The organism is Gloeothece verrucosa PCC 7822 (assembly GCF_000147335.1).
GTDB lineage: Bacteria > Cyanobacteriota > Cyanobacteriia > Cyanobacteriales > Microcystaceae > Gloeothece > Gloeothece verrucosa.
This window is the reverse complement of sequence record NC_014501.1, coordinates 1383580-1441250: the sequence shown is the minus strand read 5'-3', so window position 1 is coordinate 1441250 and position 57671 is coordinate 1383580. Positions and strand designations below refer to the sequence as shown.

The 57671-nt window shown below is 40.9% G+C and carries 58 protein-coding genes and 1 tRNA gene (2 of these 59 only partly in view); 18 read left to right on the top strand and 41 right to left on the bottom strand.

What is annotated here, in order from left to right; all coding sequences use genetic code 11:
• From phaB to CYAN7822_RS06455, 3 genes are all read right to left on the bottom strand, one after another.
• Nucleotides 1-156, bottom strand: the 5' end (the start) of a protein-coding gene (phaB, locus tag CYAN7822_RS06465) for an acetoacetyl-CoA reductase PhaB (protein ID WP_013321435.1). Its footprint begins 567 nt before the window's first position; 156 of the gene's 723 nt are visible here — the first part of the coding sequence; it begins with the start codon at nt 154-156; the stop codon falls past the left edge of the window.
• Nucleotides 157-287: 131 nt separating this feature from the next.
• Entirely contained in the window at nt 288-1478 is a 1191-nt protein-coding gene (phaA, locus tag CYAN7822_RS06460; protein ID WP_013321434.1) for an acetyl-CoA acetyltransferase PhaA, read from the bottom strand.
• 470 nt (nt 1479-1948) lie between these two features.
• A complete protein-coding gene (locus CYAN7822_RS06455; protein WP_013321433.1) occupies nt 1949-3349 on the bottom strand; it encodes a DICT sensory domain-containing protein in 1401 nt (466 codons plus the stop codon).
• Nucleotides 3350-3465: 116 nt separating this feature from the next.
• On the opposite strand from CYAN7822_RS06455, the gene CYAN7822_RS06450 reads away from it, so the two are divergent.
• Both CYAN7822_RS06450 and CYAN7822_RS06445 read left to right on the top strand, forming a co-directional pair.
• A complete protein-coding gene (locus tag CYAN7822_RS06450) occupies nt 3466-4236 on the top strand; it encodes an RNA methyltransferase (RefSeq protein ID WP_013321432.1) in 771 nt (256 codons plus the stop codon).
• Nucleotides 4237-4439: 203 nt separating this feature from the next.
• On the top strand, nt 4440-5732 hold the full coding sequence (locus tag CYAN7822_RS06445) for a serine hydrolase (protein ID WP_157871876.1): 1293 nt from the start codon (nt 4440-4442) through the stop codon (nt 5730-5732).
• Nucleotides 5733-5883: 151 nt separating this feature from the next.
• Here the strand turns inward: CYAN7822_RS06445 and CYAN7822_RS06440 are convergent.
• Nucleotides 5884-5956: transfer RNA gene (locus CYAN7822_RS06440), tRNA-His, on the bottom strand.
• Between the two features lie 97 nt (nt 5957-6053).
• Here CYAN7822_RS06440 and CYAN7822_RS06435 point away from each other — a divergent pair.
• Both CYAN7822_RS06435 and CYAN7822_RS06430 read left to right on the top strand, forming a co-directional pair.
• Complete coding sequence (locus tag CYAN7822_RS06435; RefSeq protein ID WP_013321430.1) at nt 6054-6434, top strand: DUF4359 domain-containing protein; 381 nt, start codon at nt 6054-6056, stop codon at nt 6432-6434.
• Between the two features lie 357 nt (nt 6435-6791).
• Nucleotides 6792-7316, top strand: a complete 525-nt coding sequence (locus tag CYAN7822_RS06430; RefSeq protein ID WP_013321429.1) for a pentapeptide repeat-containing protein — start codon at nt 6792-6794, stop codon at nt 7314-7316.
• A gap of 508 nt (nt 7317-7824) precedes the next feature.
• Here the strand turns inward: CYAN7822_RS06430 and CYAN7822_RS06425 are convergent.
• The 11 genes from CYAN7822_RS06425 to CYAN7822_RS06375 all read right to left on the bottom strand — a co-directional run bounded on the left by CYAN7822_RS06425 (nt 7825) and on the right by CYAN7822_RS06375 (nt 18083).
• Nucleotides 7825-8463: a hypothetical protein gene (locus CYAN7822_RS06425; protein ID WP_013321428.1), complete on the bottom strand. Its 639-nt coding sequence runs from the start codon at nt 8461-8463 to the stop codon at nt 7825-7827.
• The gene (locus tag CYAN7822_RS06420) at nt 8427-9530 is read right to left on the bottom strand and encodes a hypothetical protein (protein ID WP_013321427.1); all 1104 of its coding nucleotides are present in this window, start codon (nt 9528-9530) and stop codon (nt 8427-8429) included. The genes CYAN7822_RS06425 and CYAN7822_RS06420 overlap by 37 nt, the downstream gene beginning before the upstream one ends.
• 2 nt (nt 9531-9532) lie before the next feature.
• Nucleotides 9533-10309, bottom strand: a complete 777-nt coding sequence (locus CYAN7822_RS06415; RefSeq protein WP_013321426.1) for a hypothetical protein — start codon at nt 10307-10309, stop codon at nt 9533-9535.
• A gap of 328 nt (nt 10310-10637) precedes the next feature.
• Nucleotides 10638-11387 (bottom strand): hypothetical protein, encoded by a 750-nt coding sequence (locus tag CYAN7822_RS06410; RefSeq protein ID WP_157871790.1) that lies wholly within the window; start codon nt 11385-11387, stop codon nt 10638-10640.
• A gap of 28 nt (nt 11388-11415) precedes the next feature.
• On the bottom strand, nt 11416-11889 hold the full coding sequence (locus tag CYAN7822_RS06405) for a hypothetical protein (protein WP_013321424.1): 474 nt from the start codon (nt 11887-11889) through the stop codon (nt 11416-11418).
• Between the two features lie 871 nt (nt 11890-12760).
• Nucleotides 12761-13156: a hypothetical protein gene (locus CYAN7822_RS06400; protein WP_013321423.1), complete on the bottom strand. Its 396-nt coding sequence runs from the start codon at nt 13154-13156 to the stop codon at nt 12761-12763.
• A 238-nt stretch (nt 13157-13394) separates the two neighbouring features.
• Complete coding sequence (locus CYAN7822_RS06395) at nt 13395-14042, bottom strand: hypothetical protein (RefSeq protein ID WP_013321421.1); 648 nt, start codon at nt 14040-14042, stop codon at nt 13395-13397.
• A gap of 92 nt (nt 14043-14134) precedes the next feature.
• On the bottom strand, nt 14135-14962 hold the full coding sequence (locus CYAN7822_RS06390; RefSeq protein ID WP_013321420.1) for a hypothetical protein: 828 nt from the start codon (nt 14960-14962) through the stop codon (nt 14135-14137).
• 56 nt (nt 14963-15018) lie between these two features.
• The gene (locus CYAN7822_RS06385) at nt 15019-17355 is read right to left on the bottom strand and encodes a methyl-accepting chemotaxis protein (protein ID WP_013321419.1); all 2337 of its coding nucleotides are present in this window, start codon (nt 17353-17355) and stop codon (nt 15019-15021) included.
• 5 nt (nt 17356-17360) lie between these two features.
• Nucleotides 17361-17672, bottom strand: a complete 312-nt coding sequence (locus CYAN7822_RS06380) for a hypothetical protein (protein WP_013321418.1) — start codon at nt 17670-17672, stop codon at nt 17361-17363.
• Nucleotides 17673-17822: 150 nt separating this feature from the next.
• Entirely contained in the window at nt 17823-18083 is a 261-nt protein-coding gene (locus CYAN7822_RS06375) for a hypothetical protein (protein WP_157871789.1), read from the bottom strand.
• Between the two features lie 89 nt (nt 18084-18172).
• Between CYAN7822_RS06375 and CYAN7822_RS34460 the strand changes: the two genes are divergently transcribed.
• On the top strand, nt 18173-18847 hold the full coding sequence (locus tag CYAN7822_RS34460) for a M23 family metallopeptidase (RefSeq protein ID WP_013321416.1): 675 nt from the start codon (nt 18173-18175) through the stop codon (nt 18845-18847).
• Nucleotides 18848-19301: 454 nt separating this feature from the next.
• Here the strand turns inward: CYAN7822_RS34460 and CYAN7822_RS39360 are convergent, their stop codons facing one another.
• Both CYAN7822_RS39360 and CYAN7822_RS06360 read right to left on the bottom strand, forming a co-directional pair.
• Nucleotides 19302-19877, bottom strand: a complete 576-nt coding sequence (locus tag CYAN7822_RS39360) for a tyrosine-type recombinase/integrase (protein ID WP_280990124.1) — start codon at nt 19875-19877, stop codon at nt 19302-19304.
• Between the two features lie 409 nt (nt 19878-20286).
• Nucleotides 20287-20607 carry a hypothetical protein gene (locus tag CYAN7822_RS06360; RefSeq protein WP_041933155.1) on the bottom strand — a complete coding sequence of 107 codons (321 nt, stop codon included), beginning with the start codon at nt 20605-20607 and terminating at the stop codon, nt 20287-20289.
• A gap of 152 nt (nt 20608-20759) precedes the next feature.
• On the opposite strand from CYAN7822_RS06360, the gene CYAN7822_RS06355 reads away from it, so the two are divergent.
• The 4 genes from CYAN7822_RS06355 (at nt 20760) to rpmA (ending at nt 24283) form a co-directional block, all read left to right on the top strand.
• The gene (locus CYAN7822_RS06355) at nt 20760-21929 is read left to right on the top strand and encodes a 5-(carboxyamino)imidazole ribonucleotide synthase (RefSeq protein ID WP_013321415.1); all 1170 of its coding nucleotides are present in this window, start codon (nt 20760-20762) and stop codon (nt 21927-21929) included.
• Nucleotides 21930-22261: 332 nt separating this feature from the next.
• Nucleotides 22262-23311 (top strand): hypothetical protein, encoded by a 1050-nt coding sequence (locus tag CYAN7822_RS06350; protein ID WP_013321414.1) that lies wholly within the window; start codon nt 22262-22264, stop codon nt 23309-23311.
• Nucleotides 23312-23559: 248 nt separating this feature from the next.
• Complete coding sequence (gene rplU / locus CYAN7822_RS06345) at nt 23560-23964, top strand: 50S ribosomal protein L21 (protein WP_013321413.1); 405 nt, start codon at nt 23560-23562, stop codon at nt 23962-23964.
• 40 nt (nt 23965-24004) lie between these two features.
• Nucleotides 24005-24283 (top strand): 50S ribosomal protein L27, encoded by a 279-nt coding sequence (gene rpmA, locus CYAN7822_RS06340; RefSeq protein ID WP_013321412.1) that lies wholly within the window; start codon nt 24005-24007, stop codon nt 24281-24283.
• A gap of 112 nt (nt 24284-24395) precedes the next feature.
• On the opposite strand, the gene CYAN7822_RS06335 is transcribed toward rpmA, so the two are convergent.
• Nucleotides 24396-25679 (bottom strand): aspartate aminotransferase family protein, encoded by a 1284-nt coding sequence (locus CYAN7822_RS06335; RefSeq protein ID WP_013321411.1) that lies wholly within the window; start codon nt 25677-25679, stop codon nt 24396-24398.
• Between the two features lie 130 nt (nt 25680-25809).
• On the opposite strand from CYAN7822_RS06335, the gene CYAN7822_RS06330 reads away from it, so the two are divergent.
• From CYAN7822_RS06330 to CYAN7822_RS06320, 3 genes are all read left to right on the top strand, one after another.
• Nucleotides 25810-26874 carry a potassium channel family protein gene (locus CYAN7822_RS06330; protein ID WP_041933154.1) on the top strand — a complete coding sequence of 355 codons (1065 nt, stop codon included), beginning with the start codon at nt 25810-25812 and terminating at the stop codon, nt 26872-26874.
• A 108-nt stretch (nt 26875-26982) separates the two neighbouring features.
• Nucleotides 26983-27657 carry a response regulator transcription factor gene (locus CYAN7822_RS06325; RefSeq protein ID WP_013321409.1) on the top strand — a complete coding sequence of 225 codons (675 nt, stop codon included), beginning with the start codon at nt 26983-26985 and terminating at the stop codon, nt 27655-27657.
• Nucleotides 27658-27734: 77 nt separating this feature from the next.
• Nucleotides 27735-28553, top strand: a complete 819-nt coding sequence (locus CYAN7822_RS06320; RefSeq protein WP_013321408.1) for a Uma2 family endonuclease — start codon at nt 27735-27737, stop codon at nt 28551-28553.
• Between the two features lie 50 nt (nt 28554-28603).
• Here the strand turns inward: CYAN7822_RS06320 and CYAN7822_RS06315 are convergent, their stop codons facing one another.
• The 6 genes from CYAN7822_RS06315 to CYAN7822_RS06290 form a co-directional block, all read right to left on the bottom strand.
• Nucleotides 28604-29062, bottom strand: coding sequence for a nitrate reductase associated protein (locus tag CYAN7822_RS06315; protein ID WP_013321407.1), 459 nt, complete (start codon nt 29060-29062; stop codon nt 28604-28606).
• A gap of 168 nt (nt 29063-29230) precedes the next feature.
• On the bottom strand, nt 29231-29974 hold the full coding sequence (locus CYAN7822_RS06310; RefSeq protein ID WP_013321406.1) for a PEP-CTERM sorting domain-containing protein: 744 nt from the start codon (nt 29972-29974) through the stop codon (nt 29231-29233).
• Between the two features lie 336 nt (nt 29975-30310).
• On the bottom strand, nt 30311-32581 hold the full coding sequence (locus CYAN7822_RS06305) for a molybdopterin oxidoreductase family protein (RefSeq protein WP_013321405.1): 2271 nt from the start codon (nt 32579-32581) through the stop codon (nt 30311-30313).
• Between the two features lie 261 nt (nt 32582-32842).
• Nucleotides 32843-33409, bottom strand: a complete 567-nt coding sequence (locus CYAN7822_RS06300) for a Uma2 family endonuclease (RefSeq protein ID WP_013321404.1) — start codon at nt 33407-33409, stop codon at nt 32843-32845.
• A gap of 43 nt (nt 33410-33452) precedes the next feature.
• Nucleotides 33453-34364 carry an Rpn family recombination-promoting nuclease/putative transposase gene (locus tag CYAN7822_RS06295; RefSeq protein ID WP_013321403.1) on the bottom strand — a complete coding sequence of 304 codons (912 nt, stop codon included), beginning with the start codon at nt 34362-34364 and terminating at the stop codon, nt 33453-33455.
• 34 nt (nt 34365-34398) lie between these two features.
• Nucleotides 34399-35172, bottom strand: a complete 774-nt coding sequence (locus CYAN7822_RS06290; protein WP_041933153.1) for a hypothetical protein — start codon at nt 35170-35172, stop codon at nt 34399-34401.
• A 67-nt stretch (nt 35173-35239) separates the two neighbouring features.
• Here CYAN7822_RS06290 and holA point away from each other — a divergent pair, with 67 nt between their 5' ends.
• Nucleotides 35240-36220, top strand: a complete 981-nt coding sequence (gene holA, locus CYAN7822_RS06285; RefSeq protein ID WP_013321401.1) for a DNA polymerase III subunit delta — start codon at nt 35240-35242, stop codon at nt 36218-36220.
• 174 nt (nt 36221-36394) lie between these two features.
• Here holA and CYAN7822_RS38960 read toward each other — a convergent pair whose 3' ends face one another.
• The 9 genes from CYAN7822_RS38960 to trpB all read right to left on the bottom strand — a co-directional run bounded on the left by CYAN7822_RS38960 (nt 36395) and on the right by trpB (nt 46374).
• Complete coding sequence (locus tag CYAN7822_RS38960; protein WP_013321400.1) at nt 36395-39130, bottom strand: tetratricopeptide repeat protein; 2736 nt, start codon at nt 39128-39130, stop codon at nt 36395-36397.
• A 59-nt stretch (nt 39131-39189) separates the two neighbouring features.
• Nucleotides 39190-40017, bottom strand: coding sequence for a toll/interleukin-1 receptor domain-containing protein (locus CYAN7822_RS06275; protein WP_013321399.1), 828 nt, complete (start codon nt 40015-40017; stop codon nt 39190-39192).
• A gap of 365 nt (nt 40018-40382) precedes the next feature.
• On the bottom strand, nt 40383-41537 hold the full coding sequence (locus tag CYAN7822_RS06270; RefSeq protein ID WP_013321398.1) for a pyridoxal-phosphate-dependent aminotransferase family protein: 1155 nt from the start codon (nt 41535-41537) through the stop codon (nt 40383-40385).
• 190 nt (nt 41538-41727) lie between these two features.
• Nucleotides 41728-42018 (bottom strand): DUF5340 domain-containing protein, encoded by a 291-nt coding sequence (locus CYAN7822_RS06265; protein WP_013321397.1) that lies wholly within the window; start codon nt 42016-42018, stop codon nt 41728-41730.
• 140 nt (nt 42019-42158) lie between these two features.
• Nucleotides 42159-43046, bottom strand: coding sequence for an indole-3-glycerol phosphate synthase TrpC (trpC, locus tag CYAN7822_RS06260; protein ID WP_013321396.1), 888 nt, complete (start codon nt 43044-43046; stop codon nt 42159-42161).
• 166 nt (nt 43047-43212) lie between these two features.
• Nucleotides 43213-43368, bottom strand: a complete 156-nt coding sequence (locus CYAN7822_RS38605; protein ID WP_013321395.1) for a hypothetical protein — start codon at nt 43366-43368, stop codon at nt 43213-43215.
• Between the two features lie 160 nt (nt 43369-43528).
• Nucleotides 43529-44158 (bottom strand): ribonuclease D, encoded by a 630-nt coding sequence (locus CYAN7822_RS06255; RefSeq protein ID WP_013321394.1) that lies wholly within the window; start codon nt 44156-44158, stop codon nt 43529-43531.
• Nucleotides 44159-44170: 12 nt separating this feature from the next.
• On the bottom strand, nt 44171-45142 hold the full coding sequence (locus CYAN7822_RS06250) for a CAP domain-containing protein (protein WP_013321393.1): 972 nt from the start codon (nt 45140-45142) through the stop codon (nt 44171-44173).
• Nucleotides 45139-46374, bottom strand: coding sequence for a tryptophan synthase subunit beta (gene trpB, locus CYAN7822_RS06245; protein WP_013321392.1), 1236 nt, complete (start codon nt 46372-46374; stop codon nt 45139-45141). Before trpB ends, CYAN7822_RS06250 begins: the two co-directional genes overlap by 4 nt.
• Before the next feature lie 46 nt (nt 46375-46420).
• Between trpB and CYAN7822_RS06240 the strand changes: the two genes are divergently transcribed.
• Together CYAN7822_RS06240 and CYAN7822_RS06235 are read left to right on the top strand one after the other, a co-directional pair.
• Nucleotides 46421-47137: an RNA-guided endonuclease InsQ/TnpB family protein gene (locus CYAN7822_RS06240; RefSeq protein ID WP_342635704.1), complete on the top strand. Its 717-nt coding sequence runs from the start codon at nt 46421-46423 to the stop codon at nt 47135-47137.
• 104 nt (nt 47138-47241) lie between these two features.
• Nucleotides 47242-47667 (top strand): universal stress protein, encoded by a 426-nt coding sequence (locus CYAN7822_RS06235; RefSeq protein ID WP_013321391.1) that lies wholly within the window; start codon nt 47242-47244, stop codon nt 47665-47667.
• Between the two features lie 21 nt (nt 47668-47688).
• Here CYAN7822_RS06235 and CYAN7822_RS06230 read toward each other — a convergent pair whose 3' ends face one another.
• The 3 genes from CYAN7822_RS06230 to CYAN7822_RS06220 form a co-directional block, all read right to left on the bottom strand.
• Nucleotides 47689-48801: an AI-2E family transporter gene (locus CYAN7822_RS06230; protein WP_013321390.1), complete on the bottom strand. Its 1113-nt coding sequence runs from the start codon at nt 48799-48801 to the stop codon at nt 47689-47691.
• Between the two features lie 37 nt (nt 48802-48838).
• On the bottom strand, nt 48839-50638 hold the full coding sequence (locus CYAN7822_RS06225) for a mechanosensitive ion channel family protein (RefSeq protein WP_157871788.1): 1800 nt from the start codon (nt 50636-50638) through the stop codon (nt 48839-48841).
• A gap of 161 nt (nt 50639-50799) precedes the next feature.
• Nucleotides 50800-51117, bottom strand: coding sequence for a 2Fe-2S iron-sulfur cluster-binding protein (locus CYAN7822_RS06220; protein ID WP_013321388.1), 318 nt, complete (start codon nt 51115-51117; stop codon nt 50800-50802).
• A 186-nt stretch (nt 51118-51303) separates the two neighbouring features.
• On the opposite strand from CYAN7822_RS06220, the gene CYAN7822_RS38600 reads away from it, so the two are divergent.
• From CYAN7822_RS38600 to CYAN7822_RS06210, 3 genes are all read left to right on the top strand, one after another.
• Nucleotides 51304-51480: a hypothetical protein gene (locus CYAN7822_RS38600; RefSeq protein WP_013321387.1), complete on the top strand. Its 177-nt coding sequence runs from the start codon at nt 51304-51306 to the stop codon at nt 51478-51480.
• 167 nt (nt 51481-51647) lie between these two features.
• Entirely contained in the window at nt 51648-52391 is a 744-nt protein-coding gene (locus CYAN7822_RS06215; RefSeq protein ID WP_245602702.1) for an ATP synthase subunit I, read from the top strand.
• A 175-nt stretch (nt 52392-52566) separates the two neighbouring features.
• Entirely contained in the window at nt 52567-53031 is a 465-nt protein-coding gene (locus tag CYAN7822_RS06210) for a DUF29 domain-containing protein (RefSeq protein ID WP_013321385.1), read from the top strand.
• 60 nt (nt 53032-53091) lie between these two features.
• Here CYAN7822_RS06210 and CYAN7822_RS06205 read toward each other — a convergent pair whose 3' ends face one another.
• The 5 genes from CYAN7822_RS06205 to ndhM form a co-directional block, all read right to left on the bottom strand.
• The gene (locus tag CYAN7822_RS06205; RefSeq protein ID WP_013321384.1) at nt 53092-53412 is read right to left on the bottom strand and encodes a hypothetical protein; all 321 of its coding nucleotides are present in this window, start codon (nt 53410-53412) and stop codon (nt 53092-53094) included.
• A gap of 242 nt (nt 53413-53654) precedes the next feature.
• A complete protein-coding gene (locus tag CYAN7822_RS06200) occupies nt 53655-54527 on the bottom strand; it encodes a transglutaminase family protein (protein ID WP_013321383.1) in 873 nt (290 codons plus the stop codon).
• A gap of 22 nt (nt 54528-54549) precedes the next feature.
• Complete coding sequence (locus CYAN7822_RS06195; protein ID WP_013321382.1) at nt 54550-55539, bottom strand: alpha-E domain-containing protein; 990 nt, start codon at nt 55537-55539, stop codon at nt 54550-54552.
• Nucleotides 55540-55694: 155 nt separating this feature from the next.
• Nucleotides 55695-57131: a circularly permuted type 2 ATP-grasp protein gene (locus tag CYAN7822_RS06190; protein WP_013321381.1), complete on the bottom strand. Its 1437-nt coding sequence runs from the start codon at nt 57129-57131 to the stop codon at nt 55695-55697.
• Between the two features lie 531 nt (nt 57132-57662).
• A protein-coding gene (gene ndhM / locus CYAN7822_RS06185) for an NAD(P)H-quinone oxidoreductase subunit M (protein ID WP_013321380.1) crosses the window boundary here: on the bottom strand, nt 57663-57671 show its 3' end. Its footprint extends 354 nt past the window's final position; 9 of the gene's 363 nt are visible here — the last part of the coding sequence; its start codon lies beyond the right edge, outside the window; the stop codon is at nt 57663-57665.

Here is a 57671-nt window from a genome sequence, read left to right as displayed (position 1 = left end):
GATGCCTAGTGCTTTGTTGTCTTTCTCATCGATACTGATATCGGTATAAGCGACTTTTGCGCCTAATTCAGTTAATAAAGACACCATTGCTGCCCCAAGTCCTCGATTTCCACCGGTAACAACAATGACCTTATCTTCTAAGCCTAGAGATACCATATTGACTCCTTATAAATAATAATTAGTTAACAGTTATCCGTTATCAGTGGAGAGTTATTTTTTCAGCTATTAGTGATCAGCCCATAACCCACTTAGCGATCAACAGATAAGCTGTTAACTAGGGGTTGAGTTTATACCCGTTCAATGGCTAGGGCTGTGCCGCCACCGGTTCCGTGACAGATAGCCGCCAAACCCAGGGTTTTATCCTGTACGGTTAGAGCATTGAGGAGAGTAACCACAATTCGCGCCCCGGATGCGCCGATGGGGTGTCCTAGGGCGATCGCTCCGCCAAAGACATTCTGTTTATCGTGAGGCACATCTAGGTCTTTTTCAAAGAGGATGTTATTGAGGGCGAAGGCTTCGTTATTTTCAAACAGATCAAAATCACTGATGTGTAAGTTGTGTTTTTCCAGTAATTTTTTGACCGCATGAACTGGATATTCCGGAAAACGCCAAGTTGGCCCACCTGCCCATGAGCCGCCTAAAATTTTCGCCAAGGGTTTAAGTCCGTATTGTTCTACGGCTTTTGGACTGGCCACCACTAAACTTGCTGCACCATCAGAAATTTGGCTACTGTTCCCCGCCGTCAATACGCCATCTTTTTTGAAGGCAGGACGCAGTTTTCCTAAACTTTCTAGGGTTGTCTCTGGACGGATACCTTCATCGGTATCGAGAATTTTGGTTTCTTTTTTAACTTGGATTTCAATGGGCGCAATTTCATTTTTAAACCACCCTTTTTCGGTGGCGGTGGCTGCCCGGTTTTGTGAGTCGGCGGCAATTTGATCCAATAAATCTCGAGTGACACCGCGATCTTCACAGAGACGATCCACTTGATCTCCCATACCCTCATTGGTGGTAGCATCTGTTAGTCCATCGTTGAGGAGAATGTCGACTAACTGTTCTGGCGCACCTAATAGGAATTTGTAACCCCAGCGAGCGCGATGAGATAGATAAAATCCGGTTTGAGACATGGATTCTATGCCGCCAGCCAAAACTAAATCCGCATCCCCGGCGCTGATGGTTCTTGCCGCATTGATGATACTTAGCATTCCACTCGAACAGACCATATCTACCCGATAGCCGTCTACCGTTGCCGGAATTCCGGCCTTAAGTGCGGCTTGACGAGGCACTAATTGTCCGTGTCCGGCCCCGAGTACGTTTCCAAATATATAGAGATCTAACGCTTCTGGCGATACATTTGCTCGCTCTAGAGCCGCCTTCATGGCGTGTGCCCCGAGTTCTGCTGGAGACATCCCAGAGAGAGAGCCTCCAAAGCGACCGATAGGAGTGCGTACTGCTGAAACAATGTAGGCTTCCTGCATAAGTCCTCTAAGTTTAACAACGATATAATTACTTAGCTAGTTAATGAACCATTACCCAATGAGTTTTTATTACTAATTCGATCCGACTTCACTCAATACAGTACCAAGATTTGTTGAGGATAAATCAAAATTACGGTTTCATTTAAGGGTTATGTCCTCACCTTAATCCTCGAGACATTTTTCCCACCTTCAAATTACCCCAATTCCTTGACGGGTTTGGGACAGGTCCTGCTTAAATTCCTACGAGCAACGCTTTTGTTGCGTAGCCAAGCTGTTTAAGATACTCTTTTAATTTACATTAGATGAGTTCCTGAAGAACTTTTGTATTTCTCTCTTATCCTATCGGGTATACTCCCCGTATATTTGCCTATTTAATAATTCTTAACCCTCGAATTCACATAGAGACGTTAGCGGCAACGCCTCTACTTTAAGCCATATCGCTTCTAATAACTCATCAATTGAAACAAAATTCATTCTTGCATTTCGCCTTCAAATACAGGCAAAGAAACCGTAAAAGTTGAACCTTTCCCGGGTTGACTGGTGACAGAAATTGAGCCGCCACAACGCTGTAAAAGATGTTGTGCAATGGTTAATCCTAAACCCGCTCCTCCCAAGTTTTCGGCGATCGCATTTCTTCCCCGATAAAAACTATTAAAAATCAAAGGAATTTCGCTACTTTCAATGCCGCTTCCGGTATCGGTAATGGTTAATTCAACGTTCTCGTTTTTGAGGAAGGCTTGCACAAATACTCGACCATTAGGTCCCGTAAATTTGAGGCTATTATTGAGCAAGCTTAGAATAATCTGTCTGAGCCAATTTTCCGGGCAGGAAACCGGCGGAAAACCTGTAGGAATGGTATAACCTAGCGAGATTCCTTTTTCTTCTGCTAAAGGTTGATAGGTACTAACAATCCCCGGAATTAAATCTTCTAGTTTTAAAGAAGGATCGATCTCAACAGCCGAGATTTGATCGAGATGAACCAGTTCCTGTAACCCAGATAAAATAATAGTTTCTCGTTCACACTCTCGTTGCAAAAGAGAGATATAACGTTGCCGTTGTTCTCGTTTTGACTGCATAGATTCTAGCAGACGTAAACCCGTTTTCATATTAGTCAAGGGAAGACTCAGTTCTTGAGCTAAATTTTTTAAAATTTCATCTTTAAATAAGAGGCTCTCATTTAACAGACGAATAGTGGACTGATTTTCCACCATTAAACTTGATTCAGACTGAAGGATTTCTGTTTGTTGAATTTGCTTTAATAATAATTTTTCTATCCAATTTGCACGAGGATAGTCGGGCAAAGAAAAAGAGGAATTTGATTCTACTAATAATTCTTCAGGCGTTGTATCTGTAATGGTAATAGACTGTTTTATTTGCTCTAAAACCTTTTGGATTAACGCTGGATTAAAGCTATACATTAAATTAAAAAATAGACTTTTTTGATAATTATTTTGTTCGCTAGTTTCCGTTTTATTGACCGGCTTGTTCGCTAAAACCAAAGTCGATAATTCCGGAGAAAGAATAATCAGAAAAAATTCTCGTTTCAAATGAGAACTGGTTTCTAAAACCACAGGCGTAACCTTGGTCAGTGAAGAATGATGCCCTCCCCCTGATGAGGAGGTAGGAGAGTCTTTACGAATACTACACAGATAAATATGTTGAGCATTTCCCTGTTGTTGATATTGCTCAATTTTCTTTGACCAGTAATTTCCTTGAGGCAGCTTAAGCCATAAGGTAGCCTCTAGATGTTGTTCAATCAATAAATCTAATAAAGATTCAATAACGGACTTAAATGTACTGGAACTCACCGAAATCGGCGATGGACTCTCAGCAAACTTCTGAGTTAGCTGATAAAGAGAAGATTCATTCATAAGATGATAGACTGATTACTCTTACAATAATGTCAAACTATTCAAATTATCGTATATCAGTCTTAAGGTAAAACCTTTTCTTTAACGTAAATTGATAATTTAAATTAACAAATCCCATGAATAAAACCGCCTTAGAGGAAGTCAGAATTATTTTAGTAGAACCAGCCGGCGCATTAAATGTCGGTTCAGTGGCACGAGTCATGAAAAACATGGGGCTAAAAAGATTAATATTAGTCAATCCCCAGTGTGAACCAAAAAGCGATGAAGCTAGGCGCATGGCCGTACATGGACAGGATATTTTAGAGCAACTACAACAGGTGAACAGTTTGCCACAAGCCCTGGTCGGATGTCAACGAGCCATCGCTACTACTGGGCGTTCTCGTACTTTACCCACTCATTTCGAGTCTCCTAGAGCGGCTTTACCCTGGTTATTAACGCCCCATAGCACCAGTGCTATCATTTTTGGTCCAGAAGACCGAGGCTTGAGCAACTCTGAACTGAATTATGCTCAACGTTTTGTCTGTATTCCGGCTAATCCGGATTATCCTTCTCTCAATTTAGCTCAAGCGGTGGCTATTTGTGCTTATGAACTCAGACAAGCGGCTTTGACCACCAGTGCTAGTGAACTTGAGGTTAATTCCCTTGAGACAGCCACTTTAGATGCTTTAGAAGCTTATTATCAAGATTTAGAGACTCTATTGTTAAAAATTGGTTATCTTTATCCTCATACCGCCAGGGCAAGAATGGAAAAAATCCGACGTTTGTACTATAAAGCCCATCTCCATCAAGAAGAATTAGCCATGTTACGAGGAATTGTCCGGCAAATGGATTGGGCGATGCAACATTTATCTAAAATAGAAAGTCACACAAACACAGATCAGGGATAGTCATTAGTCATTAGTCATTAGTCATTAGTCATTAGTCATTAGTAAAAAGCAAGAGGAATATTGTGTCTGGCGAATTAATGGAAAATTACCGTTCTGAAAAGAAAGAGAAGTTAAAAGCGCGTCGTCAAAATTCTGGGATCGTCATTCGCGCGGTTTCTAATGTTTCAGATGCTGAATCTCCTCAAACTCAGGCGACAAGCGACATGATCGTTCCGATGAGACGAGGGGAAAGAGATTATAAAAATCGTTCCCGAGACAAACGATCTTCGCCGGTGGTGATGAACTCGATTTTTTATCTTCTGCGTATGATGATTCTTGGGGTAGGACTCAGCGCCATCGCCGGAACGGTTTTAACAGTATTTGACCCGACTATCATCTCAGAATTTGTCACCAGTAAGCTGAATTTACCACAACTGTTGCCTGCCAAATCCACAGCTAAAAAAGCGGTTTTGGCTTCTCAACCTAAACCCACTCCCCAACCTTCGCCACACTCTTCTCCCGCCGCTTTTTCTTTGACCCAAGAAATTGCACCATTAAAGAAAAAATTAATGGACTTAGTGCCTAAATACCCCAAATTAGAAGCGAGAGCCTTTTTTGTGGATATGGATAATGGGAATTATGTAGATATAAATGCTCAAGCCCCTATTCCGGCCGCCAGTACCATTAAAATTTTCGTTTTAGTAGCCCTGTTGGAACAGATAGATGCCGGCAAAGTTCGTTTAGATGAACAACTGACCATGACTAAAGATATTGTTACCAGTGGCTCTGGGGATATGCAATATCAACCGGTGGGGAAAAAGTTTACCGTCCTAGAAACCGCCACCAAGATGATTATTATTAGTGACAATACTGCCACTGATATGTTAGTTAAACGTCTTGGAGGCAAACAAGTCCTCAATCAGCGTTTTCGGGAGTGGGGGTTAACGAATACTATTATTAATAATATTCTTCCAGATTTAGAAGGAACCAATACCACTAGCCCTAGAGATTTAGCTTATATATTAATGCGAGTCAATCAAGGGGAGTTATTATCTCTCAAATCCCGCGATCGTATGTTAAATATTATGCAACAGACGAAAACCCGCACTCTCTTACCCCAAGGGTTAGATTCAGATGCCATTATCGCTCATAAAACTGGTGATATTGGTACTGTGTTAGGAGATGCCGGAATTATTGATATGCCTAACGGGAAACGTTATATCGGTGCTGTGATGGTGAAACGACCCTATAACGATACCGCCGGTAGAATGATGATTCAAGAAATTTCTAGAACCGTTTATCAACATTTAAAATGGTCTAGTGCTTCTCAATTCCTCAAACCGGAAGCCCCTCAAGCTTCTCCTGTGGCTTCCCCTCAAGCTTCTCCTGTGGCTTCCCCTCAAGCTTCTCCTGTGGCCTCCCCTCAAGCTTCTCCTGTGGCCTCCCCTCAAGCTTCTCCCACTCAGAGAACTCAAGCGGCTCCTGCGGCTCCTGCGGCTTCTCCCATTAACCCCTAGTTCATCAATAACGATGCTGTATCCGCGCAGATTCCGGGGCGCGGAGTAACTCAATAGGTAAATATTACCTCAAGCTGGATGTTCTTATTTTTTAACAAAAAGAGCTTTAAGCTAAGAGTATACTTAAAGTATAAGTGTTAGTTAATTTCAGGGCGAACGATGGGAATCGAACCCACGAATGGAGGAACCACAATCCTCTGCCTTAACCCCTTGGCTACGCTCGCCATTAATTTCGTAATTAACATTATAGCACAAGACCTGCATATTGTTGTACATTAAACTCAGTTCGAAAGAATTACTTAGAACGAGGAGTGAAGCAACATGAAAATTTTGAAGTTGCTGGGTGTATTTGCGGGCGTTACTTTCTCTTTCATGGGTGGGGTAATGGCCATGAGTAATCCCGGACAAAATGACTATGAAAGTTATGCTACTGATCAACTCGCTGGTCATCTCAAGTCCAGTGTATGTACACACATTTCTGGGGAATTAAAAGCCGTGCTGCGAAGCGGATGCAAAACCTTGGTGGATACCGGCCGACCTCAGATGAAACAAATTATTTCTCAAACCACCAGAAGACAGAATTTTCTGATTTTTAGTATTTATCAGACAGATTTGGCCTTTTCTTCTCCGATTCCGAGCTATCAATTTGAAACCATTGGGGTAATGCAAAAGTTCTACACTTACGAATCAGATGAATATTAAATAGCTCGTCCTGTTATTCCTAGTACAATTTCAGGACTTGCTAGTCTTGCTGTTTGATTTTTGGACGAGACAAGAGAGCTTTTGGTTGCTTCTAAGGTAAGGTATGTTGTTTAGGCCCAAATCCTTAGAGGCAAAGCCCCACAAGTCGTATACTTGAGCAAACGAAAAAAAATAGACTCATTAGACTTGTTACAGAAGTCGGGGAAAGTTCTTTGTTTTCTTTCCCCTTTTTTCAGTAAACCTGATTTCCTGTAAGGAATTGGCAAGACCTGCAAGACTCTTTTTGCTCAAAAGTTAAGAATTATGTCAAAATCAAAGATGCTATCTAGCTGCTCTATCTTTCTCATAAGACCACTAATGAAGTATTTTGTAAGATTAGCTGTATTATTACTAGCACTCTTTGTGATGATCTTTCCTGTACCTGCACAAGCCGCTAGTTCATCGGCGGTAACGGGTGCAGCATCAACCTTTGAAGATAAAAAACTGGTGGGAGCCGATTTTTCTGGCCAAAGACTGACACTAGCTCAGTTTACCAATGTAGATTTAACTCAAGCTAATTTCAGCGATGCGGACCTTCGAGGAGCCGTATTTAATGGATCGGCTTTAAAAGAAGTTAAACTGCATGGAGCAGATTTAACCAATGCTCTTGCTTATTTGAGTAGTTTTGAAGGGGCCGATCTCAGTGATGCTATCTTCGCTGAAGCGATCCTTAAAAGAACCTCTTTTAAAAATGCAGATGTCACTGGGACAGATTTTTCCTTTGCAGTATTAGATGGAGAGGAAATAGCTAACCTCTGTAAAAGTGCTTCTGGCGTGAATTCTAAAACGGGTGTCAGTACCCGCGACTCTTTAAGATGTTCTGAAAAATTTATAAATCCTTGACCTATAAACATCCTAGCATACTATCTCACTATGAGGCTAGTAAATCGATAGTAACCCCCTAGCAATGATGACCCTCGCTCAAGGCATTTTCTAGGCTTGGGAGTGACAAAAGTGAAATAAGGGTCTAACTAAAGGTCTTGTTTCACCTGGCTGAGCCTAGGAAGGGGTTGACCGAATAAGCCCCTTTAATAGGTGGAGAGGGAACCCTGGAAGTTGCTCTGCTAAGTGTTCTCTCAGTGCCCCCTAAAATGCCCTACAAGGGGGCTTTGTTTCCAAAGGTAGGAACCTATAGCCAAAGCCGACAAAAGGGGTAGGAGCGCAAAATAGGCGCAAGTAAGAATAGACAGGGCTTTCAGAAAAGCTCTAAAGAAGGGTCTAGGCGTTAACTATAAGACGAGCTTATATAAGTACAGGAAAACCCCCTTGATAAACTCAAGGGGGCATTACGAACATGGAAGACTCTATTGAAGCGATAACACAGGGAATAAGGCTCTATAGGAAGAGTCTTTTAAAGAAGGAGCAAAAGACCGCTTATGAATCCCTCTATCTCTAAGTCCCACTCCATAGTCATTAGGGCTTCATCGCACTCTTTTTTCTCTAGAGGCACAACACAGGGATACCAAAAATTAAGCTTACGACCGTTGACCGGTAGAAAAGGGAAAACGATGGTAACATAGACGATTTTTTTCTCAAAGGATACCTCTACTACTGTCTGGGTTGCTATCGCTTTGTGGTTCTCTAAATTGTAGAGCCAAGAGTTTTCAAATTCTCCATTTTCTAGGATTCCTATTGTTTCTGCACTAGCTCGTCTATAGGCTTCCGTCATACAAGATTCAAGCTCTTTATTGAAGTTCTTAAATAACCCTTTAAAGGGTTCAATGACTTTGACTCTTAAGAACTCGATGATATATTCCTTATCAAATTTAATTGGTCTTATGGGAATAAATCCGCCGTCTCTTGGCTCTCCTTTTAGCTTTAATTTCAGATACTTAACACACTCACCCGTAAGCATAGACGGCTCTAAGTTAACGGCGTAGGCTTGAGACTGAATATCAGTCCAATGATGACACTCATAGGGCAACTTATGAGTCTCTTCATTAGCCTTGTTACTTACTTCGTTAGTTCCCAATCTTTCTCTAGCTTCCATCCTAATGTCCTCATTGTTGAAAAAACACTTGATAACGAGACTTTCTCGCTGATTCTCCCTTGCTCCTTGAGCCACTCAAAATAGAGCTTAAGGTGCTTGGGATTGACTCTGTAAACCTTAATAATCTTGCCTTCTCTCTGAGCGAATCTATCTTGCTTATCTTTCTCCTCATCAAGATAAGCTATTAGCTCTTTTGTTGCCTGTTGGCTACTTACTTCCTTGATAGATTTCTGTCTATTTAGAATTGATTCTAGGTAAATAGGAACCTCTGAAAGCGAACAGAATCCACCTAAAACAAGTACAGCTAACAAGTCAATTAGAACTATCAATTTGTCGGGTGAGACAGATAAATTAAGGTCACTAATAGCGGTCTTAATTTCTAGAAAGCTTTTCACTCTGTCCTCATTCCAGTAGCTAGACCAGAGCTTATCAATGCCACTCCAATTAATAGAAAATGGTGAAATAAATCCTATGGAGTTAGGCAATTTTTTCATTTCTATTACCAATAGCCTCCTAGATAATTCAGGGTATTGGCTTTCATCAAATAGGGAATGAATTGATGAGATGATTTTTGGGCAAAATGATTCAAATTTTATAACATCTCCATTTCGTCCTGCTATAGATATTTTGCTGGTTTCGCGGCAATAGCCGTATTTTAAGAGGCGGTATAAGTCGGGCTTTTCGGTGAAAACCTTGGGGTCAAGGTCATCCCAAACTAGGAGCAAATTTGGGTTCCTAAATACCTTTTCGCTAATCTCATTCCTTATAGCCGCAAAGGTATCAGAACTAGAGAGTATCGGCATATCACGGCATTTCGCGGCAACGTAACCCAATGTACTCTTACCACTACCAGCAACGCCGTACACCTGAAGATATGCACAATGATTAAGCAACGCACTGGGTAGAAGTATATAACTAATGCCGAGCATTTCGTCCATGTAATCATTGAATGAAATCATCCTCTTTATGAAGGAGTAAAGTTTTTGGGGATAATCGTTAATGTTTTCGACAGTTAAAAGACTATCCCAAGGTACAGTAATGTCTTTTCTGTATTGCGCCCAAAGCATAATTAATTAAGGAAATAGTCACATAAAACACTAGGAACTTCTTTTGACAGAGTAACGAATCTGTCAATATCATTTACCATTTTTAAACATTCAGTTATAGCCATAAGGAAATTGAAAGGGTTTGGTTCTTTAAATTGTTCATGACGTGGGTTTTTGTACTCTTTCCAGATGTCTTTTATTAAGCCACTGGGTAAGTCCTTGCAAATGACTAAATAACCCAATATCTCATAAATCTGCTGGTCAGAAATGTAGCAATTTTGTAGGTTCTTGATTCTCTCCAAGAATCCCTCATTTGAATCAAAAACATGAGAATCAAAATTTGACATAAAGTCCATAAATTTTTCGTGAATCTCTCCACAGTTTTGACACTCAAATAAGTTATTCATCAGGAATAGCATATTAGTGCATATAGGAACAAAAGCACCTGAAAAGATTCGAGTTTTAAGACCCTTTCCATAGCTGTTACAGACAACTAAAACAGTATTTTCGGCTGATTCCTCCTGTATTTCTATCTGAAATATTGCCATGCAAGTATTGCCCCCTTTGCTGATAGCTATGTCTAGCTCAAAATCCCAAAGATTACCAATTGCTTCTGGGTGCTTTACAGCCTTTAAGTAAGTTTGTTTTAAGGCTTCTAATTTGGTCTTGATTTGGTTGATAATAGTGTAGTGCCTTAAATATGGGATGTTCTTACTTTTCATCTTTACCGATGCGTCTAGCTCCTTCAATTCATCTAAAGAGACTCTCTTTTGACCAGCGTGTATTAATAATGCACTCATTGTTTTTTCCTCGTTATTAGGTGTTTACTCATTACAAAAAGCTTTGCGGTTACCCAAGGGGTTAACTAGAATAACCCCTTACTTTGTTTAGAATCCTCTGGTATCTACTTGGTGGCTTTAACCCTAGCGGCAAGCGGCAAGCGGCAAGAGTATAGCCGTAGAATCCCCTAAAACTGCCATGCGGTTATGTCGGTGCAATGAACGGCTGAACAAGCGGCGGCTACAACGGTCACAGCAACAGAAAGAACCAAAAAGGCGCAAACAAGCACAGTTATTAGCAAAGTTGCGAAAATAGCAAATCTATACATTTTAAATTCTCCAATTACCGTTATTTACTCTTCATTACGTTTTCTAAAAGCCTCATCCATGTTTCGGCTTCGGTGCGTATGGTGTCATCATTATCAATTAAGTTATCGGCTAATCCTGATGCCACCTCTCTAAGGCTCTTAGGAACGTCTTTAATTTCAAAATCTCTAGCATAGGTTTCACAGACCCATTTAACGCGGTCATCATAGGACTCTCTCTTATTCTGGGATGCTTTAGAGTCCTTGTTTTCCACCTCTGTGACCAGAGACTTTATGTTAATGGGGGATAAAGCCTCTAGGGCAACAGGAGTCTTATTTACGGTAATATACTCTGAAAGATACATTTGTTTCTTGGGGTTGTCAGATTCCAATCCCAAGAATTTTTCTTGGATGGTGTCGCTATCGCTTAGGGTCAGGAATCCCTTAAGAGTGTGTCCAGTAATGTTATCTCTCTCAAAGTCTTCCCAGACATCAGAGCAAGCCCCATAATAAAACCTTTCTGCTATGGATGGCTCAATAGTGATGGCTTCATATTGACCATTTGCCCCTTTCTTTCTTCCCTGATAAGGTTTGTTGTGGAATACAAACAGAAGATTATAGGGAGGCTCTATCATTTCAAGACTAGCGTCTCCTATTTCTGGCTTTGGATAAAGGATTATTCCTTTAACCTTTTCTACCACGTGAAGCAATAAATAGACTGTTTCATCATCTGTTTTAGTGAATAGACTTTCATCAAATTCTATATCTATTGCTTTTTTGGGATAGTCCCCCATAACGCGATTGATACCCGTTTTGTTGAATTTAGAAATGTACGGCATTAGCTAAGACTCCAATACTTCTAGCATAGAAAATTCTTTCAGCAACCTCTGAATTAAACACTTTTTTACATCTTGGCTTAGTCTTTTTGGGATTGCATACACCTATCCAAAGATGCGTAAAAACCTCTGGATTATTATCAGCAAGCAGCATTAATTTGCTCTCCCATTCATGAGACCATACCCCCTTGATTTCAATGTACAGTTTCTTTTTGAAACCAACTGAAACCACAAAATCTATATTGAGAGAGCGTTCTGCATGAAACTCAGTTTTAGGTATAAGCAACACTGCCTCATGTATCTTGATTTGCTCTGCTGAAAAAAGCGTTAGCAATTTCTGATAAAAGGTTGCCTCTAATTGTGAGTCAAACTTAATAACATCTGAATCCTCTTCTTTACAAACCTTGCCAGTAAACTTAGTTAGCACAAGTCTTTTGGAAGCTCCATAGTACCTTGACATTTTTGTTTCCCTATTGAATTTTAGAGTCTTGACAACGCTTTTAATCAACTTTCTGACCTTTTACACAAGGGAAAACATTGATGCTAAAAACGTTGATGCTCTGTTAATTTCTTGAAAAGATAGCGATAAGTACAAGTGCTGTACACCTGTTCTACTAATAGAATAGTAGTACACTTTATTTTCCTTGTCAAATTGTGTACTATTAGATTTTCTGTATATGTTTTCTTTTTGTATACAAATCTCTTAACAGGGGCTTGACAAGAGCGGCAAAAATGCAAAAATATAAATAAGGGGGTTGCCCAAGCTGTCTCTAAGAAATTCTTACTGGGTGGGGGGCGCGGGTAGGAGGGGCGCAAATAAAGATTCTATATCTAACTCTATAACTCTACTAACCTTTCTTTCTAGAAAGCCTTAAGTAAGGCTATTATCTAGAACATCTACAGATAGATAATTTTCTAAAGAAATATTTTATTTTTTGTTCTTAGTTATCTATGCAATATATCCAACAATTTTCCTGACTTATTTAGCCGCTAGTACACTCCTAGCCAAAGGTAATTTTAATTAGCCTTCACAATGCCGCTTAAATGCCGCTAAAACCTCTTGGTAATAGCTAGGGGTGCGTTTGTACCTTTGTCACAAATTAGCGGCATTACAGGTCCACCTAGCGGCACTAGATGGCTTATGCGCTTTTGGAATGCTGGGTAAATAAGTTTACTTGCCTTTGCGGACTTTCAATAATGGCTAATATTTGTTTGACTCCAGTAACCACTGGGCACAAGGAGCCTTTCAGTTTGAGTAAGCTCAACCCTTGTTTACCACTTAGTCACCGGGGAATGTGGTCATAAGTGAAATAAGACCTTAAATTATGCCCTTAATTCACATACGAGTAAATCAGGATAGATAGGCTAGACTTCCATTGGTCGGGCAGTAAAGAGAGATAGAAGCTATTGCCCACATCTTGCGGGTAACGGATAATTTGGGTTCCAAGCCATAACCTTCTTGAGGTGGCATAAGCGTAACCTGTCGGGCCGGAATCATAAAACTGTTTAAGCTTGCCAGCATAGCGGCTATTCTGGTTAGTGGTGGTCACCCGAACGAGCAAGACAGGAGAAGAAAAAGACCCTAGCCATTTTTCCTCCATAGGGGTGTAGCGGCTAGGGTTGAGAGCATCGGGGTCGGCGTTGAAAGTTTGGCTATAGCTCAGTTGCCAGTGACTGCCACTAAAGTCTAGCTCTGTATCAGGGGGTATCGGGAGAGGTTGGAGCATAAGACCTCTAAGTTTCTAGTAGCGTTATCAAGCCAGTCATCAGGGTTAAAGCCTTGGTCGTTTAGGCAGTCAGCCAAATCCTCTATTGAGGCTTCACCCCTAAGAGCTTTCTCTAGAAGCTTTTGCCTTTCTATTCTGTCATCGGCATCAGCTAGAAACTCCTCGGGGTTGTCATACTCAGCAGGGTAGAGACAAACATAAAGGATATCGTTCAATCTGTCTGCATTCATAAGTAATCCTATTCTGTCATGAGTCCTTCTTGACGGTGGGTTACTAGGATATTTGTACCAGTCGCTTGAATTTTTGTCTTAATGTTTCTAAAGACATCTATTTCTGTGTTGACGTGTCCACTCGGGGGAGTTTGCACGGCTCCAGTGGCAGTGGTGGGAACCCCAAAAGGAAGGCTCGCGCTAGTACCGCCGTAGTCAGTCCAGTTGAGCTTAGTTACGTGGCTTACCTTGGTAGTACCAGTCCCACTCCTGCCACTGGTAATTATCGCCTTAGCAGGCGTAGCGTCCCCTTTTGGCTGTGTACTCCAACCGCTAGGAGCATCCCCATTATCTTGATAGGGGTGCATGAGATTCTCAAACTTAGTCCCTGTTCTTATATCTGTTTGAGCATATTTAGTATAAGTTTCTGGGACATAACTAACTCTCCCTCCTTTCCCGTCGGGAGTGTCATTTTCTTTGTCTGTGGGCGAAATACCCCATTGAAATAGCCGAACTAATGCAAATTTAACGGCTGGTCTATTTTTCCCCTTATTCTTGCTTTGGTGGTCTTTAAGGGTTTTGCTTTTTTCCTGAATCCAAGTACATAGGGCTGTAGCCGCTTCGGCTCCCCTTTCTCCGCCAATAATCCTGCTGTACCTACTTCTACGATTCGGCATAATTTTTTTAGAAAATGGTTTAACTACTTCATATTAGTGCTTAATTATGTCCTTTAATTGCCGTGCTACCCCTTTAGGGTCAGTTAATTACATCACGCTGACAGGATGGCTCTTTTGGTTTTATTTTGCCGATTGATGAGAACTAAATTGTATTTTCTGCCGTGTATATAGATTTCTGCCTGATTAAAGCGAACGTAGCCTACAGGACGCTTCCTAGGTTTTTTTTCTTGCTCCCCTAAAATCCTCTGTGTGCCGGGATTGGTGGGGTAATTCTCTGTTGGCTCCTCTGGTACATGAGAGAACAAATTAGACCAATTATGAGGCAATTCGAGGACAGAGTTACATTTTTCTATAACGTCCTTAGCAGTGGCTTTATCCCAGACATAAAGCTGATAGTCTAGCCCGTGTTCAACGTCCTTGTAGGTATAAAGTTCTTTGCCTCTCTTAAATTTAAACCCATTGCCACTGCATAATTCAGCTTTAACTCTTTCTGCTAATCTTAGACACTCTGTTCTAGTTAAAGTGGTGCTTGTCTCTTTAACTAATCTAATTTTAACGGTGCTTTTTAATGGGTAATAGCCATTTTCAAAAGCATCGGAGGCATCTTCTTTAAACCTTAAAATGAGTATTGGTCTAAACTTCAGATTGCTTTGAACCTCTTCTGTAGGAAGTCCATAATAAGGCTCTAATTGTTCATAAGCCCATCCATACTCGAAGAGAAAAAAGAGCATTCTAGCAACAGTCATATCGCTAGTATCGGAGTCCTGCATGGTGCAAGCAAGCTTTAAAGAGGAGCGAGGGACATTTAAATCAGGCTCATCTTCAACATCTGAAAACTCATCCTTAACTAGCCTGTTATGGACTTTTCTAAGGGTATCTTGTAGATGTTTCCAACTATTAAAGTTTTCGGGTAGAGCCATTTTTAAAATATTCCTCACTCACTACATAAAAAGGAGTTCAATACACCATTATTATACTACTCAGTCGGGGCAGGTTTTACCAAATTAGCTTGAGTAATGTTAGTTCCTTGTGATGCCGTTTTAGCAGCATTCTTTTCGGTTTCTTTTGCCTTTTCATCGGTGTCTATTTGACCTTTAATGGTGTTAATCTCTTTTTTAATTTCATTACAATTCTCGGCAACTTGTACAGCCTCAGAGGTGATTTGTTCTAAGTCTGATGCCATTTCTTGTCCCTTCTCTAGAACCCGAGATATAGCCCCTAGCCTACCAATTTTGAAGGTAAATAACTCCGAGAAACGTCCTGCGATGCCTTCTATGATAGTCCCAGACCTCTCTAGGGCATTTCCAAGTTTACCCGTGTACTTGGCGACAATCTCTATTCCTTCCGCTATTCCATAGAGGCTATCACCTAGCAGTTGAACAACCCTAGTAGCACTATTGTAGATAGTTGAGAGTTTTTTCCAACCTGCGCTCATAGAGGCGTAGTTTGCCTCGCCAATAATTGTCTTGACGGTTGCTTCTATGGTTTTGCCGATAGCTTCGCTAATGCCTTTCTCTACTTCATCAGCATCCTTGATGCCAAACAAAGTAAGGACATTATTAAGGGCATAAACCAGACTATCTCCTATAGACCGAGTGAGCATCAAGGCGTTATGGACGGTGGCGGCAAAAGTGAGAATAGCTATAACTCTCATGAATAGGAGATACTTCCATAAAAGCACCTGTTTAGCCTTCTGCCAGGCATCCATAGCCTCAAGCTTTGCTCTAATTTCGGCTATCCCACTAAAGTCAAGCCCACTAAGCAAAGTATTAGTTTTAGCTAACTTACTATCTACATCATCAATTTTTTTGCTGTTGTTAGCGTTTTGAGTGCTGAGTGAGCCGCAACATTGCCCCATTTGTTGACTTGGGGTGTACTCCGACGGGTTCTCGTATTTGGTATCAGTATCACTTGTTGGCTTCTGCTCCGGTGTACCAGTTTTCTGTTCCGTTTGGTTTTGAAGCTCTGGTTTGGGCACAAGGGGGACGAACCCTTGAGGCAATCCCTCAAACTTTTTAGGCTTATCCTTGGTTTCTGTTGTTGGTTGTGCAGTGGGAAAGCTTTGACCTGGGAACTTTGACGGTTGAACCGATGGAAGCCTTTGAGGCTCTGGGGTGTCTTGGGGCTGCTGAAAGGGGTTGTCAGTGTTCCCTGGATGCCAAGATGGAATAGTCCAGGGTTGCGGCGGTGTAGCCGTTTCAGGTAACCCAGTCGTTTGAGAGTTTGTGCTAGTTAAAGGCTTAGATTGCGGCTTTAATGCCTGACTGCTAGATGGGGATGGTTTACCCGGGGAATCGTTAGCGTAATTGGTAGCATTGTTCGTTACGTAAGTGGTGTTATAGGTGTTATTGGTGGTGTAGTTGTAGATAATGGGTTGGCTGTTGGGGTCAGTATCAGGTTGACCATCGGCTCTAGTGATGCTAGTGATTTTAAAAAATATGGTCTTTTTATAGTAGGCAATCCCTAATTGGTAATTAAGGTAATACCCCTTAAGTTGGTTGTCACCATACAAAATCCCATAGTGAGCATCAGAGTTACTAGGGTCAAGAGTTCCCTCTCCTTTAATGGGTCCGGGCAGGACAGCAGAATTTGTTTGAGTATAAAGAACATTGCCCGATGGGTGGTCTAGTCCGCCATGCTCAAAGGTAACAACATACTGTACACCCTCTCTCATCCCTGCTGTAGGAGGGACACCCATTGTGGGATACGTTTTAGCTGGCTCTAGGTGAGCCACTCCGCTATTTTTAGCCTGCTGTGCCGCCTTGGCGTTGGCGATAGCCGCTTTTTCCTTGTCATCGCTAGTAAGCGGGGGAAGCCAGGGCAGAGGAGCGATACTTGCCGCCGCAAAAGTAGCTGCTGCTGCTGCCGCGCTGATTGCTGCCGCGCTTGCTCCTGCTGCCTCTGCTGCTGCTCCTGCCCCTGCACCAACTGCCCCTGCACCAGCACCACCGCCTCCCGTCGGGGCAGGTTCAAAAGGATTTCCCTTGGCGGGTTCAAGGTACTTATTTGGTTTTTGGTATGGGTTGCGCCCTTCATAGGGTTTAGGGTTATTCCACCAAGCTTTTTCTCCGCCAGGGAGTTTTGGAGCGTTTGGTGGTGCGGGTTCTGCCCACTTCCATTCATTCGGCGGATTCTTGGGCCACTTTGCACCGTTATGCTCATAGTAGCCGCCGCTAGAATAGCTACCACTTGATGTATTTGCGCTCGCTCCCGAGTTATTGGGAACGTCGTAAACAGTTTCAGCAGGTACATCAATGGCGGGTTGTTGTTGAGGAGATGAGTAAGTCTTTTTCGGAACCCAAAATGTGCCCATAGATTTTAGCTGTTGTAAGAAGAAGGGTAAGCATTGCTAGAAATTTCTTTGACATAGAGCCAAGACTTTTTATTAAGCGTATTACCCCATAATTGGGGGTCATAAGGCAAGTAAACGTCAAAGTGCATCATTGATTGTCCGCTATAAGCTACCCCAGTAGTGAAGGTGCAATATGGCTGTGCTGCATAAACTCCATTATCTAAATTGAAAGTTAGTCCACCTATTGTTTCTTTTAAAGCCAACAAATTATGAGCTATTAAGCTTTCTAGGGTAGCTATATTAGACGGGATGTTGTTAGCAATAACGATGGCTGTCATAATTTAAACCTCATGCAAATAAACTGGTTATATTTACTTGATTGTACTACTTAAATAATATTTTGATTTAAGCGGGTTAAGTACATCTTAGAGAAGGGCTTTCTTTAGGCTTTAATTTTAAAAAACCCTCCTCACAAAAGACTATTTGCTTTAGCGTTTCCAGTCTCTTTCCTCATGTCCTTGCAATTGCTGAACGGCTTCAATTAAAAGTTCAATTTTAGTCTCAAGCTTTGTCATTCTTGCCTCTGAATTGACTTGATACTGGGTAAAAGTTGACTGCATTAAAAACATAAGTCCTACTAATGTAGTGCTTGTCGCGCCTAGGGTAACAGGTATATAGGTGTCAGAAAACCTTCTAGGTCTAGGCTGTCCTTGTGAAAAGTTACTCGTAGTTTCCGATGGTGAATTCATAAGCATTTTAAATAAGTACATAATTACTATTCTACCTTTATCATAATATACTAATGATGTTACAAAACATTCTGTCAAATTAAATAATTATGAACCTAGAGCTTTACGTTAAAGACTGGACATTATTAACCCCAACACTTAGAGAAATAGAAATTGATGAAATCAAAGATATTGAACTTATTAAGAGCATTCAAATACATCTCAATTGCTGTGGCTATGGCTGCATAGTTGATGGGATTGTCGGGGAGGAGACTAAAAAAGTTTTTGCCAGATTTAAAAAAGAACACTTCCTAGAATTTCCTACTAAGCTAGGCAGAATGACTGCTGTCACTTTGATAGAGCTAAATAAGACTATTAAGAAAGGTCTTTTTACCCCAACAAAAGGGGAGGGATGGATAAGTTCACCTTATGGGCAAAGGGGGAACAGTTTTCACAAAGGAGTCGATATAGCCTGCCCACAGGGAACCTATGTCTATGCCATAGCAAGCGGCGTAGTGAGGGAATCTGTTGAATTATGCCGTGTAGGCGATTATAACTGTGGTGGTGGATGGGGTAACCACGTCATGATTGAACACTCACCGGAGATGAGTAGCCGCTACGCTCATCTTTCATGGGTGTCTGTAAAAGTTGGACAACAAGTTAAACGAGGGGAGATGATAGGGAGGTCTGGTAATACGGGTCATTCCTATGGGCCACATCTACACTTTGAGATTATCAAGAATGGCGAACGCATTAACCCTCAATCAGTAATGAAAGTTCTCTAATTAAACCTTTGCTTAAGACCTTAAAAGGTAAATGACTATAGCCTGTTTTTAAAGCCAATAAAATGTTCTTAAGCTAAGGTCTTTAAGGGTGTTTTGTTGGTACTATAATAGAACCATAGTCAACCTTGCGAGGTTATCATTGCTGTTGAGGGAGGTCAGATATCGATACATAACAGCAATGATTTTTTTTTAACATTTTATTAAATAATTTCTAGGGTCTTGACAGAGTGTACTATCTTTTAGTACACTGCCAATATCAATGAAGTTTTAGGAGCCACGCGCTTATGCAGTAAGTTCTTGGGCAATATCGCGTTAAATACCCCTGTTTCCTAGAAGACTCACAGATAACCATTTTTCAGCACTCCTTGAGAAAAAAATAATCAACAAAAAAACCCCCTAATCCGTCATCAGATTAGGGGGTTTCTGTTAAGAAAACACTATATTATTAGTTCTATTATATATCTAATAGTTCAGCGTTTCTAGGCTTATCTAGGTAGTGTTTCTGGATAGTTTCCACACTATTACCTACAAGGTCAGCGATGTACTTTATTTGCCCTACAAAGTTAGTTTTATCGTTGGGGTTATTTAGTGCCCCAAGCACCTGTAGGCTAATGAAAGTGTGTCTAGTAGAGTAGGGTTTCAAGTATTGGGTAATCTTCCCTTCCTTGGCTAACTGAGTCACAATGCCAGGGTAATCCATGAAACGCTTTCCATTTGCTTTTGAGTATCCTTGCCAAGAGAAAGCGATATCATTACGAGAAAACTGTCTCCCGTCGCTCTTACTGAAAACAAGAGCGTTATTATCGCCTTTAAATCTCTCATCTCTAAGCCTTAGTAGTAGTTGCTCAAGTCTGGGATAAAAAGGGAAAGTTCTGATAGTTCCGTTTTTGGTTCTACCCTTGCTTAATGCCTTCGACCGTGATTCATAGGACTTAGAGAAAACTATCACTCTTTTATCCCACTTAATGTCATTCCAAGTGATAGGATAGACCTCACAAGGACGGCAGCCAGTTAAGAAAAGAAACTCAATTAAAGGAGCAATTTGCTTGCAAGCAATTCTCTTACTCTTGTAAAAAGACTCAATGATTAAGTCTCTTTCTTCAACAGTAAAAGAGCGATAATCATTCTCTCCTAAGCTGTCTCCTTCCTCATTGGTCTTAGACCTTTTGGAGGGTTTGATTGACTCCTCTAAACCCTTAAAAGGGTTTTTGGTTAACTCCTCTTTTTCGATAAGCCAGTCACTAAGTTTAACTAGAACAGAGAAGCAATCAATTTTGTTTTTCTTGTTCTTGGTTGACTTATTGAATTCAGAGAGAATTGTCTCAGCTAATTCTCGGGTAATTGGTTCATCTAGCCAAGGCTTAATGAGTCCTAGTTTATTTATAAGGTACTTTGACCGATAGGTGCTTTCTATTATTTTCCCTAGCTTATAAAGCCTCTCAGCGTAAGCTAGAAAAACTAGCTCCTAGCTTAGGTTCTTCTTTTTGCTTAGGAAAGTTAATAACTGTTCCACCTAGATACTTTTCCAGGGTAGGGTCAAAGAGGTTGTCAGGATGGTCTAAGTCGCTTTGGATTCTGCCACATAGAGCCACTGCCCATTGGTAGTTATTTGGCGTATTGGGTCGGCGTAAACCCTTATAGACTTGTCTCTTCCCAAAGTACCTCTCAGATACCCGAGTAGAGAACTGTAGCCGTAAGTTTCCCTTGTCGGTTCCTAGCCGAACGTCGGGGTAAGCCCATGTCAATTTTTGCTGTACCATAGTAGCTGTAACTATTGATTTTTCAATGTGCTGACCCTTTTACTAGACTCTAGTAACTTGCTAGTAGCCAAATAGTAAAAGGGTTACTATTTAAAGCTTACACTCCTTGAATTTTCTGGTCAAGCTAATCCTTTAGGATGTGATTAAACTATATGGCGAGTAAACGAGTTGGTGTGATCGGTGGAGGACAATTAGCCTGGATGATGGCAGGTGAAGCGCAAGCTTTGGGAATAGAACTGATCGTTCAAACCCCTCACCCCGATGATCCAGCCGTGAGTCTCGCCACTGATGTGATTTTAGCCGCTATTGATGATGCCACCGCAACGGCAGAACTGGCAACCCGTTGTGATGTGATTACTTTTGAAAATGAATTTATTAATCTAGCAGCCCTTCAACCCTTAGAAGCTACGGTTAGATTTTCTCCGTCTTTAAAAGCCTTATCTCCTCTACTCGATAAATACCATCAGCGTTGCTATCTTCAACAAATTGGGCTACCTATGCCGCATTTCCTGGCACTTGAGCCGGGTGCGACTTCTCCTGTGGAGGTGATAACCGCTAACGGATTTGTTTTTCCCTTGGTGGCTAAAGCCCGTCGTCATGGTTACGATGGTTACGGAACCTTTATTGTCCATAATCCATTAGGGCTAGAAACCCTCTGTAATCGAGACCCTAAGCCGCTTTTGATGGTAGAAGACTATATTCCCTATCAAAAAGAATTAGCGGTTATAGCGGCTCGTAGCCTCAACGGAGAGGTCAAAATTTATCCGGTGGTAGAAACGATCCAAGTTGAGGCCGTGTGTCGTCGGGTAATGGTTCCGGCACTCATTGAGCCTGAGATCAGTAGAGAAATTGAGCAGATGACAAGGCAAATTTTAGAACAATTGGAGATAGTGGGGGTATTGGGGCTAGAATTATTTCTCACTCAAGAGGGGAAAATTTTAGTCAATGAAATCGCACCCCGTACCCATAATTCAGGACATTATACTCTAGATGCTTGTTTGACCTCTCAGTTTGCTATCCAGTTGCAGGCAGTCACCGGTTTACCTTTGGGATCAATTGGCTTAAAAAGCAGTGGGGCAGCAATGGTAAATTTGTTGGGCTATGAATATTCTCATCAAGATTATCAATCCAAACGAGATCAGATCGCTTCAATTCCCCATACTTATCTACATTGGTACGGAAAAACTGAATCTCGTCCTGGACGAAAATTAGGTCATGTTACTGTGCTGACTAACAAAAATTGGGGGGAAGAATCGGTGCAAGCGGCTCAAGAAAAGTTGTTACAAACTGTTAAGCAAATAGAACAGATTTGGTATTTTTAAGCTTTTTTAAAGCTAGACTGTACAAATAAGCCCTATGGTTAGTCAGTAGCGGCATATCTCGTTACCTCATGCTTAAATTTTTTTAATTATCTCGGTTTTCACGGATAAACGGGGGGAAAAAAATTTATCCACAGATCTGTGAATTTTTTGAGCATTTGGGGAATTATAAGCATGAAACCTAGAGAACTTTGACTTGATAAGGACTATAGCAGTAGGGGTTAAAAGATAGAAGTTCTGATCACGAAAAGGTGGTGTTTCCTGAAAGCTTTACTTAAAGTTTCATGCTCAAGGCCAGAAATTATACCTAGCTTTTAAATTAAGGGAGATTTTCTATGACTAACCTAAATAATAATTCCATCAAACCACAAGTAAATAGAACAGCAAGTGATACTCCTTGGTGGAATCGTCGTGTTTTTGGGAACTTCAGTTTTTTAGACTATTTAATTGCCAAATTTAGTAAGCAAGTTGTTCCCGAGAGCGTTCTGGCACTCCATCAAGGCAATTTCATGGATCTGAGGGTTTTTGCTAAAACAGCCCTAGCCGTTGACAATGATCGCTTTACTAACTACGAGTTTTTACTGTATGTAAAAATTAAATATGCTTTGCGTGTAGGACTAGATGAATATGCTGGCTTAAAGGATAGTATTGAACTGTTCCAGGTAGCGATCGAAGCCAAGAATAGTTATATCACCATTGACCAAATTGAAATTCGTTACCGTAGTTCTAAGCAGCAAGAACTATATGACTATGTGCAAACACGACTCACCAGTGACGAGGATAAAACCCAGTTTCGTCCTCGGGTTCAAGAAAAATTAGCTGAACTGTTGCCTCAGATTAAAACTGAAGAAGGCCGTAATGCCATGCAAGCTTACGTTGAAGAACTAGATCGCCTAGCTGAACATGAATTGGGATTAAAACTGCTGTGTCTATTCAAAGCTTATCAGTTGGCAGACTATTCTATCTTAAGAATTATCTCTGATCTGGTCAGCACCCTCAAAGAAGAAGATGTCACTAATCACAAAACTTTAGTTTCTCTTGTCCTCAATAAATATGAAGTCTTTGAAAAACTGGGAAAAATTATTGGGCTAACTGATCAACAAAATAACCCTAATACCTATGCCCGTATGGTTCAATATATTACTTTAGGTTACAGACATAAACTCTCTTATGTTAAGTTTGAGGAGTTAATGAATGTTATGCGTCTGTGGTACAAACCTTATCAAGTGATCGAAGCCCTTCGTCAGCAATACACCCCTAAAGAGTACAAATTGCCTAAAGCGTTTTCTGAACCCCTTCCCGGCATAGAAATTTATGAAAAATATAAAAAATCTCTCACCGACAAAAATACCGGCTTCACCTATATAGATTTTAATGAGAATTAACAGCCTCCCCTGATAAGTCGGGGGATTTTCTCACGAGTCTTGACTTGACAATAATTGCTTTGATCTAATAAAATAATAGATTGTGTGTCTAATTCCTGCTCGGATCAGGTTAAGACATCTCAAAAGCGAATGAATAGGTCTAGAGTTTTAGGCAAGAAGTTTCAAGGATGAATGACGAGAAATTTCTGACGGACTAAAAAAACAGAACTATTTGAGCTACCTGTACGGCAATTTGATAGGACAATTCCATGAGTTACGCAATTATTGAAACTGGCGGTAAGCAATTACGAGTTGAACCGGGTCGCTTTTATGATATTGAACTACTCCATGCTGATCCAGACACCAACTACAGCATTGATAAAGTATTATTAGTCAGCGACGAAGACGAGGTAATTGTCGGTCAACCTTTTGTAGAGGGAGCCACTGTAGAAGGAACCATCCTACGGCATCTTCGCGGAAGAAAAGTCATCGTCTATAAAATGCGTCCGAAAAAGAAAACCCGCAAAAAACGGGGACATCGTCAAGAAATAACCCGCTTGATGATTAATTCTATTAATGTTAATGGCAAAACCCTAACCTCTGGGGAAACTCAAGCGGCAGCAACGGTTGCTAGTGGTGAAGCGGGTAGCACAGAAGCAACTGACTCAGAATAAATAACTAAAATAGATCAAGAAAATTGATTAGGAGAAAATTATGGCTCATAAGAAGGGAACGGGTAGTACCCGCAATGGTCGTGACTCGAACGCCAAACGACTAGGGGTTAAGCGTTATGGGGGTCAAACCGTTAAAGCCGGTAATATTTTGGTTCGTCAACGGGGTACCAAGTTTCATCCGGGGAATAATGTTGGCCGGGGTTCAGATGATACCCTGTTTGCTTTAGTGGATGGCGTAGTCAAGTTTGAATACAAAAACAGAACTCGCCAAAAAATTAGTGTTTATCCCATAGAAGTCCAAGAAACGGCGGCTAGTTAAGGCCGTAAAAAGCTAAAAGTCTGGGTTAATTACCTCCTTTTTCTTAAATCATCGCATTACCATGAGAGACGTTGGCAGCAACGTCTCTAGATTTTTAGGGGGTAAGCCTGTGCTAAACGGTTTGAGCGATGGCTGTCTCTAGCTTACTCACCGCTTGATCAATTTCTTCTTCAGAAACAATCAAAGGAGGCACAAAACGCAACACTTTCGGTCCTGCCGGTGCTAATAATAGCCCTTCTGCCATAGCCGCTTTAACCAAATCAGCAGATGTCAATTCAGTAGATTCACTGATTTCCATTCCATTGATTAAACCCCAACCCCGTACATCAGTAAACAGGTGAGGATACTTTTGCTGAATTGCTCTTAAACGAGTGCGTAACTGTTCTCCTCTGGCCTGCACATTTTGGAGAATATTATCCTGTTCAATGGTTTTTAAGACGCTCAAAGCCGCAGCACAAGCAAAGGGGTTGCCGCCAAAGGTACTAGCATGAGTGCCGGGTTGAAAAACATCACAGAACTTTTTACACATCATCGCCCCAATGGGAATACCGCCGGCAAGTCCTTTGGCACTGGTAAAGATATCTGGTTCAACCCCTAAATTCTCATAACCCCATAATTTGCCACTACGTCCCACACCCACTTGAACTTCATCAAAGACTAAGAGAATATTATTTTCATCGCAAATCTTTCGCAGACGCAAGAAATAGTCGATATCTCCAGGACGCACCCCACCTTCCCCTTGTAAAGGTTCTAACATAATGGCGGCTACACGGCGGTTACCTTCATCAATATCAGCGATCGCATTTTTAACTGCATCAATATCGTTGTAGGGAACATATTCAAACCCTGGTACTAAAGGGTCAAAATCTTTTTGATATTTGGCTTGTCCAGTAGCGGTAATAGTTGCCAGGGTTCGACCATGAAAACTGGCTTTAGCGGTTAAAATAACAGGTTGATCGAGAAAATCTAAAACCGTATGGGCATATTTACGAACTAATTTAATGGCGGCTTCATTAGCTTCTGCTCCAGAATTGCAGAAGAACACTTTATCGGCACAGGAATGGTCTACTATCCACTTAGCCAGTTCACCCTGTTCAGGAATGTAAAAAAGGTTAGAAACGTGATGTAATTTTTGAATTTGTTGAGAGACGGTTTCAACCAAAGCCGGATGGGAATAGCCTAGGGTACAAGTGGCAATTCCCGCCACAAAATCAAGATACTCGCTTCCTTGTGTATCCCACACCCGACACCCCTGTCCTTTCTCAATGGCGATGGGAAAGCGGGCATAGGTATTCATGACGTAGGTATCGAACTGATCTTGATCAAAAGGATGGGTTACGATATCACTGGAGGTAGAAGGTGCAGAAGGATTATCAAGTAAAATTTCTGGACTCACAATTGGCTCCTGTAAATTTATGCTCTATGGGCAATTGTAATAAGTATTAGAGGAGACACCTCTGTTTGATCAGCTTTAAACAATATTTTGATCTTACTGAAGATTTAAACTGCTTGGGGGTGGGGGGATAATAACTTTGTACAGCTTTGAGGACAAATATAGACGCTTAAAACAGGAATTGCTCATCGGTATCCTATTAGTGGTAGGAGTTTTTCTCATCGGCACTTTTTGGTATCGATTTGTCGAACAGTGGACATGGTTAGACGCGGCTTATATGACCACGATCACGCTGACGACAGTGGGGTTCGGAGAAATTCAGCCGCTTGATGAGCGCTCACGCCTATTTACAATGGGCTTAATTTTAACAGGAGTGATTACAATTGGATACATCGTCAATCGGGTAACTGAGGCGATCATTCAAGGGTATTTTCAAGATGGACTACGCACAAGGCAGGAGAAACGCTTGATTGAAAAGTTAACAGATCATTATATTCTCTGTGGCTATGGACGCACGGCGCGTCACGTGGCTTTAGAATTTGAAGCCGAGAAAATTCCTTTTATCGTCATTGAACTTCAATCTGAACAAGTAGAGGCGGCCAAACAAAAAGGCTATATTGCGATTCAGGGGGATGCCACCCTAGATGCGTTATTAATTCAAGCTAAAATTGAGCAGGCGGTTTGTCTGGTTTCTGCCCTTCCCTCAGATGCTGAAAATCTCTATACGGTGCTATCAGCTAAAACCCTTAATCCGAAAATTCGAGCCATCGCCCGGGCAAGTACCGAAGAGGCAGTACAAAAGCTTCAACGGGCGGGGGCTGATGCGGTGGTTTCTCCCTATATTACTGGCGGAAGACGATTAGCGGCGGCGGCCTTAAGGCCTCAAGTGATGGATTTTGTGGATGGTATCCTCACGGGAACTGACCGGGCCTTTTATATGGAGGAATTTTTACTAGATCCGGATGTTTGTCCCTGTGTGGGTCAACCTCTGAGGGATGCTCGTTTAAGGTTACAAACGGGGGCTTTAGTTTTGGCTATTCGTCGCGCTGATGGTCATCTGATTGCTGGTCCTACAGGCGATACAATTTTAATGGCCGGAGATTTGCTCATCTGTATGGGAACGGCTGAACAGTTACGGACACTGAATCGTTTATTAGGTCCGATTCGTCCTTCTTCGTTGCGTATGCCTAAACATTAATTATAGTCATTAGTCATTAGTCATTAGTCATTAGTCATTAGAAATTTGAATTTAATAGCATAATAATAAACCCAAAAGTTTTACTAAAATTAATTTTTTTGAATTTCTATGGCTGCTCATATCCTAGTTGTCGAAGATGAAGCTAAACTCGCTCAATTTATTGAATTAGAGCTTAAATATGAGGGTTATACTGTCACTGTTGCCCCAGATGGGTTAGCCGGGTTAACGGCGGCTAGAGAATCTCATCCCGATTTAATTTTATTGGATTGGATGTTACCAGGAATTTCTGGGTTAGAAATTTGTAAGCGGCTGCGGCAAACCGGGGATAAAGTTCCGATTATTTTATTAACGGCTAAAGATGAAATTAGTGATCGCGTGACGGGTTTAGATGCCGGCGCAGATGATTATATTGTTAAACCCTTTAGTTTAGAGGAATTACTGGCAAGAGTTCGGGCTAATTTACGACGTACACAAGAAGAAAACCCCGAGGAAATTTTATTTAATGATTTACGACTTAACCGCAGTACCCGAGAAGTTTATCGCGCTAACCGTTTAATTGAATTGACGGCTAAAGAGTTTGAATTATTAGAATATTTAATGTCTCATCCCCGCCAAGTTCTCACCCGTGACCAAATTTTAGAACGGGTATGGGGCTATGATTTCATGGGAGATTCTAATATTATTGAGGTCTATGTCCGTTATTTACGCTTAAAACTCGAAGAGAATGGAGAGAAGCGGCTTATTCAAACTATTCGGGGTGTTGGGTATGTTTTACGAGATTAGCGGCTGTGCTAATTTGCCGGTTTTCAAACTGAGTAAGTTAACATCAAAATATACTCAAATGTTGGGGAAAATAGAGCATGATACAATCTTCTAAGAGTATTGATTTACCGCCACCATTTCCGGACCACACCCAACTTCCGGAATCTGACGGTACTTTTGTGAAAAACTTTCAGGAACATCCCCAAAGCATCATTTTAACTGATTCTCTTGGCCCAGTTTTAGAGCGATTATACCCTGATGGACAGTATGCTATAGGTCAAGATTGTGGGATTTATTGGCGAGAAACTGATCCTCCTGAAAAAGGCGCAGAAGCACCCGATTGGTTTTTTGTTCCTGGTGTTCCTCCTACTTTAGATGGACAGATTCGCCGTTCTTATGTTCTTTGGCGAGAGTATAGAACTCCTTTAATTGCTTTAGAATTTGCCAGTGGAGATGGGGAAGAAGAACGAGATAAAACGCCTCTTTCTGCCACTAATTTAAGAGAAAATATTAGACCTGGTAAATTTTGGGTTTATGAACAAATTATGCGAATTCCCTTTTATGGAATTTATGAGATCAGAAATGAGAGATTAGAAGTTTATCATTTTGTTGATGGAGGTTATCAACTTTTAGAATCCAATGAACGGGGACATTATCCTATTTTTCCCTTAGAAATAGAATTAGGATTATGGCGAGGGAATTACCAAAATTTAAGTCAGACTTGGTTGCGCTGGTGGGATAATCAGGGCAATTTACTGTTAACTGGCCGTGAAAGAGCTATATTAGAAAAGGAGCGAGCAGAACAAGCCGAATTAGCTTTAGTTCAAGAAAGACTGCTTAGAGAGCAACAGGAGCAAAGATTACAAGCAATGGCTGAACGTCTGCGAGAATTGGGTATTGAACCAGATTCTATTTAGTTAGTTGTTAGCCCATAGTATACTTTTGAATAAAAACTCCTGACTACTGACTATTGACTAATTAATTGAAACTCTTTTAAAGCCGGATAAAAGTTGAGATTTTCATGAGAAGGACGACTTAGTTTAATCAGTGCAAATCGTTGTAAAGGCGTTAATTGCTGCCACTGTTGGAGAGTCAGAGTAACATCAAATTCAGCCGCTTTTTCTTGTACTGTTTCAGGGATGTCTTTAGTATCTATCCAAGGGGGATGAGGATCAATTTCTAACTCTTTTGCTGGTGCGCCGGTTTTTTGGGTAATCAGGTTTTGCAGAAAGTCTCGATAGCGTTGACTTTCCTCGGGGGTACTACAAGGCCGTTTAACCAGTTCTTGACGTTCCGGTTGGCTAAACTGACTCCAGTGAGATAATTTCAGTTTTACGCCGCAGGTGTCGAGTTTCATTCTTACCTGCATGGGGATACATCGCAGAGAATCAACAAAATCTGTTTCAAAGTCAAAAAAATCTTTCATTTGAATTTTATAGAGCTTAGTCAGCTTGCTTTATTGGTCTTTATTTAGCCGTATAATCAAATAATATTTAAATTTAGCTTAAAATTCTGAGACTAAACCATTAAAGAAAGAAGTAGCCATTTAAAAATAAGGTATGATGAACTTAAGAATTTACTGAGAAGTCAACCATTATTTAGAAACCTTCTTTTTGAAAAGAAGTCCAAATCCTATGGCTGTGCTTGTTCCCAATAAGGTTAAAGGTTCCGGCATAGGTGTTCCCTGAAGAGTCGCTGTCCAAGTTCCGCTATCCTGATAATTAGGTTCGCCATAATTTATTGCATTCCAAGAACCCCGCACAACTTTATTAAATCCTACTTCAGGAGAGTACATACTAAAATAGTGATAACCTTCATGTCTGGTTTGACCAAAAACCCATCCGGACTCTACCACATACTCCTCGTCATAATAATCATAATCATCATAATACTGGTTCCCCATCGATACTGGAACAGAGGGATCTTTCCACCAGCGAACCCCTAAATTGTCTAAACCCCAGGAGTCTACAACGAAATCTACATCAGTTCCTCCTTGAGGATCAAAGAACAAGGGTCGCAATTTAATAGTGGCCTCAAAATTTGTTAGAAGGGTCTTGACTTTAAAACCTTTAGGTGGAGGGGGTAGTATTTCCCCTGTTTGTTGATCATAATACCCGTTTTCATAGTACCACTCTTCCGAGTAAATATTTGTTTGGATAAAATATCTCTGATCTTGATTATAACTAAATTCCCCTGTTCCAACTAGCTTATTAGTTCCATCAAAAAACTTTAAGTTCCAAGTCTTGATATTAACCGCTAAAGATGGGTTAGGAACCAATAATGTGCTAATTAAAACCGCTCCCGAAGTTGTTGTCATTAAATGCTTGATATTGATCATAAATTTACTCCTTTATTAAGATGTTAATTAGGCTAACAAGTCTTTTTTGATTATCTTGTGAGTTTTAAATTCGTCAGAATTTTTCATCTAATTATAAATGCTCTATTAGATTAGAGTTCTTACCTTAAAAAAAATTTACTTTTCTGAGCCTAAAAGCCAATCAACTAAGTAGGTGGGCTGGGGTGCGGAACGAGTTCCGCACTGCCATTAAACGTAAAACGGAGAGAGGGAACAAACAAGAGGCAACAGGCAACAGGCAACAGCCTCTGGGATTGAGGCATTTTTAAGAGTTAATAAGAGTGTTCATTTATTTGTGCCCACCTACTTATCTTATCTTTATGGGGTGGCAGAGGCTAACTCTGAATTTAAAAAGTTTTGATAAGCTCCAGCAGAAGAATCTTTTGATAAAAAAGCCACAGGAATTAATTGCACGGCACAAGCTTTTAATTCGGGTTCTAAAGAGATAGGACAAGCGATCGGATGAGTGAGATTATTTGCCTCGGCATTATCGGCCCAGATTGCGCCCCAGTGCATAGGAACAAAGACAGTTCCCGGTGTAATAGCTTTAGTTATCATCGCTGGAAAACGAGCCGCACCTCGACGGGACCGCACTTCAATTAATGCGCCTTCTTCTATTTTTAAATTAGCCGCATCACGGGGATGAATTTCGATAAAAGGATTGGGGTGCATTTTCTTAATTTTTTCAATGCGTCCGGTACGGGTTTGAGTATGCCAATGGCCATATAATCTCCCCACAGTTAACACAAAAGGATAATCTTCATCAGGGGGTTCTGCTAATCCTTTAGAATGAAAAGCAGCGAACCTTGCTCTCGTATCAGGGGTATTAAATTTCCAATCTGTATAAAGGCGTTTGGCGGAGGGTTTTTCTGCTGGATTTTTAAATAAAGAGGTAAAAAGTTTTTCTTCTTTTTGATCGATTACTGGGTTTTCTTCTTCTGGACAAGGCCACTGTAAAGGGCCTTCTTGTTGTAGCCTTTCGTAATTAATTCCCGTCATATCACAGGGACGGTTACGGGTTGCTTGAATAAACTCTCGATGAACATCTGCTGAGGTTTCAAACTGAAACTGTTCTGTAAACCCTAAACGTCGTCCCACTTCGGCAAAAATTTCCCAATCGGCTTTTGCTTCCCCTGGACGAGGACGAAACTGAGGACACAGAGTCACCATTCTTTCAGAATTGGTCATGGTGCCCGTTTTTTCACTCCACTGGGCCGCCGGTAAGATAATATGGGCATAAGCTGCGGTTTCTGTGGGGTAATAAGCGTCTTGATAGACTGTTAAAGGAGATTTTAACAGAGCGGCTTTCGTGCGTTCTAGATCGGGCATACTCACAGCCGGATTAGTGGCGGCAATCCATAATAATCCTACCTCTCCGGTTTCTAATCCTGTGATCATACTCCAGCAATCCCGGCCCGGTTCCGGCGAAATTTGCCCCGGTTTGAGTCCCCATAATTGCTCTAATTCGGCTCGATGTTGGGGATTTTTCACCACACGGTATCCGGGGAGAATATGCGATAAGCCGCCGGCTTCTCGTCCTCCCATAGCGTTAGGTTGTCCGGTTAAAGAAAAAGGTCCGGCCCCGGGTTTACCGATATTAGCGGTCATCAGATGTAAATTAATAATGGTGCGGACTTTTGCCGTTCCTTCAGAAGACTGATTGACCCCCATAGACCATAAGGATAACACCCGTTCTGAGTCGGCCCAATAGCGGGCGGCTTGTTCTAGGTCTTCGATAGGGATATTACAGCTTTGGGCGACGATTTCGGGGGAATAATGGCGGATGATTTGTGCATATTCAGCAAAACCTTGGGTACATTCATCAATAAAGTAAGTGTCAATTTTGCCCCAACGCATTAATAGATGGGCTATACCGTTGAGTAAGTCTATATCTGTGCCGGGTTTAATGGCTAAGTGGAGGTCTGCCGCCTCGGCGGTTTTGGTGGTACGAGGATCGACGACAATTAATTTAGCTTTACGGTCTTTTTTGAGGTGTTTGTGAAGGCGGTTAAAGACGATGGGATGGCATTCTGCCGCGTTGGTTCCAATTAAAAAGGCACAATCGGTTAAATCTAGGTCATCATAGCAGCATGGCGGACCATCAGAACCAAAGCTTTGTATATATCCGGCCACTGCTGAGGACATACAGAGGCGGGAGTTGGCATCAAAATTGTTGGTTCCTAAACAGCCTTTGAGGAGTTTTTGGGCAATATAATAATCTTCGGTTTGAAATTGACCCGATCCATACATACAAATACCATCGGGTCCGTCAGTAGCGATGACAGTTTTAATACGATGGACAATGCGATCAAGTGCTTCATCCCAACTGACTTGACGAAATGATTCGCCGAGAGAGTCTCGCATCATCGGATATTTGAGGCGATCTTTATCCACTGCTTCGCTGACGGTTGCTCCTTTAACGCACACCATTCCTTTACTGGAGGGGTGAGCGCGATCGGCGGTAACTTTCCAAATGGGGTTTCCTTGACTATCTCGATGGGTAGCACGGCCGGCGGATGCTGGTGGCGAGACTTCTAAACCGCAACCTACGCCACAATAAGGACAAAGGGTTTTTACTGAGTCAGTCATTATGATTCTGCTTGAGATCAGTGATTGGAGTATCTGCTTTTGGCATTACCTGATCTTGATGGTCTTAATATTTCTTCAACTAAACTGTAACTTTTCATACCAATTTAGTCAGCGTTTACTGTTTTAGAATGCTTTTTATGCAGGTAACGCATTTCATTAGCTGTGATCACAAAGTCCCCCTCTGGATAAGTAGGGGCGCTCCGCTTGCGCCCTGGGGAATGTGTGGGGAGAGTGTGGGGAGAGGGGGGAGAATCTATAAAATTAGGAAAAGTTTATGTCTTCATAAATAAGAGATATAGGACAGGAAAAGTTAATACTATTTAGGTTAATTTCGTCATTTTCTTGATAGGGGTGAAGCTCCCAAAAGCCTTTGTCATTGAGCCGAAAGCATTCTACATTGATTTTTTCTGCATCAATGAGAACATATTCTTGTAAAGTGTCAATTTGACGATAAAATTTAAATTGATCACCTCGGTCAAAGGCTTCCGTACTCGGGGATAAAACTTCTATAATTAAACAGGGATGATAAACAATTAAGCGTTCTTTTTTATCCCGTTCATCACAAGTTACCATCACATCTGGATAAAAAAAGGGGCCTTTTTCGGAAATCCCTACTTTTACATCGACCATTTGAACTTTACACCCTTTACCTCGCAAATGAGATTTTAAAGCGCTAGTTATGTTAATGGCGATATCGTTATGAAAAATTGTTCCCCCTGTCATGGCGTATATTTCGCCGTTAATATATTCGTGTTTGACGGGTTGTTGTGCTTCCCAGTCGAGATATTCTTGAGGGGATAAATTAGGGAGTTTAGGGGTAGCTATCATGGATTTAATTAACAAGAGAAAGTGTGAAAATTTCTCTAAAAATTTATTGTTGTAAACTGCGCTGGAGTTCTTGAACTATCTCCTGTGATAAACCTGTATAACGCCTAACTTGTTCTATACTGATTCCATCTCGCAGTAAATTTAACGCGACTTCTTTAATTCCTTGTAGTCTTCCTAGTAGAAGTTCCTGCACGAATTCTTCTGATAAACCCGAACAAGCTACAACTTGTTCTACACTCATTCCGCTTTGAAGTAAATTTAAAGCGATTTCTTGTTTTGCCTGTTGTAATCCTTCTTGTCTTCCTTCTTGTAATCCTTGTTCTCGTGCTTCTTTGACGATTTCTTGATAGATAACGGATTCTTGCATAATGTCTCGCCTCAAAACTTGTTGAATGATCTCTTTATTCAATACTAACCCTGCTAGAATTGATGTTGCTGCTGATAAATTGGATCTTACTCGCCGTTGGGGGAGAGTATCTATTATTCTAGCGACTTCCCGTAATACCTCGGTTTTTTGCTCGGTTTGACTTAGCACAGCAAAAGATAGTAATCCTGGCGTATTTAAAAACAATTCTGTTGGTTGTTCCCAAAGACGAATAACCTCAAATTCATGATGCAATTTATCAGCAGAAAAAGTGTTTTGATACACTAATTCTGAGTTACTCTTTTTGAGATAAATAACCACTTGCCGCATCGCTTTTTGAGGATAGCGACGGTAAACCCGGAGACGATAATCTGCCATCCTAAAGGGAATATCCGGGTCGGGTTGGGTTTGAAATTCGACTTGTAGAACAATATTTGATGATTGTTTTAAAATTAAAGAATCAGAGCGAATTGGTTCTAGGGAAAGTTCTTTAGGACTTAATTCTGTTAAAAGAATCGGCTCACCTAATAACCAAGTCGCTAACTCCGTTGAAAATTCTTCCGCTATAAATTTACAAACATTATCATACATTTATGATAATTTTAAATGAAAAAATGGGAATGATTTACAGTTCTAAAATGGGATAATCTGACTCTCGTTCAAAACGTGTCATATTGGTAAATTTTCTTAATTGAACTTGTTTGATGCTTAAAATTTGAGGGTCATTTTCTAACCACTGATCATTAAATTTAGAGAGAAGATTAGCAAGATTATCGCGGTCAAGATTTTCGGGAATCTCACCGAAATAGCCTAGGGTAATATGAGCCGTAAAATAATATTGTTGCTCAATGCCTAAACCCATTAAGCCTGAATTTTGATAAATTGACCGTCTTAGTTCGGCAATTTGTTCATAGACGGATTCATCTTTTGGTGCTAACCCAACCACTAAGGAACGGGGATATATTAGCAGTCCTAAGATTTGCCATTGGAGGGAGCCGCCTGTAACAGCAGACTCTTGATATTTTTCAAAGCTTTCCTGAATACAGGCTTTTAATTGCTGATCAAAATTGGGATTATTTTGAGCCGCATCTTTATAGGCTCCATCCCAGATTAAATCAGCCACCGTAAAGTGATAACTTTCTATAGGAGTGGGTACAATTAACCCAGGCTCCACTTGATTAACTAACTGTTTTTGAAAGGCTTCCAGATTTTGGTAAAAGTCTGTATTATCGGGATCTTCGAGTCCCGGAGGAGTGATAATACTATATCCTTCAAAGATAGCCGGTTCCCCTTCTATAAATTTAGGAGACTTTTGGATATTCTGGAGTTGGCTTTCATAGGTAGCGAGTAGCGTCATGGGTGCTACCCGATTAATATAGGTTTGGTAGGTTTCGTCCAATCTACTTTTCCCCGTTTGAAGACAATATATATTTTATCTTGCCAAGCGACCTGTAAGTTGGGAAATTATGCCTATTTATCTATTTTGGGGTGAAGATGATTTTGCTATCACTCAAGAGGTTGAACGCTTACGTCAAGATGTTCTTGACCCCAGTTGGATACAATTTAATTATGATAAGCTGGCCGGTGATGCGGCTGAAAATGTGATCGAAGGGTTAAATCAAGCCATGACTCCGGTGTTTGGGAGCGGGGGAAGGTTAGTCTGGTTGGTGGAAACAACGATTTTTGGGCAGTGTTCAGAGGGGTTATTATCGGAGTTACAGCGAACTTTGCCGCATATTCCGGAAGAGTCTCATCTTCTATTTACCTCCAGCAAGAAACCTGATAAACGCCTCAAGTCGACTAAGTTGGTAGAAGAATATGCTAAAGTTCAAGAGTTTGCTTTGATACCCCCTTGGAAAACTGAGGAAATTGTTCAAAGGGTTCAATCTGTTGCTCACAGTAAGGGGGTGAAATTAACGGCGGCGGCGGTGGATTTGTTGGCGGAGTCGGTGGGTAATAATACCAGGCAGTTGTGGAGTGAGTTAGATAAGTTATCGGTTTATGGACAGGGTAAACCCATCAATGAAAATGTGGTGGCGAGTTTGGTGAATGTTAATACTCAAAATAGTTTACAACTGGCGACGGCTATTCGTGAGGGAGACGCGGCTAAGGCGCTCTCTTTGGTGGCAGATTTAATTAGCCGCAATGAACCAGCTTTGAGAATTGTAGCAACTTTGGTGGGACAGTTTCGCACTTGGGCAATGGTTAAGTTGAAAATTGAGGCGGGGGAGAAGGATGAAAAGGCGATCGCAACGGCGGCGGAAGTAGGCAACCCGAAACGGATCTATTTTTTACGCAAGGAGGTGCAAGCTTTTAAGGGGAGTCAGTTGTTGGCGACTTTGCCTCTGTTGTTTGAGTTGGAGTTAAGTCTTAAACGGGGGGCTGATCCGTTGGCGGCTTTGCAAACTAAGGTGGTTGAGTTGTGTAGGCTTTTTTCGAAGGGTTGATGCCCTAAAACGCCCTCACCCTGAAGGGTGGGGCTATACGAACGAAGCCTGCCTACGCAGGCTTTAAGGGAAAAATGAAAGAATTCTGTAGGGTGTGTTAGGCGGCTACCATTTTTGATCATGAAAGAGATTTAACAATCCGCCGTAACGCACCATTTTAGGATTAATTGTTCCCTATTTCCTATCTTTTAAATATTCTTCCCGTTGCTGTAAAAAGTCTTGATGATATTCTTCGGGTATCCTTTTTAATGCTTCTTCTACTGGCATGGTAAACAGCATTAACATTAAGCAATATTGGTAATTAGCGGCTATTGTTTGAGTGGTGGGATGGTCTTCTCCTAGGGTTCGTTGTACGATTTCTAAGGCTTGTAGATACAAGGGTGCGGCTTCGGTCAACCTTCCCTGGGATTTGTATAATCCCGCTAAATTATTGAGGGATTGTGCCGTGTCGGGATAGTCTATTCCTAAGACTTTTTGTCTTATTTCTAAGGCTTGTAGATACAAGGGTTCCGCTTCGGTCAACCTTCCCTGAGAGTCGTATAAAAGGGCTAAATTATTGAGGCTCGTTGCTGTGGAGGGATGGTCTATTCCTAAAACTTTTTGTTTTATTTCTAAGGCTTGTAGATACAAGGGTTCCGCTTCGCTCAACCTTCCTTGATAATAATATAAATAGGCTAAATTATTGAGGCTCATTGCCGTGTCGGGATGGTCTATTCCTAAGACTTTTTGACGGATTTCTAAGGCTTGTTGATACAAATTTTCGGCTTCCGTAAACCTTCTCTGAGAGTCGTATAAACCCGCTAAATTATTGAGGCTCATTGCCGTGTCGGGATGGTCTATTCCTAAGACTCTTTGACGGATTTCTAAGGCTTGTTTTAACAAGGGTTTCGCTTCGGTAGACCTTCCCTGACAGGAGTATAAATAGGCTAAATTATTAAGGATCATTGCTGTGGAGGGATGGTCTATTCCTAAGACTTTTTGAGTAATTTTTAATGCCTGTATATACAGGGGTTCCGCTTCGTTAAATCTTCCCTGACAATAGTAGCAATAGGCTAAATTATTGAGGCTCATTGCTGTGGAGGGATGGTCTATTCCTAAAACTCTTTGTAATATTTCTAAGGCTTGTTTTAATAAAGGTTCTGCTTCCATAAACCTTCCCTGATAACTGTATAAGACTGCTAAATTATCGAGGGAAGTTGCCGTGTCGGGATGGTCTATTTCTAAGAGTCTTTGGTTGATATCTAAGGCTTGTTGTAACAAGGTTTCTGCTTCCGTAAACCTTCCTTGAGAACGGTATAAACCGGATAAAATAGTAAGGGACATAGCCGTGGACGGATGGTTTATTCCGAATCTTTTTTTAGTTTCTTGTAAGCACTGCTTACTCCATCTTTCTGCTTGAATATAAGTGCCTTGACCTTCATAAAATCTAATCAATCCTTCAAATATCCAGACCAACTCTTCTTCTTGATTTCCTAGCCAATCGATTAAATTATTTGCTACTTCTATTAAATGAGGAATGGCTTCTGTAACTGCTTTGATTTCGGTTAGTGTTGGAGTTTGAGAAAGAGAAGAAGAACAGCTTACCATTATCTTACACAACTTTTGCTTATAATCATCCGCTTCTTCTAAATCCTTCAGTTTAATCTGAAAAAATTCTCTCAGGAGTGGATGTAATTGATATTGATTATTCCCTCTCTCTTCTAATAAACTACGATTAACTAAAGCATTATCCCGTAGTTCTTCCTTGAAATTTTCTAAAGCTTCTTGTTTCTCTTCTATCCAATTTTCTAACCATTCTTCTACCTCTTCAAAATCATTAAATTCTTCCCCTTGCTGTCCTAAATATTGTTGCAATTCTCTGAGTTTTTCTTGATAAGCATCTTCATCTTTATCCGAGGTTTCTAGAAACTCTTCCCAATAAAAAACCGTAACACTATCAACCTCTAACAAACACTTTTCTACCCACTCCCACTTTATGGCACTCGCCGCAAACAAACTCAGAAAACAAGCCAACTTTTTCGCCTCAGAAGATAAATCTTCCCAAGATAATTCCATTGCTGCTTTTACTCCCCTTTGGGCAGTCATAAAAGCTGTATCTGATGGGTTTAATGCTTTCTCATCGAGTCCTTTTTTCTTAAGCCGCTTAATAAGTTCCTTTATAGTCAGTCCTCGATGTTCATCTAAATATTTACCGACTAATTCCAATCCTAGCGGCAAATAGCCCAACTTTTCGCATAATTCCTGAACCTGTTCTAACTCTGCCTCAATTCTGGCATCTCCAACGAGGGAGCGCAATAACTTAATAGCCGCATCCTTCGAGAGAACATCAAGCTCAATTCTTGGAATACTTACCCCAGGACGGTTACGACTGGTCAACAGAACCTTAAACTGAGAGGGTGACGGGGGTAAATAAGGGATGACCTCATGATAGTCCTGTACATCATCATAAATGATTAATGCCTGACCTAACCCCCCCTGCCCCCCTTCCCTACGAGGGAATGGAGGAGAATAATTGCTCCCCTCTCCAGCAAAAAAAGAATCTTCCGCTTTTCCCCCTCTTGCAGGAGGGGGTAGGGGGAGGTGGAGAGGGGTTGGGGGAGAGGTAAACCAATTTCGCCAACAATAACGAACCTTATCCCCGATTTCTAACTCATCAGGGGGATTGACATTTAAGTAAACTTGTGCATAGTTAACCAGTTGAGTCCCTAACTCAACCCCTCTACCATCTAACCAACAGATTCCCCCTTGATAGTCTTGTTGATACTGTAGGGCATATTGGGTAACTAATTCAGTTTTTCCCACCCCTCCCATCCCTGCGATCGCACAAATAGCCAATCTTCCCTCTAGCTGTAGTTGAGTGTGAATCTCTAGGAGTTCTCTTTCTCGTCCGACAAAGTGACGTGAACCCATTTTAGGGGGTAAATTACTCAGTTTAAGCCGCCTCCCCGGCAATTTATCCGAAGAGGCATCTAAGGGTTTAAAACTTCATTGAGTACCTCCTCAACTCGTTCTAGTCCACATCCTCCCTCGCCATTTGCCCAATTTAACAGCGCTGATACTCTATCTCCCTGCGGTGCGTGTGAAGCTGGTATAATTCCCCTAGGTGGCTCTAGCTCAAAAATGATCATCTCTAACTGTGGTGAAGGAATACCATTAAGGCGGCTCATTAATTGCATTCGTCCTTTAAACACCTTTTTTCCTCCTGGTATTTTTTCAGTGTTAGATTTATCTTTTTCTAATCTAGTTTCTACCGCTTGTATAATTTGCTCAAAATCCGATTGCCGGTGTAGTTCAGGAGTAAGAGCATTGATATTTTTGAGAATATCAGTTAGTTGATCTATATTTCTTTTTATATCAGCGTATTGCTGAAGAGTTTTATAAATACTGGTAACATCTAAAATTGAACCTGACTTAAGCTTATCTTCTAAATTCTTTATTTTTTGATCCCAATAGTGTAAATAATCAATTCTATCTTCATCTTTATAAATTTTGGCATCTTTTAAAACAATCGGAAAAATCCGATCATAGAAATCCCCATGCTTGGCAATTTCTACTAATTCAAACATACAATTTTCAGATTTTAAATATTTATCACTAATAACGACAAGAATACATTTACCTTGTCCGATACGCTCCATAAATTCTTTAATTAAACCTCTATAGCCCAAATCGGTTTTATCTCGGATAATTTTAATTTGCCGCTTTTGGAAAGCTTCTTCAAGTTGGTTGGCAAATTCTTCACTATCACCTTGCCAGGCATAGGAAATAAAAACCTGCGGCGAGTTACTGGTTTCCATTTTTAGCTGATTAATCAAATTATTACTTCTATTTTGTCTCTTTTTTACGGTTAGTCAAGAGTAGAGAATAGAAAGTTTATATTAGAATTTATAGACTTTGATATTTTTCCGCTTAGATATAGGGTTCTGGGGAGCAATGCCCACCCTACTACCTTGGCTATTATAAAATGGTGCGTTACGGCGGACTGTTAAATGTTCTTCGCGCAGCAATGATGGTAGCCGCCTAACACACCCTACGCAATGCGGCTATACATAGCTTGTGGTGAGCATTGCCCACCCTACAAGAATATAACCCAAAAAAATATAGCCCGCGTAGGCGGGCTTTGTTCGTATAGCCACACCCTTCAGGGTGAAGGCCAAATAATTTACGACTGTGCTAAAACTGCCGCCGCCGCAGCAACACCGGCCCCGGGAGTAGCACCTTCATACCCCAACTCTTGCAGAGTGGTTTCTAAAGCGCCAATAGCGGCTAAAATATCCCGTTCACTGACAAACCCTAAATGCCCTATGCGGAAGATTTTCCCTTTTAAATGGTCTTGTCCACCGGCCAAAGCGATATCAAATTTTTTCTTGATGGTGGAGCGGATTTTTTCAGCATCGACAGTAGTGGGGATAACTGCCGTTATTGCCGTACTCGCATGAGTATCAGGCGCAAATAGAGGTAAATTGAGGGCTTTCATGGCTGCCCGGGTGGCGGCTGTGTTGCGTTGATGACGAGCGAAAATATTTTCTAACCCTTCTGCTTTCATCATCTGTAGGGCCACTTGTAACCCATACATCAAATTCACTGGAGGAGTAAAGGGAGAACTATCTTTATCGGTGGCTTTTTTGTACTTGCCTAAGTCGAGATAGAATTTAGGAAGGGTTGCCGTTTCGTAGGCTTTCCAGGCTTTTTTGCTAACAGAGACAAAACCTAAACCCGGGGGGATCATATAGCCTTTTTGAGAGCCGCTTCCCACCACATCTAAACCCCATTCATCAATGGGAATATTCAGCGCTCCCATACTGGTGACAGCATCGACAATGATTAAAGCTTCTCCATGAGCTTTAACATATTTATTTATGGTTTCTAGGTCATTGAGAACCCCGGTAGAGGTTTCTGAATGGGTGATAATAACTGCCTTAATTTGTTTGTCTTTATCGGCTTCTAATTTGGCGCGGAATTCTTCAGGATCTAAAGGCTTACCCCATTCGGTTTTAATCAAATCTACATTTAAGCCGAACGCTTTACTAATTAAGCCCCAACGTTCGCCGAATTTGCCGTTATCTCCCACTAAAACCCGGTCTCCAGGACTGAGGAAATTAATAATCCCGGCTTCCATTGCGCCGGTACCTGATACGGTTAAACAAAGAACATCATTTTGGGTTTGATGGAGCCATTTGAGGTTTTCTGTAATTTCTGCTATGACTTTACTAAAATCGCCGCTCCGGTGACCGATGGGGTGTTTAGCCATTGCCAGTAAAACTTGTTCTGGCACGGGCGTAGGGCCCGGAATCATGAGCATAGGTTTACCATCCATGAATTGTTTCCTCTTTCTTGCTGTAACGTTTCAATTTTTAATACTCTGGGTCTGAATTACTTTTGCTCGAGAGAGCCTTTTATTGTAACCTACTTCAATATTTCTTAACCCCCCAAAGACGAAAAAAATCACCCTACCCCATTTACCATAAAAAATAGATGTTCCAATTCCTCATTTGTTAATTTTAAATTTACGATTCGTTCTCATCCCTGAGAAAACGAGGGGCGAATACCTCTGAAACTTCTTCGGGTTTGACGTTGACACTATTGAGGGACCAACGATACTCAAAAGGAGTATGAGTTTGATCACAGATGGTTTCTAGTTGTTTTTGCTGTGCTAAGGCTTTTCGTAGACTAATAATCAGTTGTTGAACTTGTGTTCTTAGGGCAGGATCTTTTTCCACTGCGATAATCGTTTTTCGTTCCAACAACTGTAGGAGTAATTCGTAGTGGACATGGGAAGGAAGGGGAATTGGCTTCATCACAGTTATCGGTTGTTAGTCTTTTCTTGTTTATTGTTATCAGCCAGTTTAGCTTATTCTGCTGAAAGCTTTTGCGGGTTTGTTCTCCCTAACTAATTTTATAAGCCAAATAATCGGCACAGATGGCGATCAACTCTTGATTATAGCCTAGAAAACAATTTCTGAATTGCCTGGGCTGGGTCAGTTTGTTTAACTAATGATTCTCCAATTAACACTGCTTTCGCGCCGCACGAGTGAACAAATTGCAAATCATCGGGTGTATATAATCCCGATTCACTAACCACAAGAATGCCTCGCTGTTTCAGTTGTTCCCCTCTGGCTGTCAATAGTTCTGATGTGGTTTGTAAATCTACCTTAAATGTCTCTAAATTGCGGTTGTTGATGCCTACTAAAGCGACTCCATCTATGGCTAATACGCGATCCAGTTCAGCTAAGGTATGAACTTCGATCAGGGCTGTCATCTTCAATGCCTTGATAATTTTGACAAAATAGCGTAAATCTTGATCATTTAAAATGGCTGCAATCAGTAATACTGCATCTGCTCCCTTGCTACGAGCGTAATAAATTTGATAGGGATAAATAATAAATTCTTTGCATAAAATCGGCAAGTCTACGCTTTGACGTACTAGGGCTAGGTTATCATAACTGCCCTGAAAAAATTTTTCATCCGTCAGCACTGATAAACAACTTGCCCCTCCTTGTTGGTAAGCTTGGGCGATCGCTACTGGATCAAAGTTTTCTCGGATCACTCCTTTACTGGGAGAGGCTTTTTTCACTTCGGCTATCAGGGCGGGTTGGGTTTTCCCATTCGCTAAAGCCTCAAGAAAGTTTTGAGGCGGCGGCATATCTTGCACTTGCTTGCGTATTTCTATTAAAGGAAGACGTTCTCTAATTCTGTCTACTTCTTTTTCTTTATTCCAGACTATTTCTTCTAATATATGCCTCGGTTGGGCATCGGGGACTTTTACTTGATAGCGTAAGGTATCGACTTCTACAGGAGGGTTAGGGGGTCGTCGTCTAATTTGCATTCTGCTATTGTACGTTATACGGTGTAGTCATCGCTTTTTGTTTCATCTCATATTGTTCCATACCTCAGTGCTGTTACGCTATATTTACCCAAAAAAAAGGTTAGATAGACCTTTTAATGCTTTCTAACCTGGAGATTAGCTTTTCTAAAACTGTATCTTTTTTAATTTAATGGAGAGCTTCTACTTTTTCTACTGTCCAGACTGTAAAACTCTCGGCTCCTAACGCTTTTCTGATAGCCATCTGTTGATTGGAAGCCGTTAAGGTGATTGCTTGACGATTATTAAACAATGTATTGGTTAATATGACTTTATATTTAGGCATTTTGGCTTCTCATATAATTTAAAACGATTTAATTTTAAATTTTTTTGGGGATCATTACCGTATCCTAAGATACTAAGCTATTCCTGAATCAGCCAAGCCGCATCGGCATTACCGATCATCAAGATTGTCAATCAACTTTTTAAACTTTTTCTCATTCTATTTAGTGTTCAAAAACATTAGGATACAAAAGTAAATCAAGGGAAACGATGACAGGCAGACATTGAAAACAGTCTTGAGCTAATTGCCAACGGTCTTCCCGTTGTAACATGGTGATTAATTTTTGCTTTAATCCTAATAAATAGCGAACATCATTAGCCGCATAACTTAATTGTTCTTCTGATAAATTGGCGGCATTTCCCCAATCTGAACTTTGGGCGGTTTTATCTAATTCTATTCCTTCTAACTCGAGAACTAAACTTTTTAATCCATGACTTGAGGTATAGGTACGAGCCAATTTACTCGCAATTTTTGTACAAAAAATGGGGGTGGTTTCTATGCCTAAATGGTGACGCAATTGAGCCACATCAAACCGGGCAAAATGGAACACTTTAATGCTGTGATTATTTTCCATCAATTGCTTTAATTTCGGGGCTTCTTTTTGTCCTTTGGCAATACGAATAGCGGTAACATAACCGGTCGGATCGCAAAGTTGCACCAAACAAAGACGATCACGATGAGGAATTAAACCCATAGTTTCCGTATCTACTGCGATAGCTTCTGCCTGTAAATACTGAGCTAAAATATCATCGGATAGGTCGCCTTCCAAAACTTGAAAATTGTCTAATGCCATTTTTAACACCTGTTAACGTCTTTTGACAAAAAGTTGAGTCAAATAATACTCTCCTTTCGCATTTTTAGCAATACCAATTCCGGTTAAATCGAAATTTCCTTGCATATTTTTCCGATGACCTGGACTTTTAATCCATCCTTCTACAGCCACTTTAACCGGGTCACTATAACCCATATTGAAGGCTAAATTTTCTCCCACTGTTCGAGTGGGGATTTGATTAGCTATGGCTTTTACCCGTCCTTCAAATCCATTATGACTAAAGGTGGCTTCTCCGTTGGCCATTTTTTGACTATATCTTCTAGCCACTTCACTGATGCGGTTATCCCACAGCAACGGGGAAAGTTTTTGAGAACGACGATATTGATTGACTTGTTGATAAGTTTTTTGTTCTAAGGCCGTCAACACATTGGTCTTTAAAGAAGCTTTTTTAATCTTAGAATCCGAGGACCCAGAAGCGGCTTGAGGTTTGATAAAAATTTGGGTAAAGTAATATTCTCCTTGACGATTTAAGGCCACTCCTACACCCGTTAAATTGAAATTACTTTCTATATTTTTGAGATGTCCTGGACTTTTTAGCCATCCTTGAACGGCTACTGTAGCGGGGTCTTTTGCGCCTTCATTAAAAGCGACATTTTCAGCCGCTTGCTGATAGGGGATGGTCTGGCCTATTTGTTGTAGCCGCTTTTCAAACCCTTCATGAGAGAAGGGAACGGTTTTAGCGGCCATTCTCTGACTATGAATCCTGGCTTGTTGAGCAATGGTATTATTAAAGGTTAAAGGGGCTAAGTGGCGAGATTGTCGGTATTGATTAATTTGTCGATAGACATCTTGTTCTAGGGCACTACTGCGAGTGGCATCAGCAACGAGGGATGTAGCGGCTTGGCTACCCATGTTTTCTTCAGAAGGAAAGTTATCGGTCAAAGACTGACAACTCCCCAACCATAAACAAGAAAAAATCAACAATGAACCAGGAATGATTTTCATTCTTGTTGTAGAAATTTAGCCACTGTTTGCACGTCTTTGTCTCCTCGTCCTGAACAGTTAATCACAATGCGAGGACTACCCTTTAATTGAGGGCAGAGGGTTTCTAGATAGGCGATGGCGTGGGAAGTTTCTAAAGCCGGTATAATGCCTTCTAATTGGGATAATCTTTGAAAAGCGTCAACCGCTTCGGTGTCAGTCACGCTGTAATATTCTGCCCGCCCCATATCTTTGAGATAACTATGTTCAGGTCCTACCCCCGGATAATCTAAACCGGCGCTGATAGAATGGGCTTCTATGACTTGCCCTTCTTGGTCTTGTAATAGATAACTCATGGCCCCATGTAACACTCCAGGCCGTCCGGCGGTTAAAGTAGCGGCGTGTTTGCCAGAGGCCACACTTTCCCCGGCGGCTTCTACGCCGATAATCCGGACTGATGAATCTTTAATAAATTCATAAAATAGCCCCATAGCATTAGACCCTCCACCCACACAGGCCATGAGGATATCGGGGAGTCCGCCCCATTTTTCTTGACATTGTTGCTTTGTTTCTTGACCGATAATGACGTGAAAATCTCTGACCATCATGGGATAGGGATGAGGTCCGGCTACCGAACCGAGAATATAATGGGTGGTTTCTACATTGGTTACCCAGTCTCGGATGGCTTCTGAGGTGGCATCTTTGAGGGTTCCGGTGCCGGCTGATACGGGTTGAACTTTTGCCCCTAATAAATTCATGCGAAAGACGTTTAATTTTTGGCGTTCCATGTCATGAACACCCATATAAATAATACATTCAAGTCCAAAACGGGCGCAGACGGTTGCTGTAGCGACTCCATGTTGTCCGGCACCGGTTTCAGCGATAATGCGTTTTTTGCCCATACGTTTCGCTAACAAGACCTGAGCTAGGGCATTATTAATTTTATGGGCCCCGGTGTGGTTAAGGTCTTCTCGCTTCAGGTAGATTTGGGGTCCTGTACCATCTGGTCTAGCATAACGGGCGCTGAGGCGTTCGGCAAAGTACAATGGGCTAGGTCTTCCTACATAGTCCCGTAGCAGTTGATTTAATTCTTGCTGAAACTCTGGGTCATTTTTGTAGCGGTTATAGGCGGCTTCTAGTTCACTTAAGGCCGGCATTAAGGTTTCTGGGACGTATTTCCCGCCATAGGCACCAAAACGTCCTAATTCATCTGGGTATTGTGTGGGTTGTGTCGCGCGGATGGGTGTCGTTGTCATTGTGAATGTGGGTAACTCAATAGGGATAATTGATCTATGTTAGCGAATTGGACAGCGTTATCTTGCTGTAAAAGCCGGTATAGATAATAGTGCTGAGTTTTTTTCGGGCAAAGAAATTAGGCATAAAGCTAACCGATATCAGCGAGTAAGAAAAATATTACAGCGAAAAGGCACTCGTTCAGCTAAACGCAGATTGATTGCGTTATCTGGTAGAGAGAGACGGTTTATCGCTAATATTAACCACAAAATTAGCAAGCAGATAGCACAGCCAAACAGTCTAATAGGTTTAGAGCAACTAACTCATATTAGAGAAAGAACTAAATCTAAATCTGGAAAAAGAGCCAGTAAAAAACAGCGAAAAGCTAACAAAAATAAAGCTCAATGGTCATTTGCAGAATTACACTCCTGTATTGACTATAAAGCTATTATGAATGGTTCTTTAGCTGTTAAAGTTATGGCTAATTACACCAGCCAATGTTGTCCAAAATGCGGTCATGTTTCTAAGGAAAATAGACCAAATAAAGGACTAAATTTTGTTTGTAAAAGTTGTGACTATAAACTTCATGCTGATTTAGTTGGTGGGCGAAACATCGCATTAAGAGCGTTACTTATTCGGCAAGACTGGATGAGTACGGGGATTTTGTCAGCATCCCCTGATGTGTCAGACGAGGAAGCCAAAGCTAAGAGTCTGCAAAGATTCTTGGAGTTGAGGTGGAGTCTAGACGCAAGCCCCGACAAGAGCGCCTTCTTCGGGTCGGGGTAGTTGACATCTCAGGAAAAATTTGTCTCTCCCCTAGACAAAACTTCGCTTTCAAGGGGAAAATTGCTATAGCTCAAACAGCATTTTTGATGTAGAGGAAAGATTTGGTGTACAACACAATTATTGTAGCCCTAGACTGTTCAGACACTTCAGAGAAGGTCATTGCCGCTTTAAAGACTCTTAAGATAGACTCTCAAACTCACATCATCTTTTCTCATGTGCTTCCAGAACCCACGCCGGATAATGATTTAGATGCCGATCGCCCTCAAGCGTCCCCAGAACAACTTTATCAAGAAGCTGAACAACAACTGCTGACCTATCAAAGTGCTTTTGCCGACAGTGAGATCGAAATTGTTAGCGGCGATGTGGCTGAGGAAATTATCCGTTTGGCTAATATTTATGCTGCCGATCTGATTATTTTGGGAACTCGCGGCTTAACTGGACTTCAGCGAGTGATAGAAGGTTCTGTTAGTGGTCAGGTGGTGGCTGAGGCCTCTTGTTCTGTGTTTGTGGTTAAAACCCCCCAAGAGTAACTTCCTTGCCTGATTAGGTGATCATTCTTCTAGATTTCTATTGATTAGTTCTGAGGAAGAATCTAGGGGAACTTGTGCAATCATTGATTCGTTTGGATGAGTCAAACGGTATCGTAAATTGTCGGTAGCACTTTTGATCACACTGGCTAAAGGAACAGCTAGTAATAACCCTAAAATTCCGGCAAATTTTCCCCCAATAAACAAAGCTAAAATCAGCCAAACCGGATTTAAGCCTGTGATCCCTCCCATCAAACGAGGGGTGATCACTTGATCGTTAATCTGTCCTACAATAATAGCCGCAATTAAAACTTTTAATCCTAATACCCAATTTTCTAGGGAGAGAATGATACTGACTAATAAAATGGTAAAAGCACTGGCATAAGGAATTAAACTGGTTAGCCCAATGGTGACCCCAAATAACACGGCATAAGGCACTTGTAAAATCAGGAAAACTACCGTTTGAGAAAGGCTTAAAATTCCCGCTAAAATCGCCTGAGAAGCAAAATATCTTTCAAACTTATCTCGAATTAAATTTCGTAATTCTACATTCCAAGGTTCAGGAATCCAGCTAAAAATTCCATCCCAAATATTTTGACCCGTAAACACTAAAAACACGGTTAACACTAAAACAAAAAGAATATTAAAAATACTGCCAATAGCACCCAAGAGAAAATTCAGTCCTTGGGTACTTAAAGATTGAACAACCGTCGTTAATTTCTCGGCAATTTGACCAATAACTTGATTAATATTAATGGGTAATCTTTGAGCAATTGCCCATTTTCTTAAATTGTCTATATTTTCGGTTCCCGTGTCAATCCATTGGGGTAAAACGGCGATTAAATCACTCAATTGTTGAAGAATTAAAGGAATTAAAACTAAAGCTAAAATTGCTAAAATTACTAAGGCGATTAAAAAAACTAAAGTGACTGCCCAAACCCGAGAAATTCCTCTTAGCTCTAACAAACGAATGGGAAAATCAAGCAAAAAGGCGAGTAAAGTGGCGGTGATAAATATAGTGACTAATGGCTCTAAATACCCAATGAGTAAAAACAGGAGCCAACCATTTAAAAAAGCGACCGGAAAAAGAATTCCTAGCCGCAGCCAATAGGGAAGTTGGTTAAAAGCATTAAGCATAGAAAATTTTTAGCTGAAGTGAATCATGTATAATAATTTACAGCATTTTTGAGTTTTCTTGTGATGATTCTACAGATTCACTATTAAAAGGGTAAGTGGTGGGGTCAGCTTCATAACTCGGAGCAAATATTCTGATTTCGGCTTCAGAGCAAGTATCTCGAATATTTTGATGGAGTTGTGAGTAGATTTCTAAAATGTCTAAGTCAGGTTCTACATGAACATTTAACTCATAAGTGACATAAACTTCGTTTAGTTCCGATTGTAGGACAAAAGGCGCAGGAGATTCTAAGACTTTTTCCGTTCGCTTGGCGGCTTCGCATAAAGCCTTGTGAGCTTTTTGCCAGGGAACCTCGTAACCTAAATAGACTTTCGTGGGTAAAATTAAAGTCTTATTGAGTTCTCGCCGAGAGAGGTCATAATTTTCAATGTTACTGGTGAGAATTTGGGAATTCGGAATGCTGACAATGATATTTTTAAAAGTAACAATACGGGTAACTAACAAGGTAGTTTCAATCACTCGGCCAACGGTATCACCAATTTTAACCAGGTCGCCTTGCCGAAAACCCCGAGTATAGATCAGAATTGTACCAGCAAATATATTAGCAATAGCCGAGCTAGAGCCTAAAGAAAAAAGAATCCCCAGAAAAACAGAAATGCCCCGAAAAGCCGGTGAGTCAAAACCCGGAAAGTAGGGAACGGCAATAACGGCGGCTAAGGCGACAATTAAGACTGATAAAATTTTAAAACTCGGTTGTGCCCACTCGGGATAAAAGCCCGGTAGCGAGAAAGTTTCTTGTTCTAAAGCATTAAAAATTGGTTGTAAAAAGCGAAGTATACAATAGGTAAGGAATATCACTACAAGAATGATCAATAGATTGGGAATATACCCTAAAAAACCACTCCAAGCCGTGGCAAAGGCTTGGATAAGATACTCAAAGAGTGTGTTAGCCAGTCGTTTTGTCCAGGGAAAAAAGCTTAAAACAGCAGGGATATAAATAGCTAAAATACCCAAAACAATAAACCAACGGATGATCTGGGTTAGGCTTAATAAAAGATTAGTAATTTGATTAGCGGTAAGGATTTCAAAACTTTGAATTCTAATGGCTGGAATATAGGTACTTCTCCAGTTATCTAACTTGGTATAAATAACGGGAAAAATATTGTTGAGGATCAGCAAGGTAGTAATGAAAAAAATGGTAGAAATGATGGTATAAAAACCAGCAAGAACCAAATGACGTAAACTGCGCTCTTGTCGATATTGAGTAACAGCCGCTTTAATAGCTTGTAGATACTCATAGGCTAACTCTGCTCGCGTTTTTCTGGCCAGGACTGCATCAGCGTCGCTAATTCGCATTATAATGTCTTCTTCTACAGCCAATACTGTTAATTTGATCCCTTCTTCATCCTCTGAGACTGCGGTGAGATTATCCACAGAAATTGAGAAATCTTGAGCAAAATGTTCAATTTTTTCCCTAATATCTTGCGCTCGTTTTTTTGCCGATCTGGGTCCGAGGCGGTTTTGGATGACGAAGAGGGTTTTACCCTCAAAAACAACGGGAGCATTTTCTGCGGGTTTAGTTGTCGCCGGGTTTTGAGGGAAAGCAAAAGGGACAATGATAATTAACCAAAAAGTAGCGAGTGCTAGAGCGAGAAAAGCTAACCAAGTTTTTTTCATAGAGGAACGGGATAGGCCATACAAAATTCGCCCATTCACTCCAGGGAAAAACCTAGAAATACTCAGGCTTGCTCGTTTAGGGAGGCAATGAGCGATGCTTCTGCGCTTATCATAGCTGATGGTTTTTGCGCGAGCTAAAAGCGTGGGAGTGCTTATTGACAATGCTTTTATGACTCTTAATTGTCAGTTAAACTCCTCCTAGCCTTTGGATTTAATTAATGTCTAATCCTTGATGGTAAAGACGTTGTATGTAACGTCTCTACAGGTAGACATTGATTATAATGGGGTAATTAATCGGATTGGGTATAACCGATTTTTAGGGCTTAAGATTGTCCAAATTGACGCTCATAAACTGAATCCTCTTTTTCTGTCTCCACTTTGACATCTGAACGAGGATAAGCCACGCATAGCAGAGCATAGCCTTCTTGTTGCAAGTTGGGGGACAGTCCCATACCATCACTCTGTTCTACTGTCCCTTCTAGTAGGAGTCCGGCGCAGGTGGTGCAAACTCCGGCAGTACAAGACTTGGGTAAGTCTATCCCCGCATCAAGGGCGGCGTTAAGAATAGTTTGATCTTCAGCAACTTTTATGGTGTGGGTTGTTCCTTGATGAATAATTTCAACTGTATGAGTCTTAGACATAAATAATTGATTGTTCTGAGGTCACCTGATCTAATTTATCGCTCTAGAGTATCTTTGCCAAAATTGTTAAGAAATATAGCGTTGTTTAAAGCTTGATTGCAAAGACGCAAATTTTTTTTCAACTCAGGATATTTTAAAAAGAATTGATTTATTGCTGTCCACTATTGAATAGCTAGATTTCTCTCTATGTACAACAAAAACACCAATAAAGACCTGATTGGAGCAGCATTAACGGCGGGTTTAGGGGCTGGCGTAGTAACTTCATTTGCCGTTAGCCAAGGACAACATCCCCTCATGGCTTTGGCCATTACGGCGCTCGCCGCTATTTTCGCTGTGATCTGCCATTATGCGGATTTAATTTGATTGAGGCGCGTTTCGAGTAGGGTGATGCTTAAGTTTTCATATTGTTTGTGTTTCAAAAGCATCTAAGACAGGATATAGTAATCAAGACATACACAATTGGGAAAACCTCTGTGGCACAAGTGTCATTCCGATGGAAACAGATCCCTTACTCGATTTTGAACTCGTCTATGATTCGCCGTCAAGGCCGAGTGCTTTTATCGATTTGTGCAAAACGATACCGATATCTTAGTCGTTGGCTATTGACTGGGTTAGCCCTCGCTTTGATGTTAGCTTGGAACTGGAAACTGGTGCTAACGACGGGCGCAGGTGTAGGATTAATGTTGCAGGTCTATGTCATGCAGGGATGGAACTGGCAACGCTACTGGTTAGATTGGCAACAGTTTTTAAAAGGTTCTGATGGTAAATTAACGGTAGCAGTGGGGAGCGGTGGTTTTGCCGCTCTGTGTACCTATGTCGCCACTACGATCTGGGCTGAATCTGAGAACCGTTGGCTGGCGACTGGTACTATTTTACAAGGTTTGGCCACTTTGTTGACTTTTGGCTTGTTATGTTGGCATATTGTCACCTATCAAGAGCAACTTCAGGAGTCTCAGTTGGATTTATGGGTGAGAGATTTAACCGATAGTGATCCCCTTAAGCGGCTGATGGCGGTGCGAAAGTTAAGTAGTCTTTTGCATCAGCATCGCTTAAATTCAACTCGGCAAGAGCAGGTTATTGAATATTTTCAATTGATGCTCTCAAGAGAACAAGAAAGCACTATACGAGAGGCTCTGTTAGATAGTTTGTGTCAAGGAGAAATAAAGCCGTTAAGGAATTTTAATCAACCGCTACAAATTGGGACAAAGTTAAATAGTGATTCGGATTATTCGGCGGCTAAACAAGCGGCAAAAATTGAGTATATAGAGAATTGATTTTGTCAGTTTTAATCTTTTTTTCTTCAGGAAAATTAAATCTGATACTCCCCAACCTCCCTTAATAGGGGATGATCCCCCCCAGCCCCCCTTAATAGGGGATGATCCCCCCCAGCCCCCCTTAATAAGGGGGGAGAAAAGCTAGAATGAAAAAAACATAAATGAGGCATCTAGAATGACAATTCAATCAAAAACCCTCTATGATACTGATTTTAATATGTGGCTTGAAACGACAGCCCAATTATTGAGAAAACGCCAACTTAGCGAAATTGATTACGATAATTTGATAGAAGAAATTGAGGGGATGAGCAATAGTCAAAAAGATGCTTTAGAAAGTAATTTAAGAATTTTATTGATGCACCTTCTGAAATGGAAATTTCAATCTTCAAAGCGTTCTAATAGTTGGAAGTATACCCTTGTTGAGCATTGCTTGAGGATTAACAAATCTTTCAAAAAAAGCCCTAGTCTTAAAGTATATTTCGAGAATGTTTTCGAGGAATGCTATCAAGATGCTAGGTTACTTGCTTCTAAAGAAACGGGAATGAGTACAGATGATTTTCCTCTTGAATGTCCTTTCGCAAAAGAAGATATTTTGAACCCTGAATATTTGCCTGATGATGATCAAGAGCTTGGAATTTAACGATCAATTGCAGAAATGACGGAAGCAATTCTGTTGATTTTCTTGACTCTATGTCTTGGTTTAGATTTTTTTATATTGTTCAGCATCCCGTTGCTGCCAAAATTCATCTCGTTTTCGTTGGTCTTCTTCAAGCTTTTCTAGTCTAGCTTTTCTGAGATTCTCATTTAAACATCTAGCTATAGCTAATTCCCAATCATCACTATTATTATTATTAGATAATAACGCTTGTTGTAACTCTTCATTCTGTCGGATATACTGGATAGCCAAATTAGCTGTAAAAACAAAAAGCTCGTTAACCCCAAAAACATGACAAATAGCTTTTTTAGCAAGAGTTTTAAGTAAAAATGCTTGAACTTCTGGAGGTATTTCTGAGGGAAGCATTGATTAACCTTATCATCTAAAAGAGAGAACAAAAACAACCTACTTTAAAAACCTATTGAAGGATTCTGATCATAGTATGCCCAAATTTTTTTAAAATCTATCATTCTTGGATTAAATCTAATAAACACACGATAATAATGACTTCTTTCTTCCCCCCGGGAGGGAGAGTAGGGGGGGATCAACAAAGGGGTTGGGGAAGAGATCAAACTCTAAAACTAATCTAGGTGCGTCATTGACGCACCCTACAAATGCTTAATAACAATATTTGCTTCTAATTGAGACTCAAGGAGTTTGCTATTTTCTCCCCCTGAATTAACCACAGAAGTAGCACCTACCACAGGAGAACAATAACGAGGTTTTGCACTCGCAACTAAAGCAATATGGCGATCACTTACCGCTAACCCATGAGTGGGATCATAACCTCTCCATCCTCCACCAGGCAGATAAACTTCCACCCAAGCGTGTAACTCTCTTTGATCACTATCAAGGTCCCCTTCCTGATACCCACTCACAAACCGACTCCCCAACCCAACCGCGCGGCAAACCTCCATAAATAACACCACAAAATCGCGGCAAGCGCCCTGTTTTTGAGTCCAAGTGATGCCGGCTGGCCAAGGTTGTCCCTCGTGGCGAATTAAATGTTTGCAATGGGTATAAATTTGCTGATTGAGAGTAGACAAAAAGGATAAGGTATTACCATTGACTTGCTGTAAAATTTCCTGTGCTAATTGTATCGCTACCGGATCAACAGTAGCGGCAACTGGTTCTAAATAAGGTTGCAGTAGACTGAACAGGTCACTAAAATAATCAAAAGGTAAATTGAGCGTAAATGGTTCAAGAAGATAATTAAAAGGGTTTACTTGATAAGTTTCCACTTCAGACTGAACATCGATTATCAGTTTTTCAGTAGCATTAGTAAACCACAATTGAATGCAATTGTTGCCCTCTAAATCAGTAATATGAGTCATCCCAGCCGGTTGAGGATCAACAACAAGAGAAAACTTTTGTAATTGTTGCCAACCATCAGAACGAGGACATAACCTCAACAGATGAGGCCCCAGCATAATCGGCTGATTGTAAGTGTAGATAGTTTGATGATGAATGTGGTATCGCACTTACTTTTCTTTCCCTGATCAATTATCCATATTGTATCTGTCTTTGGCTAACTTCTGCTGATTTAGACACAGGTTCAATGCCAAAAAAAGTTTCACCAATTTTGCTTCCTACCACATTAATGCGGCTTTGCATTTGGTCTAAAAACTCATGTAAACCTACGTCTATTACATCATTAATTGTCAAATAACCTAATTCCGAACACAAACGTCCTAAAGTGCGTTCTGCCGGATTACTCCAAGTGCCTATCGGTGTGCCGGTAATTTGGTGTAAACAGCGTTCTACTGCTCGTAAACAAAAATGAATTGAACGAGGAAATTCTCGGTTAAGAATCAAAAATTCAGCTACACTGGTGGGGGTAATGCGGCGCTGACATTTACGATACATTTCGTAAGCACTGACAGAACGCAATAAAGAAATCCATTGAATTTGATCTAAAGGGGTGCCTATCCATTGTGCTGAAGGCAATAAATAAAAGTATTTTACATCTAAAATTCTTGCTGTTTTATCGGCTCTTTCTTGAAGCCGCCCCATTTGTCCAAAGTGCCATCCTTCATTATGAGTCATAGTAGCATCCATTACGCCGGCAAAACGATGACTCGATAATTTAACTTGAGTAAAGAAACTGGGTAAAGTATTCTGGGGATGACGTTGTGCTGCCTCTTTTACCATTAAATAAAAACCATTCACTTCTCCCCACATTTCAGAAGAAATAATTTCCCGAATTGAGCGAGCATTTTCTCGGGCAATTTGGAGACAGGAAATAATAGAATTGGGATAAGTGGTATCAAAGGTTAAAAATTTAATGACATTTTCTGCTGTGACTTCGCCATAGCGTTTTTGAAAGTGGGCTAAATCTCCTGTTGTTAATATCAAAGGTTCCCACTGTTGGGGGGTTCCCGTCGGTAATTCCAACATTAGATTTAAGTTAACATCGACAAAACGGGCGACATTTTCAGCGCGTTCAATGTATCTATTGAGCCAATAAATAGAATCTGCAACTCGGCTTAACATAATTAGTCATTAGTTATTAGTCATTGGTCATTGGTCATTAATCAATAGTCATTAGTTTGTCATTTAAAGCTCAATAATTATTAATCTTTAGTTTAATGATAAAAGTTTCTAAAGCACTAATAAATAATGACTAATAACTAATGACTAATAATTATTTAGTCCATCAAAACCCAAGTATCTTTACTGCCGCCGCCTTGGGAAGAATTAACCACTAGAGAGCCTTTTTTCAGGGCCACTCGGGTTAGTCCGCCCGGATGGACATAAATATGATCTCCTCGATGGAGAACATAAGGACGTAAGTCTACATGGCGGCCTTCTATTTGTCCATCAATCAGAGTAGGAACTTGGGATAAACTGATGGTAGGTTGAGCAATATAATTGCGGGGGTTAGCCACAATTTTTTGAGCAAATTCAGAGCGTTGTTCAGGAGTAGATTGCATCCCCACTAACATTCCGTATCCGCCGGCTTCATTAGCGGCTTTAACGACTAATTTATCTAAATTTTGTAAAACATATTCTCGGTCTTTTTCTCGCCAACATAAATAAGTAGGAACATTGGATAAAATTGGTTCTTCTCCTAAGTAATAGCGAATCATATCGGGAACAAAAGCATAAATAACTTTATCATCAGCTACGCCGGTTCCGGGTGCATTAGCTAAAGCCACCCGGCCTCCTCGATAAACTTCCATTAATCCTGATACCCCTAACATCGAATCTGAACGGAAAGTAGAAGGATCTAAAAAGTCATCATCCACGCGGCGATACACCACATCTACCCGTCTTAGACCTTTAGTGGTTTTCATTTGTAAGTAGCCATCTACTACCACTAAATCTCGGCCTTCTACTAATTCTACTCCCATTTGTTGGGCTAAAAAAGAATGTTCAAAATAAGCTGAATTGTAAATTCCTGGTGTTAAAACAACCACAGTGGGATCAGGTAAATTGCTAGGCGCTAAATTTAATAAAGTTTCTAATAAATGACTGGGATAGTCGTCAACGGGTTTAATGGCTTTGATTTGAAAGATTTCAGGAAAGGTACTTTTCATCACTCGGCGGTTTTCTAATACATAAGAAACCCCTGAAGGCACCCGCAGGTTATCTTCTAAAACATACCATTGGCCGTCTTTGTCCCGCACTAGATCGGTTCCGGTAATATGACACCAAATGCCGCCCGGCGGTTTCATTCCCACACAGGGTCTTAAAAAACCTTTGGCTGAATTAATGATCTCTGCGGGAATTTTTTCATCTTTAAGGATTAACTGTTGGTCATAAATATCGCCTAAAAAAAGATTTAAAGCGGTTATTCGTTGCTTAAGTCCGTTTTCTAACCATTGCCATTCGTCGGCTGCAATGATGCGGGGAATAATATCAAAGGGAAATACTCTCTCTACGCCTTGATTATCGCTATAAACATTGAAAGTGACTCCCAAATTAAATAAAGCCACCTGGGCGGTTTCTAGGTGCTTCTGGAGGTCTTCTGGCGGGAATTCTTGCATCCATTTGATTAGGGATGCGGCATGAGGCCGGGGTTGTCCCTTATTTAGAAATAGTTCGTCATAAAACTCCCCTGGATCATAAGATTGTAGTTGCACTGTGTCTCTTCCTTTTCTCTTCCGTTCTTTCAGATTCTTCTAGTTTTACACCTGAAACTGTAATTTGTACCACAATTTAATCTAATTTTTAGGTAATTATTCTTTGTTTGTTGTTAACCCAAAAATGTAACAATATATTAATAAATAATAATTTTTATTTTAATTACTTGACTTCATTGTAGTTAATTAAGTTTTGATCAGAGGATTCTTTTTCTTCTTCGTTGGCAATTTTTTGGTGATGGATTTGAATTTGATAACCAATGCTCTCAACCAATTTACGCAATTTCTTTTTCGACAATTATTCACTCCTAAGTAGCTGATAATTAATCTCTATATTTATCATTTACAAAAGCGGCAGTGGAGATCAATTAACCATTATCAGTTCTCCCCAAAGCTGGAAAAACCTACCCTAGTGCGGAACGAGTTCCGCACCCCAAACAAGATTAAGCCATTCCAAGCCTAAACAATCATTATATAGCCCGCGCAGGCGGGCGAAGTTCCGTGTAGCCTAACCCTTCAGGGTTAGGGGCCTTAAGAGAG

Coding starts and splice junctions, on each gene's coding strand:
- phaA (WP_013321434.1), bottom strand. CDS start 1,478: ATGCAGGAAGCCTACATTGTTTCAGCAGTACGCACTCCTATCGGTCGC.
- CYAN7822_RS06455 (WP_013321433.1), bottom strand. CDS start 3,349: ATGAATGAATCTTCTCTTTATCAGCTAACTCAGAAGTTTGCTGAGAGT.
- CYAN7822_RS06450 (WP_013321432.1), top strand. CDS start 3,466: ATGAATAAAACCGCCTTAGAGGAAGTCAGAATTATTTTAGTAGAACCA.
- CYAN7822_RS06445 (WP_157871876.1), top strand. CDS start 4,440: ATGATCGTTCCGATGAGACGAGGGGAAAGAGATTATAAAAATCGTTCC.
- CYAN7822_RS06435 (WP_013321430.1), top strand. CDS start 6,054: ATGAAAATTTTGAAGTTGCTGGGTGTATTTGCGGGCGTTACTTTCTCT.
- CYAN7822_RS06430 (WP_013321429.1), top strand. CDS start 6,792: ATGAAGTATTTTGTAAGATTAGCTGTATTATTACTAGCACTCTTTGTG.
- CYAN7822_RS06425 (WP_013321428.1), bottom strand. CDS start 8,463: ATGGAAGCTAGAGAAAGATTGGGAACTAACGAAGTAAGTAACAAGGCT.
- CYAN7822_RS06420 (WP_013321427.1), bottom strand. CDS start 9,530: ATGCTTTGGGCGCAATACAGAAAAGACATTACTGTACCTTGGGATAGT.
- CYAN7822_RS06415 (WP_013321426.1), bottom strand. CDS start 10,309: ATGAGTGCATTATTAATACACGCTGGTCAAAAGAGAGTCTCTTTAGAT.
- CYAN7822_RS06410 (WP_157871790.1), bottom strand. CDS start 11,387: ATGGGGGACTATCCCAAAAAAGCAATAGATATAGAATTTGATGAAAGT.
- CYAN7822_RS06405 (WP_013321424.1), bottom strand. CDS start 11,889: ATGTCAAGGTACTATGGAGCTTCCAAAAGACTTGTGCTAACTAAGTTT.
- CYAN7822_RS06400 (WP_013321423.1), bottom strand. CDS start 13,156: ATGCTCCAACCTCTCCCGATACCCCCTGATACAGAGCTAGACTTTAGT.
- CYAN7822_RS06395 (WP_013321421.1), bottom strand. CDS start 14,042: ATGCCGAATCGTAGAAGTAGGTACAGCAGGATTATTGGCGGAGAAAGG.
- CYAN7822_RS06390 (WP_013321420.1), bottom strand. CDS start 14,962: ATGGCTCTACCCGAAAACTTTAATAGTTGGAAACATCTACAAGATACC.
- CYAN7822_RS06385 (WP_013321419.1), bottom strand. CDS start 17,355: ATGGGCACATTTTGGGTTCCGAAAAAGACTTACTCATCTCCTCAACAA.
- CYAN7822_RS06380 (WP_013321418.1), bottom strand. CDS start 17,672: ATGACAGCCATCGTTATTGCTAACAACATCCCGTCTAATATAGCTACC.
- CYAN7822_RS06375 (WP_157871789.1), bottom strand. CDS start 18,083: ATGAATTCACCATCGGAAACTACGAGTAACTTTTCACAAGGACAGCCT.
- CYAN7822_RS34460 (WP_013321416.1), top strand. CDS start 18,173: ATGAACCTAGAGCTTTACGTTAAAGACTGGACATTATTAACCCCAACA.
- CYAN7822_RS06360 (WP_041933155.1), bottom strand. CDS start 20,607: ATGGTACAGCAAAAATTGACATGGGCTTACCCCGACGTTCGGCTAGGA.
- CYAN7822_RS06355 (WP_013321415.1), top strand. CDS start 20,760: ATGGCGAGTAAACGAGTTGGTGTGATCGGTGGAGGACAATTAGCCTGG.
- CYAN7822_RS06350 (WP_013321414.1), top strand. CDS start 22,262: ATGACTAACCTAAATAATAATTCCATCAAACCACAAGTAAATAGAACA.
- rplU (WP_013321413.1), top strand. CDS start 23,560: ATGAGTTACGCAATTATTGAAACTGGCGGTAAGCAATTACGAGTTGAA.
- rpmA (WP_013321412.1), top strand. CDS start 24,005: ATGGCTCATAAGAAGGGAACGGGTAGTACCCGCAATGGTCGTGACTCG.
- CYAN7822_RS06325 (WP_013321409.1), top strand. CDS start 26,983: ATGGCTGCTCATATCCTAGTTGTCGAAGATGAAGCTAAACTCGCTCAA.
- CYAN7822_RS06320 (WP_013321408.1), top strand. CDS start 27,735: ATGATACAATCTTCTAAGAGTATTGATTTACCGCCACCATTTCCGGAC.
- CYAN7822_RS06315 (WP_013321407.1), bottom strand. CDS start 29,062: ATGAAAGATTTTTTTGACTTTGAAACAGATTTTGTTGATTCTCTGCGA.
- CYAN7822_RS06310 (WP_013321406.1), bottom strand. CDS start 29,974: ATGATCAATATCAAGCATTTAATGACAACAACTTCGGGAGCGGTTTTA.
- CYAN7822_RS06305 (WP_013321405.1), bottom strand. CDS start 32,581: ATGACTGACTCAGTAAAAACCCTTTGTCCTTATTGTGGCGTAGGTTGC.
- CYAN7822_RS06300 (WP_013321404.1), bottom strand. CDS start 33,409: ATGATAGCTACCCCTAAACTCCCTAATTTATCCCCTCAAGAATATCTC.
- CYAN7822_RS06295 (WP_013321403.1), bottom strand. CDS start 34,364: ATGTATGATAATGTTTGTAAATTTATAGCGGAAGAATTTTCAACGGAG.
- holA (WP_013321401.1), top strand. CDS start 35,240: ATGCCTATTTATCTATTTTGGGGTGAAGATGATTTTGCTATCACTCAA.
- CYAN7822_RS38960 (WP_013321400.1), bottom strand. CDS start 39,130: ATGGGTTCACGTCACTTTGTCGGACGAGAAAGAGAACTCCTAGAGATT.
- CYAN7822_RS06275 (WP_013321399.1), bottom strand. CDS start 40,017: ATGGAAACCAGTAACTCGCCGCAGGTTTTTATTTCCTATGCCTGGCAA.
- CYAN7822_RS06270 (WP_013321398.1), bottom strand. CDS start 41,537: ATGGATGGTAAACCTATGCTCATGATTCCGGGCCCTACGCCCGTGCCA.
- CYAN7822_RS06265 (WP_013321397.1), bottom strand. CDS start 42,018: ATGAAGCCAATTCCCCTTCCTTCCCATGTCCACTACGAATTACTCCTA.
- trpC (WP_013321396.1), bottom strand. CDS start 43,046: ATGCAAATTAGACGACGACCCCCTAACCCTCCTGTAGAAGTCGATACC.
- CYAN7822_RS38605 (WP_013321395.1), bottom strand. CDS start 43,368: ATGCCTAAATATAAAGTCATATTAACCAATACATTGTTTAATAATCGT.
- CYAN7822_RS06255 (WP_013321394.1), bottom strand. CDS start 44,158: ATGGCATTAGACAATTTTCAAGTTTTGGAAGGCGACCTATCCGATGAT.
- CYAN7822_RS06250 (WP_013321393.1), bottom strand. CDS start 45,142: ATGAAAATCATTCCTGGTTCATTGTTGATTTTTTCTTGTTTATGGTTG.
- trpB (WP_013321392.1), bottom strand. CDS start 46,374: ATGACAACGACACCCATCCGCGCGACACAACCCACACAATACCCAGAT.
- CYAN7822_RS06230 (WP_013321390.1), bottom strand. CDS start 48,801: ATGCTTAATGCTTTTAACCAACTTCCCTATTGGCTGCGGCTAGGAATT.
- CYAN7822_RS06220 (WP_013321388.1), bottom strand. CDS start 51,117: ATGTCTAAGACTCATACAGTTGAAATTATTCATCAAGGAACAACCCAC.
- CYAN7822_RS38600 (WP_013321387.1), top strand. CDS start 51,304: ATGTACAACAAAAACACCAATAAAGACCTGATTGGAGCAGCATTAACG.
- CYAN7822_RS06215 (WP_245602702.1), top strand. CDS start 51,648: ATGATTCGCCGTCAAGGCCGAGTGCTTTTATCGATTTGTGCAAAACGA.
- CYAN7822_RS06210 (WP_013321385.1), top strand. CDS start 52,567: ATGACAATTCAATCAAAAACCCTCTATGATACTGATTTTAATATGTGG.
- CYAN7822_RS06205 (WP_013321384.1), bottom strand. CDS start 53,412: ATGCTTCCCTCAGAAATACCTCCAGAAGTTCAAGCATTTTTACTTAAA.
- CYAN7822_RS06195 (WP_013321382.1), bottom strand. CDS start 55,539: ATGTTAAGCCGAGTTGCAGATTCTATTTATTGGCTCAATAGATACATT.